A 55,605-nucleotide genomic window follows, 5' to 3' on the forward strand; every position below is an offset into this window, starting at 1 on the left:
CGCCATTCCCGGTGATCTGACCGATCAGGAAGTGCTGGAAATCGGTCCCGGTCCGGGCGGTCTGACCCGCGCGCTGCTGATGGCGGGAGGACGTGTCACCGCGATCGAGCGCGACCGGCGTTGTATCCCGGCGCTGGCCGAATTGTCCGAGGCGTTCCCGGGGCGATTGCGAGTGATCGAGGGCGACGCCCTTCGCGTCAACGCGCCCGAGCTGTTCGAGGGAAAGCCGCACATCGTCTCCAACCTGCCCTATAATGTCGGCACGCCGCTGCTCGTCGGGTGGTTGTCGGGTGCATGGTTGCCCTGGTGGCAGTCATGCACGCTGATGTTCCAAAAGGAAGTCGCCGAGCGCATCGTCGCGGCGGCAGACCAGTCGGCTTATGGACGGCTTGCGGTTCTGACCCAGTGGCGCAGCCAGGCACGGATCGCGATGCCGGTCCACCGCTCCGCCTTCACCCCGCCGCCCAAGGTCATGTCGGCGGTTGTTCACATCACCCCGGCCCCGGCGCCCGAGGGTGTCACCTTCCGGACGCTGGAGCGGCTGACTGCCGCTGCCTTTGGCCAGCGTCGCAAGATGCTGCGCCAGAGCCTGAAGCCCATACCGGGTGCGGTCGAGGCTTTGGAGTCGATCGGCATCGATCCCGCACGACGTGCGGAGACATTGTCGGTGGCGGAGTTCGTCGCCTTGGCCAGGGCGCTGGGGTAGCGGCTGGTTACGCGTGGCCTGCCGTCACGCGTACGAGTGACATCCCGACCCTCCGTTCAGCCTGAGCGAAATCGAAAGCCACGCTTTACCATCTCAGCTAGGCCGGGCGGAGCGGCGATGACATCCCTTGGCCTTCGACTTCGCTCAGGCCGAACGGAGGGCGGGGAAAAGGCCTCTTGGCCCCGCCCAACTGATGAACCCTCAGTTCTTGGCAGGCACCTTGGTTTCCACCTGTGCCGTCGTCACCGGCGGCGGTCCCTTGGCAATGACGGCGGCGAGCGCGGTGGCATCGGCGCAGTCCTGTTTGCACAGGGTCTTGATCTTGTTCAAATTATCCTTGGCCCGCGCGACGGCGCCGCGCTTCACCAGCGCCTCGCCCTGCCCCCGGAGCGCGCGCAGGTCATTGGGCTCCAGCAGCAACGCCTCGCGGTACAGGCGGATCGCCTTCCCGGGCAGGCCGCGCGCATCCGCCACTTCGGCGAGCAGGATGAAGGCGCCCCGATTGCGCGGATCGACGGTCACCGCCGTCTCCAGCGTATCGGTCGCGCCATCCAGATTTCCGGCGGCCTTTTGTGCCCGTCCCTGTTCCAGCAACTGCATCGAGCGCGCGTCGATCTGCGCATCGGGACGCTGTCCGCTGAGCGAGGTGGTAACGGAAACCACCGCCAGCGCGGCTGCGGCGGCCATGGACGTCAAACGCATGAAGAACTCCGGACTTGGCACTGGACCGGACGCTAGCATGGCGCCCGGAGACAGGCGACAAAAAACCCGTCGGTGCCATGCGTCGCCGGATCGAGCCGATAGCCCGTACCATGCGGCGTCCCGATCACTTGGGCAGGAGCCTCGACCGACCAGCCGGGGTGGCTCTCCAGGAACGCGGCGATCTGATCGCTGCCCTCGGCATCTAGCAGCGAGCACACGACATAGACCATCCGCCCGCCCGGCTTCACCAAGTCGGCCCCTACGCTCATGACCTGGGCCTGCATGCCGCGCAGCCGGTCGAGCCGTTCGGGGGTCAGCCGCCAACGCGCCTCGGGATTGCGCCGCCATGTGCCGGTCCCCGAACAGGGCGCGTCGATCAGCACGCCATCAGCCTTCGCGATCCAGTCGGAGAGCATTTCCCGCTCGCGCCCCGGATTGAGCAGACGGCTTTCGACGATCGTCACCCCAGCCCGCTCGGCGCGTGGGGCCAGTCGCTGTAGGCGCGCCCGATCGATATCGCAGGCGAGCAGCGCGCCGCGATTGTCCATCGCCGCGCCGATCTGCAACGTCTTGCCCCCGGCACCAGCGCAGAGATCGACCAGCCACTCGCCCGGCTGCGGGGCCAGTGCCGCGCCGACCAACTGGCTGCCCTCGTCCTGCACTTCGATCAGCCCGGCGCGATACAGGTCCGATTGCTCGATCGGCGTGCCGTTGGGCAGCCGCAGCCCCAAGGGCGCAAGCGGCGTCGGGGTCGCGTCGGGCCATTCGGCTAGCACCGCTTCCCGTGTCGTCGCCAAGCTGTTGATCCGGACGTCGAGCGGCGCGCGGTCGATCAGCGCCGCCTGTTGCGTCTCGGTCAGACCGGATTGGCCAAGCGCCTCGACCAGCCATGCCGGCGCCACGCCGCCCGCCGCGCGGGGTTCCGCTGCGTCGATGGGCGCCGGCCCGTGAGGCGATCCATCGAAATTCACCGCTAGGGCGGGATCAAGATCGGCCAGCGCCAGCACCGCCGCACGACCGCTCGCCGGCACGGGGCCGGCCTGGCGGATGGCGGCATAGACGAGTTCGCGCACCGCACGCCGATCCTTCGATCCGGCATAGCGGCGCGTTGCGAAATAGCGGGCGATCAGCGTGTCGGCGGCCGCACCACCCGCCGCGGCGGAGGCGATGATCGCGTCGAGCAACTCGATCGCCGCCTGGGTCCGGGCAGCGGGCGTCACGAACGGGCGTCCGTCAGATCAGCGAGTCGGATAATTGGGGGCTTCCCGCGTGATCGTCACGTCATGGACGTGGCTTTCCTTGAGGCCCGCGCCGGTGATCTGGACGAACTGCGCTCGCTCGCGCAGGTCCTTCAGGGTCGCCGAACCGGTATAGCCCATCGCCGCCTTGATGCCGCCGACCAGCTGATGGATGACGTCGCGTGCCGGGCCCTTATAGGCGACCTGGCCCTCGATACCCTCGGGCACCAGCTTCATCTGATCCTTGATATCGCCCTGGAAATAGCGGTCGGCCGAACCACGGCCCATCGCCCCGACCGAGCCCATGCCGCGATAGGACTTATAGGCCCGACCCTGGTACAGGAAGGTTTCGCCCGGCGCTTCCTCGGTCCCCGCCAAGAGCGAGCCGACCATGCAGGCGCCCGCACCCGCCGCCAGCGCCTTGGCCAGATCGCCCGAGGTGCGCAGGCCGCCATCGGCGATGACCGGCACGCCCGACTTCCAGCCTTCCTCGGCGCAGTCCATCACGGCGGTCAACTGCGGCACGCCGACGCCGGCGACGACGCGGGTGGTGCAGATCGATCCCGGCCCAATGCCGACCTTCACCGCGTCCGCGCCCGCATCGATCAGCGCACGGGTGGCGGCGGCGGTCGCGACATTGCCCGCGATTACCTGCACCGTGTCGGACAGCTTCTTCGCCGCCTCGACCGCACGCGCAACGTCGCGGTTATGGCCGTGCGCGGTGTCGATGATAACGCAATCTACTTCGGCCTCGATCAGTGCACGAGTCCGCTCGAAACCCTTTTCACCGACAGTCGATGCCGCGGCGACGCGCAGACGCCCCGAACCATCCTTCGTCGCCGAGGGATAGGTCACCGCCTTCTCAATGTCCTTCACCGTGATCAGGCCCACGCAGCGATAGCTGTCATCGACGACGAGCAGCTTCTCAATCCGGCGCGCATGCAGCAAGCGACGCGCCTCGTCCTGACCCACGCCAACCTTGACGGTGGCCAGATCCTCATGCGTCATCAGCTCGGAGACGGGCTGCTGCGGGTTCTCGGCGAAGCGCACGTCGCGGTTGGTCAGGATACCGACCAGCCGGCCATCGAACTCGACGACGGGAATGCCGCTGATCCGGTGGCGCGCCATCAACGCCTGCGCCTCCGATAGGGTCGCGGTGGGCGAGATGGTGATCGGATTGACGACCATGCCGCTCTCGAACCGCTTGACCTGCCGCACGGCGGCGACCTGCTGTTCGACGGTCAGGTTGCGGTGGAGCACGCCCATGCCGCCGAGCTGCGCCATGACGATCGCCATGTCGGCCTCGGTCACCGTATCCATCGCCGCCGACAGGACGGGGATGTTGAGCGCGATGGAGCGGGTCAGTTGCGTGCGCGTGTCTGCGGTGCTCGGCAGAACGTCGGACTCCTGGGGCACGAGGAGCACGTCGTCGAAGGTGAGGCCGAGGCGGATATCCATGGGGCTGCCAAATCCTGCGGAGGGAACAAGTGGCGGGCCATGTAACCAAAGCGAGCCATTCACGCTAGGCCCTTGCTGCACCGCCATGCTAGGATCGCACCAGATCGATGGAGTGGGAGGGATGTCGATGGGTCTGATCGTCGCCGCGCTGGCCGTATTGCTGGTGCTGTTATACCTGATGATGTCGATCAAGATCGTCCGTCAGGGATATCAATACACCATCGAACATTTCGGCCGTTATACCGGCACCGCCGTGCCCGGCTTCAACTTCTACCCCGCCTTTTTCTATCGCGTCGGGCGGCGGGTGAACATGATGGAGCAGGTGATCGACATTCCGGGACAGGAGATCATCACCAAGGATAATGCGATGATCTCGACCGACGGGGTCGTCTTCTTCCAGGTGCTGGACGCACCCAAGGCGGCCTATGAGGTGTCAGACCTCTATGTCGCGCTGCTCAATCTGGTTACGACCAATTTGCGCACGGTGATGGGGTCGATGGACCTCGACGAGACCTTGTCGAAGCGCGACGAGATCAATGCGCGCCTCCTGAACGTCGTCGATCATGCGACGACGCCCTGGGGGGTGAAGATCACCCGTGTCGAGATCAAGGACATCCGTCCCCCGGTCGATATCGTCAACGCCATGGCCCGCCAGATGAAGGCCGAGCGCGAGAAGCGCGCCAATATCCTGGAGGCGGAGGGCTCGCGCGCGTCCGAAATCCTGCGCGCCGAAGGGCAGAAGCAGGCCCGCATTCTGGAAGCCGAAGGGCGCCGCGAGTCGGCCTTCCGCGACTCCGAGGCGCGCGAGCGCGCGGCCGAAGCCGAGGCCAAGGCGACTCGCGTCGTGTCCGACGCGATCGCGCAGGGCGGCACCCAGGCGATCAACTATTTCGTCGCGCAGAAATATGTCGAGGCGGTCGGCAAGTTCGCCACCAGCCCCAATGCCAAGACGATCCTGTTCCCGGTCGAGGCAACCCAGTTGATCGGCACGCTCGGCGGCATCGGCGAACTGGCCAAAGACGCGCTGGCCGGCAACAAATCCGGGACCGTCACCGCGGCGAACGCGACTCCCAAGCGCGGGCCGTTCGACCAGCCCGGTTCGTGACGATCGGCGACATCGACCCCGCCGCGCTCTGGCTGGCCGGCGGACTGGCGCTGGGCATCGCGGAACTCTTCGTGCCGGGAGTCTTCCTGATCTTCCTGGCGATTGCGGCCGGCGTCACGGCGCTGACTGTCTGGGCCATTCCCGAACTGCCGGCGGTGCTCCAGCTTGTCGAGTTCGCCGTCTGGAGCGTCGTATGCGTTGTCATCGGACGGTGCTGGTATCGCGATTTCCCAGTGGACAGCGATGCCCCGGTCCTGAACGAACCTGCACGGCGGTTGCGTGGGCAGGTGGTCACGGTGACGACGCCAATCATCAGCGGTGAGGGGCGCGCGCGGCTGGGCGATGGTGAATGGCCGGTGCGGGGACCGGATGCCGGGGCGGGGACGCGGTTACGAGTCGCGCATGTCGAAAACGGCGTGCTGCTGGTCGAGCCTCTGTCGGATTGAGGCTGATGCTCGGGCGTGGCCTTCGACTTCGCTCAGGCGGAACGGCGGTTGGTACGTGATTCCACAATCCGTTCAGCCTGAGCGAAGTCGAAGGCCAAGGAAGGGCACCTGCCAGAAGCGCCCTCCCCCGACCAACTTTACGCCGCGACTGTCACCTTCGGCGCTGCCACGCGGACGCCTTCGTCGACATGATCGGCGAATTGCTGGAAATTCTCGTTGAACAAATCGACCAGCTTGGCCGCCGTCGCGTCATAGGCAGCCTTGTCGGCCCAGGTATCACGCGGGTTGAGGATCGCGCCATCGACGCCCGGCACCGAGACCGGCACCTGGAAGCCGAAATTGGGATCGGTGCGGAACTCGACTTGGTTCAGGCTGCCGTCGAGCGCGGCGTTGAGCAGTGCGCGGGTCGCCTTGATCGGCATGCGATGGCCGACGCCGTACTTGCCGCCGGTCCAGCCGGTGTTGACCAGCCAGCAATCGACGCCGCCCTTGGCGATCCGCTCCTTCAGCAGATTGCCATAGACCGAAGGATGGCGCGGCATGAACGGCGCACCGAAACAGGTCGAGAAGGTCGCATCCGGCTCGGTCACGCCAATCTCGGTGCCCGCTACGCGTGCGGTATAGCCCGACAGGAAGTGGTACATGGCCTGTTCGGGCGTCAGCTTCGCGATCGGCGGCAGGATGCCGTAAGCGTCGGCCGTCAGCATCACGATGTTGCGCGGCACGCCCCCCATATTGTCCTTCGACGCATTGGGGATGAAGTCGATCGGATAGGCGCCCCTGCTATTCTCGGCCAGGCTGCTGTCGTTCAGGTCGAGCTGGCGCGTGACCGGGTCCATCACGACGTTTTCGAGGACGGTGCCGAAGCGCTTGGTGGTCGCGAAGATCTCCGGTTCGGCTTCGGGCGACAGACGGATCATCTTGGCATAGCAGCCGCCCTCGAAATTGAAGACCGCCGTGTCCGACCAGCCATGCTCGTCATCGCCGATCAGCGTGCGGCGGGCATCCGCCGACAGCGTCGTCTTGCCGGTGCCCGACAGGCCGAAGAACACCGCCGTCGATCCGTCGGCACCCATGTTCGCCGAGCAGTGCATCGGCATCACGCCGGTGGTCGGCAGCAGATAGTTGAGCAGGCCGAAGACCGACTTCTTCATCTCGCCGGCATAGCGCGTGCCACCGATCAGGATCAGCTTTTCGGTCATGTTGACCGCGATCACCGTCGACGAGCGGCAGCCATGGCGTGCCGGGTCGGCGCGGAAGCTGGGCAGATCGATGATCGTGTATTCGGCCGCGAACTCACGTAGTTCATGCTCTTCGGGGCGTACGAGCATCGTGCGGATGAAGAGGTTGTGCCAGGCGAGTTCGGTGACGACGCGAACGCGCACCCGGTGCTCGGGCTGCGAACCGCCATACAGGTCCTGGACGAACAGGTCTTCCTTCTGGCCCAGCGCGGCGAAGAAATCGGCTTTGAGGGCTGCGAAATCATCCGGGCTCATCGGTTTGTTGGTCTTGCCCCACCACACGGTGTCACGGGTTTCGTCGTCACGGACCATGAACTTGTCCTGCGCCGAGCGGCCGGTGTGCTCGCCCGTCTCGACGACCAGCGGGCCATCGGCCGACAGCTTGCCCTCGCCGCGTGCGACGGCGGTCTCAATCAGCCGCGCGGTGACGAGGTTCCAGTGCAACGTGGCACGGGTTTCGATGCCCTGCGCCTGAAGCCCGATCTCCGGAATCCGTTCGTTCATGTGAAGCGTCCTCATTCCCGTTGGCACCCGTCGGCGGAGCCGAATGGTACCCTTTGTTATCACACGTGAATACGTATGCGCTGACCGCCTCTTAGCTCAAACGTTTAACACGTCAAACACCCTTAAATACGAAGACGGTTGAGCCGTGTCCCGCTTTGGCCTAACCGAGGGACATGGCCGATCGCTTGCCCGGAAAGTCCCCCGCATGACCGCGACGATCGCGTTGGTCGATGACGACCGGAACATCCTGACTTCGGTGTCGATTGCACTGCAGGCCGAAGGGTTTCTGACGCGCATCTATGCCGATGGCGAAGCCGCGCTGAAGGCGTTGATCGACAATCCGCCCGATCTGGCGATCTTCGATATCAAGATGCCGCGCATGGACGGGCTGGAACTGCTGCGCCGCCTCCGCGAAAAGAGTCAGATCCCGGTGATCTTCCTGACCAGCAAGGATGACGAGCTGGACGAGGCGCTTGGGCTGGCGATGGGCGCGGATGATTATATCGCCAAACCCTTTTCGCAGCGGCTGCTGATCGCCCGCATCCGCGCCATCCTGCGCCGCTCCGAGGGAAGCAGTCAGACGCCCGGCACACCAGCGGCTGAGGTGCAGGGCCCCCTCACCCGTGGCCAGCTCGCGATGGACCCGGCGCGCCACAAGGTGACGTGGAAGGGCGAGCCGGTCACGCTGACCGTCACCGAGTTCCTGATCCTGGAAACACTGGCGCAGCGCCCCGGTATCGTGCGTACCCGCAATCAGTTGATGGATGCGGCCTATCAGGACGATATCTATGTCGACGACCGCACGATCGACAGCCATATCAAGCGCCTGCGCCGCAAGTTCCGACAGGTTGACCCCGAGTTCGACGCCATCGAGACGCTCTATGGCGCCGGCTACCGATTCTCCGAGGAGTGACGCCCCCGACCTCGCGCTGCGCTGGTCGGGCCAGATTTCGCTGACCCAGCGGATCCTGGCGCTCAACATCTTCGCGTTGCTGTTGCTGGCGGGGGGTTTTTTCTATCTCGATTCCTACCGTACGCGGCTGCTCGACAATCGGGTGGCACAGGCGGTGCGCGAGGTTCGGCTGATCGGCGAAGCCTTGACCTCGGTCCAGCCGGGCGAGCGCGATGCGCTGATCGCGCGGCTGGCGAAGGATACCGGCGAGCGGCTGCGTCTTTTTGATGCCAGCGGCCGGTTGATCGGCGACAGTCGCGCGCTGGGCGTTCGCAACTTCGTGCTGCGCGATCCCGACAAACAGGGGCTGGGTCAGGTGATCGCACGCTTCCTCGATGCCGGAATCGACACGGTCGTCGGCGCGGCGCGGCCGCCGCTCTATCGCGAACGGCGCGGGGGTGCGGAATGGCCCGACGTCATGGCTGCGCGGCGAGGGACCATCGCCGCCTCGGTCTGGCGCGCACCCGATCGGACGCCGGTGATTACCGCCGCCGCGCCGCTGCCTGCGGGCGGGGCGATCATGACGACCGAAAATGCCCGGTTCATCACAGAGACGGTTCGCATCGAACGCTTCCGACTGAGCGTCCTGCTCGCCCTCGTCGCGCTGATCTCCGTCCTGTTGTCGCTCTTCCTGGCACGCACCATCGTCCGCCCCTTGCGGCGTCTTGCACGGGCAGCGGTGCGCGTTCGCCTGGGCCGCGCGCGCGAGGTGGTGGTGCCCCGCCTGCCCGACCGTCGCGACGAACTCGGCATGCTCGCCCGCGCGCTGTCGGATATGAGCCTGGCCTTGCGCGCCCGGATCGACGCAACCGAGGCCTTTGCCGCCGACGTCACCCATGAACTTAAGAACCCCCTTGCGTCGCTCCGATCCGCCGTCGACAGTCTGGAGACGGTACGTACCCCCGATCTCCAGGCCCAATTGCTCGCCATCGTCCGCGACGATGTCCGCCGGCTCGATCGGCTGATCACCGACATTTCCGACGCCTCGCGGCTCGACGCACAGCTCAGCCGGGCGAAGTTCGACCCCGTCGATCTCCATGCACTCATCCAGGGTATGATCGAACAGCACGAGGCCCGCGGGGTGGAACGCGGCATCCGTCTGCGCTTCGACTCGCCCGAGCCGGGGCCCGCGATCATCGCCGGAGAGGGCGCGCGGCTGGAACGCGTGTTCGAGAATCTCATCGCCAATGCGCTGTCCTTCTCGCCCGATCAGGGCATCGTCGCGATCAGCTTGGCCCGCGAACAGGACGATGTGATCGTTCGTGTCGAGGATGAAGGGCCGGGCGTTCCCGAAGAGGCACGCGAGGCAATCTTCCGGCGCTTCCATTCGATCCGGCCGAGCGAAGAGAGCTTTGGCCGTCACTCGGGTCTGGGCCTCGCCATTGCGCGGACCATCGTCGAGGCGCATCAGGGCTGCATTCATGTCGAGTCGCGTGAGGACCGGATGAGCGGCGCGCGTTTTGTCGTGCGGCTGCCGCTGGCCCCAGGCGCCTGACCCCTGTTCGGAGCCCGATCGTGTCGCCACCCAATGCCGAACTGATCCACGCGACCTGCGTCGCCATCGGCGGGATCGGTGTCCTGCTGCGGGGCCCATCCGGGGCGGGCAAGTCCGATCTGGCCCTGCGTTTGATCGATCGGGGCGCGGTGCTGGTCGGGGATGATTATGTCCACGTCACAGCGCAAGACGGCGTGCTATCGGCCTATGTGCCGAAGACGATCGCCGGTCGGATGGAGGTTCGCGGCGTCGGCATCGTCACCCTACCTTACCAGCCCGAGGCGCCTGTCGGCTTGGTCGTCGATCTGGGCGAGGAGGATCGCCTGCCTGAACCCGCACAAGCGGTCATCGCCGGCATCGCCCTCCCCCTCTTCCGCCTTAATCCCTTTCCCGCCTCGGCCCCGATCAAGGCCGAGCTACTGCTATCGCAGCGCAAGGAGCGCCTCTGATGGATCGCAAACGTATCCTGCTGGTCACCGGCATGTCGGGCGCCGGCACTTCGACCACGCTCAAGACGCTCGAGGATCTGGGCTGGGAGCTGGTCGACAATCTGCCGCTCTTCCTGCTCGACAGCCTGCTCGAAGCGCCCCCGCCTGCCGGCATGGAAGGCAGGAACCGGCCACTCGCCATCAGCCTAGGCGTGCGGACCCGCGATTTCGATCCCGAACAGATCATCGAACGGGTCCGCCGCCTGAAGGACAGCCCGCGCCTCGCCATCGAGTCGCTGTTCCTCAACTGCGGCGGCGAGGAATTGAAGCGCCGCTATGCCGAAACCCGGCACCGCCATCCGCTGGCGCTCGACCGTGCGGCGGACGACGGCATCGCGCACGAACGCGCCCTGCTTGCGCCGTTGCGCGACATGGCCGATCGGCTGCTCGACACCACCAACATGACCAGCAACGACCTGGGCCAATGGGTTCGCGCCAATTACGCGGTCGAGGGGCTTAGCGAGCCGGTGCTGACCGTCATGTCGTTCGGCTTCTCCCGGGGATTGCCTCGCAACGCCGATCTGGTCTTCGACATGCGCTTCTTGCGCAACCCGCATTGGTCGGCGGAACTGCGCCCCGGCACCGGGCTGGACCAGGCCGTGATTGACTATATCCGGCTCGACCCCGCCTATGACACGGTGCTGAGCCAGATCGAGACATTGCTCGACACGGTGGTGCCTCGTTACATTCAGTCGGGCAAATCCTATATCACCATCGCGATCGGCTGTACCGGAGGGAGACACAGGTCGGTCCACGTCGCCGACCGGATCGCGCGAAGGTTGCGCGAAAGCGGTTTTTCCCCCACGGTGGTGCATCGTGATTTGAGTGCCGTGCCGAAAGACTCTCTGGAAGCCGGGCCGGCCAAGCAATGATGGATATGCGTGTCTGACATGATCGGTCTGGTTCTGGTGACGCACGGGCGGCTCGCCGATGAGTTCGTGACCGCGATGGTGCATGTGGTCGGCCCCCAGGAGCGGATCGCGACCATCGCGATCGGCCCGGAAGACGACATGGAGGAACGCCGCGCCGACATCGCCGCCGCGATCGGCGCGGTCGATGCGGGGCGTGGGGTGATCGTCCTGACCGATCTGTTCGGCGGCACCCCCTCCAACCTCGCCATCTCGCTGATGGAGCGCGGCCGGGTCGAGGTGATCGCCGGCATGAACCTGCCCATGCTGATCCGCCTGGGATCGGCGCGCAAGTCGATGCAGGTCGTCGATGCCGTCGCCGCCGCGCGCGAGGCGGGGCGGAAATATATCTCGGTCGCCTCCGAAGTGCTGGGCGAGGCCGCCGCATGACGGAGCAGACGCGGACCGTCCTGATCACCAACCGCCGTGGCCTTCATGCCCGGGCCAGCGCCAAATTCGTCACCCTGGCCTCCACCCAGCCCTGCGAAGTTCGCGTCGGCAAGGATGGCAGCACGGTGACCGGCACCTCGATCATGGGCCTGATGATGCTGGGCGCGGCGATGGGTGACACCATTACGATCAGCGCGCAGGGCGACGGGGCGGGCGAGACGGTCGAGGCGCTAGCGGCGCTGGTGGAAGCAAAGTTCGGCGAAGACTGACATGCCGCGTGAGATTACTGCCTATTCCAACCCACTGATCAAGTGGGTCCGCGATCTGCGCGACAAGCGCCATCGCAAGCAGGCCCGCCAGTTCCTGGCGGAAGGCCTGCGCATCCTGACCGAGGCCAAGGAAACCGGGCGGCTGCCGACCCTGTTGTTCTTCGCCAAGCCATCGGCCGATCATCCCCTGGTGCGCCAGCTGGTCCGCGCGGTCGAACTGGCCGGCGGCGAGGCGATCGAGACGACGCCCGACATCCTGTCCAAGCTGTCGGGCAAGGACAATCCGCAAGCCGTGGTCGGCGTATTCGAGGAACTGGGCACGACGCTGGACATGCTCGACCGTTCGTCGTCGGGCATCTGGCTGGTCGCCGAGCGCCTGCGTGATCCGGGCAATCTGGGGACCATTCTGCGCACCGGCGATGCGGTCGGCGCGGGCGGGCTGATCCTGGTTGGTGAGTGCGTCGATCCGTTTTCCGTCGAGGCGGTGCGCGCGAGCATGGGGGCGCTGTTCACCGTGCCGATCGTGAAGACCGAGTGGCAACCCTTCCTCGACTGGCTGCGGCAGGGGCCGGGTCAACTGGTCGGGCTGAGCCTGGATACCGAGACGGACTATCGCTCAGCCGATTATACCGCCCCGACTTTCCTGCTGACCGGCAATGAGGCGCAGGGCATGCCGGCCGATTATGCGGCGGCGTGCGATGTGCTGGTGAAGATTCCCATGCTGGGCAAGGCCGACAGCCTCAACGCCGCCGTCGCCACAGCGGTCATGGCCTATGAGGTGCTGGCACAGCAGGGCGGCGGCATGGCGGGCTGAACCCAAAGCACCCCCATCCCCGTTGAGCCTGAGCGAAGTCGAAGGCCAAGGGGTGAGCGTGGCCGACAGGTACTCCCTTGCACTTCGACTTCGCTCAGTGCGAACGGACGTGGTGGCTTAAGCCCGCCGATTGCATCAGCAGGCATCCCTTCCCGATCAAACCCTTTTTATTCGCTCGGCCGGCACCCGAAAGCCTCAGGAAACCTCAGCGCCGTCTCCGGCCTCGGTCAGTTCCGCCACCGGCATCAGCTTGGTCAGCGGCCGAACCGCCTGTTCGCCGATCGGCGGCGATTCGATCGCCTTGCCGCCGGTATCGATATTCAGCGCCTCGAACCGCCGCGCGCTGGTCAGCACCTGGCTCTCCAGGCTGCCGACAAAGGCGTTGTAGGCGGTCATCGCCGTATCGAGATTCTTGCCCAGCTTCGACACATGGCCGCCCATCACCGCCAGGCGGGCATAGAGCTCCTTGCCCAGCGCACCGATCTGTCGCGCTTCCTGCGCCAGCTTTTCCTGCCGCCACACCGCCGCCACGGTCCGCGCGATCGCGATCAGGTTGGTCGGGGTCGCGAGCAGCACCCGTTTGTCGAAGGCGAAGTCCCACAGCGTCGGGTCATGCTCCAACGCCGCCGACAGGAAATGCTCGCCCGGCACGAACATGATGACATAGTCGGGCGCGTCGTCGAACTGGTTCCAATAGCTCTTATTGCCCAGGCCGTTGACATGCGCGCGCATCGCCGCGGCGTGGCGGGAGAGGCCCGCCAGGCGCTCGACCTCATCGACCGCACCGAACGCGTCCTGATAGTCGTTGAGCGACACCTTGGCGTCGATCACCAGCGCCTTGCCGCCCGGCACGCGCACGATCGCATCGGGACGGAGCCGACCGCCCTCGCCATCCGCGACGCTGACCTCGGTCTGGAAATCGGCATGTTCGGACAGGCCACAGCTTTCCAGCACGTTGCGAAGCTGCTGCTCGCCCCAACGCCCGCGCGCCTTGGGGGCGTTGCGCAGCGCATTAACGAGCTTGGCCGCCTCGCCCGAGACGCGTTCCTGCCCGATCCGCATCGCCTCGATCTGGCCCTTCAACTCACCAAAGGCGTCGCGGCGTTCGTCCTCGACCTTGCGGACTCCCTCCTCGTAGCGCTGCAACCGCTGGTGCACCGGATCGAGCAAGGCCTTGAGCGTCTGCCCCGATGACTCTTCCGACTGACGGAACCGGGCCTCGGCGCGTTCGAGAAACTGGCGCTGCGCGACTTCAAGCGCGCGGGCCGCCGCCTCGCCGAACTGGGTGTTGATCTGCTCACGCGCTTGGCCCAGCGCCTCGAGCGTCTGGCCATAGGCCGCCTCACGCTCCTGCGCCCGTGCCCGGAGTTCGGCGAGCTCGCGCAGCGCCGCATTGCGCTCGGCCTCTACCGCATCCCGCGCCGCCCGGATCACATCGAGATCGGCCGCCCGCCCGCGCAGTTCGGCGAGCGCCTGAAGCGCATCGCTCCGCTCGCGCTCGGCAGCATCGCGCGCGGCGCGCAGCGGTTGCACTTCCGCCGCCTGGGCCTTGGCGGTGGCCAGCTCAGCGGCAAGACCATCGGCCTTGCGCCGCGCGGCGAGCCACCCGACCAGTCCCCCCAGCACCAGCGCCAATATCGCGACGGCGATCAATTCGGGCATTATCTCAACCTGTCAAAACAACCAACAGGTCGGAACATAGATCGAACAGGCGCGCGCGAACAGGCCTATTCGGCAGAGGGGCCTCAGCCCTTGCGGATCTTGGAGAGCTTGCGCATCAGCATGTCGCGTTTCAGCCGGCTGACATGATCGATGAACAGCACGCCGTTCAGATGGTCCATCTCATGCTGCATGCAGGTGGCGAGCAGGCCGTCGAACTCGGCTTCATGCGCCTCGCCCTTTTCGTCCAGCCACTTGACCTGGCACCGCGCCGGCCGCTTCACCTCGGCATATTGCTCGGGGATCGAAAGACAGCCTTCGTTATAGGTCGACAGCTCTTCGCTGACCGACAGGATTTCGGGATTGATATAGGCCTTGGGGTTCTTGACCGGCTTGCCTTCCTCATCCTCTTCTTCCTGAAGATCGATGACCAGCACCCGCTTGTCGACGCCGACCTGGATCGCCGCCAGGCCGATGCCATGGGCGTCATACATGGTCTCGATCATGTCGGTGACGAGCTGACGGACGGAATCGTCGACCGCCTCGACCGGCTTGGAGACGAGACGCAGACGGGGGTCGGGAACTTCGACGATCGGAAGAATGGCCATGGGCGTGTCGCTACGGCGCAAGGGCAAAAGCGTCAAGCCGGGCGTCAGACCAGCGTCGTTAGACCACCGGGCGCCGCGCTCGCAGCGCCTGCGCCAGGGTCCCCTCGTCCAGATAGTCGAGCTCGCCGCCGACCGGCAGGCCATGGGCCAGCTGCGTCACCCGCACCGGGAAACGCTCGATCCGCTCGGCGATATAATGGGCCGTCGTCTGCCCCTCCAGCGTGGCGTTCATCGCCAGCACGATCTCGTCGATGGCGCCCTTCTCGATCCGGCGGACGAGCGCGTCGATCGCCAGGTCCTCGGGCCGTACGCCGTCCAGCGCGGAGAGCCGTCCGCCCAACACATGGAAACGCCCCGGAAACAACCGCGACCGTTCCAGCGCCCAGAGGTCGGCGACCTCCTCGACGATGCACAAAGCCGCTGGATCGCGGCGGGGATCGGCACAGATCGCGCACGGATTGGCGGTGTCGATATTGCCGCAGGTCGAACAGGTCTCCAGCCGCTCTTCCACCGCCGCCAGCGCGGACAGCAAGGGTGCCAGCGCCGCCTCGCGCTTCTTGAGCAGGTGAAGAACCGCGCGCCGGGCCGATCGGGGGCCTAGGCCGGGAATACGCGCGAGCGCTTGGGTCAGCGCCTCGATCTCGGGGGATGCCATGAGGAACAGATAGGGGGTTGCGCGCCGTCCCGCCAGCGCAGAGAGGCTAGGCCCATGCGGATCATCTTCATGGGCACGCCGGGCTTTGCCGTCCCGGTTCTGGAAGCACTGGCCGAGGCCGGCCATGACATCGTCGCGAGTTATAGCCAGCCGCCGCGTCCCGGTGGGCGGCGGGGGCGCCAATTGGTCGCCTCCCCGGTGCAGCAGACCGCCGAGCGACTGGGCATTCCGGTGTTCACGCCCATCTCGCTACGGGGGCCGGAGGAACAGGCGGCGTTCGCGGCACACGGGGCCGATGTGGCGGTCGTGGCGGCCTATGGCCTGATCCTGCCGCGCGCGATCCTGGATGCACCCCGGCTGGGCTGCCTCAACGTCCATGGCTCGCTGCTCCCGCGTTGGCGGGGGGCCGCGCCGATCCAGCGGGCGATCCTGGCAGGCGATGCGGTGACCGGCGTCGGCATCATGCAGATGGAAGCCGGGCTCGATACCGGTCCGGTGCGGCTGGAGGATTCCACCCCGATCGGGCGCAAGACGACGGGTGAATTGACCGACGAACTCGCGGCGATGGGCGCGCGCCTGATGGTCCGCGTGTTGGAAGACCCAGCGCGCTATCCGCCCCGGCCTCAGCCAGAGGAGGGCATCACCTATGCCGCCAAGATCGACAAGGCTGAGACGCGGCTAGACTTCACCAAGCCGGCCATCGAGCTGGAACGCCAGGTCCGCGCCTTCAATCCGGCGCCCGGGGCCTGGTTCGAGCATGAAGGCGAGCGGATCAAGATCCTCACCGCCGAGCTGGTCGAGGCATCAGGCGAGCCCGGCGAGGTGCTGGACGACCGCTTGACCATCGCCGGCGCGGAGGGTGCCCTCCGCCCTGTGACCGTCCAGCGCGCCGGGCGTGGCGTATCGAGTGCCGAGGATTTGCTGCGCGGTTTCGCCATCCCGGCGGGGACGCGGCTTTGACCCGTTTTGCGCTGACGGTCGAATTTGACGGGCGGCCCTTTATGGGCTGGCAGCGCCAATCGCATGGCCCCAGTGTGCAACAAGCGTTGGAAGATGCCATCCACGCCGTCACGGGCGAGCGCACCGCCGTCCATGCCGCCGGCCGGACGGATGCCGGCGTCCACGGGCTGGCGATGCGCGCGCATGTCGATATCGCCAAGGTGATCGCCCCCTTCCGCCTGATGGAGGCCATCAACGCGCGCATTCGCCCCGCCCCCGTCGCGGTGCTCGATTGCGTCGAAGTCGCCAGCGATTGGCATGCGCGCTTCTCCTGCATCCGCCGGTCCTACGAGTATCGCATCGTCAACCGCCGCGCGCCACTGACCCATGAACTGGGGTTGGCGTGGCAGGTGCCGCAGGCCCTGGACGAAGCGGCCATGGCCGAGGCCGCCGCGCGGCTGGTCGGACGACACGACTTCACCACCTTTCGCTCGGTCCATTGCCAGGCGGACAGTCCGGTGCGGACGCTCGACCTGTTATCGGTGGAGCGCGATGGCGCGCGGCTGTTCATCCGTGCCGCCGCGCGCTCCTTCCTCCATCATCAGGTGCGGTCGATGGTGGGATGCCTGGCGCTGGTCGGCATGGGGCGCTGGACGCCGGATGATGTCGAGGCGGCACTGGTGGCGCGGGACCGGGCGCAGCTCGGCCTCAACGCGCCATCCGACGGGCTGTTCTTCGTCCGGGCGGATTACCCCGACGAAGGCTGACGCACGAAGCGCGCCGCCAGTTCGACATGGGTCGACCAGCGGAACTGCCCCACCGGTTGCACCCATTCGAGCGACCAACCCTGATCGACCATCATCCGCGCGTCGCGCGCGAAGCTCGACGGGTTGCACGACACATAGGCCACCGCACCGACGGCCGCGCTGGCCAGCGCCTCGGCCTGATCGCGTGCGCCGGCCCGCGGCGGATCGAGCACGATCGCATCAAAGCGATCGAGTTCCGCCTTGGTCAGCGGCCGGCGATAAAGGTCGCGATGCTCGGCGAAAACCGCACGTCCGCAAGCATTGGCCGCCCCCTTCAGCGACAGGATAGCGTCGCGCGCACCCTCGGCGGCATAGACCTTGCCCGGCAAGGCAAGTGCGAAGGTGCCGAGACCGGCAAACAGGTCGGCCGTCGTGCGGGGATTGCCGACCGCTTCGGTGACGGCCGCCACCAGCGCGGCTTCACCGTCACGCGTCGCTTGCAGGAAAGCGCCGGGGGGCAAAGGCACGCCGACGCCGCCGAGGGTGATCGTCACCGGCTCGGGCTCCCAACGGGTCTCGGGGCCCATTCCGTCATCGACCGCGAAACGCGCCACCCCGTGACGCTCGCAGAAACCGATGATCGCCTCGGCGGCCTCCAGGCCATCGGGCGAAAAGCTCGTGACCAGAATATCGGCGCCCTGATCGGCCAGCGTCAGATGGACGTCGCCACGCCGCTTGAACCCCAGCCGCTGGAGCAGCCCCCGCAGCGGCGCGACCAGCGCAAAGAGCTCGGGGGCCAGGATATGGCACTCGACGATATCGACGATGGCGTGGCTCTTCTCCTCCGAAAAGCCGATCAGGACGCGGCCGCCCTTGGTTTCGGCATGGAGGGTCGCGCGGCGGCGGCTGCGTGGCGGCGAGAGATGCGCCGGCCGCAGCGGCGCCGTCAGCCCTTGCGCGTCGAGGGCGGAGGCGATCCGGTCGGTGACGAAGCCCGCATAGCTTTCATCGTCGAGATGCTGGAGCTGGCATCCGCCACAGCGCGGGAAATGACCGCAGGGCGGCGTCTGATGGTGCGGGCCCGGCACGACGGCGCCGTCGGCGGACAGGGTGTCGCCGGGGGCGGCAAATGCGGCATGACGCCCGTTTTCGGTCACGCCGTCGCCACGCGCGGCGACGCGGATAATGATATCGCTCATGGCGATCAGCCTCTGACGGCGGAAAGCGCGTCTGCCAAGTCGTCGGCGATGAATGCCCGGCCGCAGCGACGGGCGGCCCGGCCATGAAGCCACACCCCGGCCTCCGCCGCCGCCAGGGGTTCGAGCCCGGCGGCAAGCATCGCGCCGATAGCGCCCGCCAGCACATCGCCTGTGCCGGCGGTCGACAGCCAGGCATTGGCTTCCGGACAGAGGATGGTGCGGCCATCGGGTGCGGCGATGACGGTATCGGCGCCCTTGTGGACGACGACGGCACCGGTCCGTTCTGCGGCATGGAGGGTCTGGTCCGTTTTGGCACCGGTCGCGTCGCCGAACAGATGCGTGAATTCACCGCCATGCGGCGTCAGTATCTTGGGGCCGATATGCTCGCCGAGCGCATCCGCATCGACCAGCCGTAGCGCATCGCCATCAATGACCAGAGGTCGCCCGCTGCCCAGCGCCGCCCCCAGCTTGGCGCGGGCCACATTATCGCGGCCCAGACCCGGACCGACCACGATCGCGCCGATTCGATCGTCCATCAAAGCGTCGGCGCTATAGTCCCGCCGGACGATGGCATGGGGATGGCCGGCTTGCCCGTCGCTTTCGCTCAAATGGAGCACATAGCCCGCACCCGCCCGCAGGGCAGCGGTTGCCGCAAGCTTCGACGCTCCGGACATGGCCCCTGCAACGATCGTGACTAGTCCGCGACTATATTTGTGCGACGCCGCGTTCGGCTCCGGCAGCCATGGTTTGGCCAGGACGCGGGTCCCGCCATCGACCGGAACGCCGATGTCGAGCAGACGGACATGCCCCATTTTTTGCGCGGCGGGTTGCAGCAGGTGGGCAGGCTTCACGGCACCCAACGCCAGCGTGACGTCGAAGCGGGGGACCTCGCCCAGAAGCTGGCCATCATCCGTCGCCACACCGCTGGGCAGATCGACCGCGATGCGCAAGCCAGCCGCCGAAGCCAGCCGAGACAGGGCGGCTTGTACCGATCCGTCCAAGGCACGCGAAAGCCCGGTGCCGAACAGCGCGTCGACCAGGACGGGTGCCGGACCGGCGGTATCCAGAGTTTCTATGCCGCCTTCCCACAGGCTGCGGGCCCAGCGTCCGCTCTCGCTGCGGGGCTCGCCGCTCGCGGTCACCCGCACCGGCAGTCCCTGACGGCGGAGGGATGCCGCCGCCACATAGCCATCGCCGCCATTATTGCCCGGCCCACATAAGACCAGAACCTCTCGCCCGGCCGCCAAGCGCGCCACCGATTGCGCCACGGCCTCGCCAGCGCGCTGCATCAGGGCGGTTTCCCGCATGCCGCCATCGAACAGCACCTGTTCTGCCGCGCGCATGGCCTTGGCGGTCAAGACCACTTGGCCGTCGATCGGGATCATCGGGCGTTGACGGTCGCGGGCAGGCGATAGCGATCGGTTCCCACGGCGACGCCGATCTGCTTGTCGCCCTCCACCGACACGACCGCCGGCAGTGCCCCATCGGCCGCCGCCACCCCGCGACCATCCTGCGTCACTTGGAGCCGCCGGAAACCGCCATCCGGATGCCGGACGGTCAGCACGACCGCCTCACCTCCCGCGCTTTGCTCGACCGTGCAATCACGGCGGAAACCTGCGTGACCGCCCAGCGCGCATTCGATCGGCAGCCCGGGCTTCTGTGCCGCTGCCGTCGCCGTGGCACCCTCGCCGGACTGCTCGCTTTGTCCCCCGGAACATCCGGCCAGCGCCAGCGCGCCGGCCAGATAGACGGACTCAGATATCCGCATAGACATGGCGCTCGTGCTTGGCGCCGGGATGGGTGACGGCGCCCTGGTGCGCCGGGCCGACATTCTGAGCATAACGCCACAACACGCCGGACTGGTAATCGTTCACCCGCGGGATCCAACGTGCGCGACGCTCGGCCAGCACGTCCTCTGCCACGTCGAGGTCGATCGTCCCCGCCTCGGCATCGATACGGATGATGTCGCCATTCTCGACCAGCGCGATCGGTCCGCCATCGGCCGCCTCAGGGCCGACATGGCCGATGCAGAAACCACGCGTACCGCCGGAGAAGCGACCGTCGGTGATCAGCGCGACCTTCTCGCCCAGACCCTGACCGTAGAGCGCGGCAGTGGTCGACAGCATTTCGCGCATGCCGGGACCGCCCTTGGGGCCTTCATAGCGGATGACGACCACGGTGCCGTCGGTGATCTCGCGCGCCTCGACGGCGGCGAACGCCTCTTCCTCGCAGTCGAACACCTTCGCGATGCCATCGAACTGAAGGCGCTTCATGCCGGCGACCTTCACGATTGCACCCTCGGGCGCCAAGCTGCCACGCAGGCCGACGACGCCGCCGGTCGGCGTGATCGGCGTCTTCACGTCATAGATGACCTTCTGGTCGGGGTTCCAGGTGACCTCGTCGATATTCTCGGCCAGGGTCTTGCCGGTGACGGTGATGCAGTCGCCGTGCAGATAGCCGCCCGCCAGCAGCGTCTTCATCAGCATATAGACGCCGCCCGCCTCATACATATCCTTGGCGACATAGCGGCCGCCGGGCTTGAGGTCGGCGATATAGGGCGTGGTCTTGAAGATCTCGGCGACGTCGAACAGGTCGAAGTCGATCCCCGCCTCGTTCGCCATTGCTGGCAGGTGGAGGCCGGCATTGGTCGAGCCGCCGGTCGCCGCCACGACGCGCGCGGCATTTTCGAACGCCTCACGGGTACAGATATCGCGCGGACGAAGGTTGCGCGCGACCAGTTCCATCACCTGCTCGCCCGCCGCCTCGGCAATGCCATGGCGGTCGAGGAAGGGCGCCGGCATCATATTGCTGTTGGGCAGCGACAGGCCGATCGCCTCGCCAACGCAGGCCATGGTGTTGGCGGTGAACTGGCCGCCACAGGCGCCGTGGCCCGGGCAGGCGACCTTTTCCAATGCGATCAGGTCGTGGAGTGGGCAATTGCCCGCCGCGTGCTGTCCGACTGCCTCGAACACGTCGACCACGGTCACGTCGCGGTCGTGATGACGGCCGGGCAGGATCGAGCCGCCATAGACGAAGATCGAGGGCACGTTCAGGCGAAGCATCGCCATCATCATGCCGGGCAGCGACTTGTCGCATCCCGCAAAGCCGACCAGCGCGTCATAGCAATGGCCGCGTACCGACAGTTCGACCGAATCGGCGATCACCTCGCGGCTGACCAGCGAGGACTTCATCCCCTGATGGCCCATGGCGATACCGTCGGTGACGGTGATGGTGTTGAACCGACGCGGCATGCCACCGCCGCGGATCACGCCCCCTTGCGCGGCATCGGCCTGTGCATCGAGCGTGGTGTTGCACGGTGCCGAATTATTGCCCGCGCTCGCCAGCGCGACGAAGGGCTTGGCGATATCCTCTTCCTGGATACCCATGGCGTAGTAATAGCTGCGGTGCGGCGCGCGCTCTGGCCCGACGGAAACGTGGCGGGACGGTAGGCGGGACTTGTCGAATTGGCGTGTCATGGCGCAGGCCTATGTCGCGAGACAGGCCTTTGACGCAAGCAAATTTCGCAAATTACGTTGTGGGCGCGTTTTACGGAGCCCCGTCGGCCGTCAGAGCGATCCCAGCGCCTTAGCCACGCCGTCCATGGTAAACGGCTTCTGCAGTCGCGGCCGATCGCGGAACCGCTCGTCCACCGCATCGTCCGAGCCGCCGGTCGCGAATACGAAGGGGACGCCACGCTCCGCCAACGCTTCGGCGACGGGAGTGCTCTTCTGACCGCCACGCAGGTTGACGTCGAGGATCGCGGCATCGATACCGCCCTCGGCCACACGGGCGAGCGCGTCATCGACGCTGTCGACGGTGCCCGCCACCTGTTTGTCGAGGACGTCCAGGAAATCCTCGAGCATCATGGCGATAAGGGGTTCGTCCTCGACAATGAGGATTTGCACGGGCTCTGTCATCAACCCTGCCATAACATGGTTTGCGTCATCCGCCAGCCGGTTGTTGCGCAAGCGCCGCCTGGGTCGCCTCCGCCAATTGCTGGACGGAGAAGGGCTTGGGCAGGAAACCGACATTGGGCAGTGTGATCGACTTGCGCAGCTGCTCCTCGGCATAGCCCGACATGAACAGCACCGCGAGATCGGGATAGCGCTTGCGCACCAGCCCGACCATGGTCGGTCCGTCCATCGTCGGCATGACCACGTCGGAGATCAGCAGGTCGGGCTTGCCATGTTTGTCGAGCATCTCGAGCGCCGCCTCGCCATTTTCAGCCGCCAGCACGGTATAGCCCTGTCGTGACAGCGCCCGCTCGGCCACCGCGCGGACCATGTCCTCATCCTCGACCAGCAGGATCGTTCCCGATCCCCAGGGGGTCGCGACCGCGCGTGAAACTGGCTTGCCGGAGGGTAGTTGCGCGGCCGGCACGGCGGGGACGGCATGGACCGGCAGATAGATGGAGAATTTGGCCCCCCCACCCGGCGGCGAATCAGCAAAGATATAGCCACCCGATTGCTTGATGATGCCATAGACGGTCGACAGGCCAAGGCCCGTCCCCTTGCCCAGCTCCTTCGTCGTGAAGAAGGGCTCGAAGATCTTGGGCAGGATTTCCACTGGGATACCGGTGCCGTTGTCGCTGATGATCAGCGCGGTATAGTCGGCCGCCGGCAGGATATCGTTGCCCATGGCGCGCACATCGGCCATCGACACCGCACGCGTCTGGATGGTCAGGATGCCGCCGCCCGCCGGCTCATTCTCCAGGATCGCATCGCGCGCATTGACTGCCAGGTTGACGACCACCTGCTCCAACTGGCCCGGATCGGCACGGACCGGGCCCAGATTGCGGCCATGGCTGACGTCCAGACGGACACGCTCGCCCAGCAGGCGCTTGAGCAGGTTCGACACTTCCGACACGACGTCCGGCAGTTGCAGGATTTGCGGGCGCAGCGTCTGTTGGCGGGAGAAGGCGAGCAACTGCCGTGTCAGGCTGGCCGCGCGGTTGGAGTTCGTTCGGATCTGCTGGATATCGTCATAATCGCTATCGCCGGGCGAATGGCGCATGAGCATCAGGTCGCAATGCCCGATGATCGCGGTCAGAATGTTGTTGAAGTCATGCGCCACGCCGCCCGCAAGCTGGCCGACCGCCTGCATCTTCGTCGCCTGTGCGACTTCGCGCTTCAGGCGGCTTTCCTCCGAATTGTCCTTGAGGCTGAGCAACACGGCAGCCTCGCCCAGGCCGCGCGCGCCGGCGATGGTCAGCGCGACCGGTTCCTCCGGATGATCCTTCAGCCGGACCGCCATGTCGGCGGAATGGGTCGCGCCACCGGCAAAGCGCCGGATCGCGTCGGCGACCGCCGCCTTGTCCTCACGGACGACCAGATCGCCCGGATAGAGCGGCGGCGCGGTGCCGCTCACCCCGGCGGCCCGCATGAAGGCCGAGTTCATCTGAATGAAACGCCCATCGCGGTCGACCAGCGCGATGCCAAACGGCATCAGCGCGACCAGCCCCCTCACATGGCTGCCGGAATTGGTCCCGGCCGGGGCGACCAGTTGCGGTTCCTCGTCGAGGAGGATGACCAACATCGGCGCGCCCTCCCCTTCGACAAAGGGGACCTGAAGGATACGTAGCGCCTTGCCGGTGCCCGCCTCGCTCGCGAAATGCACCTGCCCGCTGGGGTCGTGAGCGAGGAAGCTCGTGAAGTCGCGACCCACGATCGACAGCATCTCGCCGCCCATCGCACGGGCACACAGCGCGCGGTTAGCGGCACGGACCCGACCGTCGGGGGCGATCAGCGCGGTCATGATGCCTGCAGCGCCTAGCCGATCGCCCTGGATACCACCGATCAGCCCTTCAACCGTCTCGGCCAGGTCCTGCTCCTCGGCGATGGCGAATCGCCAGACGAGTAGATCGGCTTCGTCGCCGGCCCGCGTAACCAGCACGGAGAGTTCGGTGCCCATCACCGCAATACGATCGGCGCGGCCCAGTCCATCGCGCCACGCCGCCCGTCCCGCCTGCGCCAATGCCTCGACACTGGGCGCATCGAGCGGCACGCCCGGCGGCGTCGGCATCATCGGGAAGAGCGAGGCATAGGCGTCATTGGCGCAGACCAAGCGGCCAGCGCGGTCGGTAACCGCGATCGCATCCGCGCTGGCATCCGCCACCACGCGGGTGAAATCCCAGTCGATCGTCCGCCGGGTCTGCTCGGTCGCGGGGCGCAGCAGGCGCCATGTGGCGAGAATGCCAAAGGCCAGGAACGCGGCCGCCAGAAAACCGACCGCGACGACCCAGTTGTGGACCGCGAAGAACAATAGCGCCGCCGCGCCCAAGCCGCTGACGCTCGAGACGATCGCGGCGCTTTTCAGCGGGGACAAGGCTGGGGGAGACGCGATCGCCATGGCGAAACTCTTCATCCGGCGACCGGGCACGGGTCAAGCGCGATCCTGTGCCCGGTCACGTCTCCGACGCGGTTTACCAGATTCGCACGCGCTGTTCGGGCGTCAGATAGAGTTTCTCGCCCGACTTGGGCTGATAGGCCGCATACCAGGGATCAAGATTGCGGACGACCCAGGCACGCTGCTGCGACGGCGAGTGCGGATCGGTCAGCAGTCGGTTACGCAGGTTCGCTTCCCGGTAGTTGCGCCGCCACACCTGCGCCCAGCCCAGATAGAAGCGCTGGTCGCCGGTAAAGCCGTCGATGACCTTGGCCGGACGCCCACCCAGCGACGCATGATAGGCATCATAGGCCACGGAAAGCCCCGCCAGATCGGCGACATTCTCGCCCAGCGTCAGCGCGCCCTTCACATGCAGGCCGGGCAGCGGCTCATAGGCGTCATATTGCTTCACCAGCGCGCCCGTGCGCGCCTTGAACGCCGCGACGTCGGCGGGCGTCCACCAGTCGGTCAACTGGCCCTTGGCATCGAACTTCGATCCCTGATCGTCGAAATGATGGCTCAGCTCATGGCCGATGACCGCGCCGATGCCGCCATAATTCACCGCGGCATCGGCCTTGGGGTCGAAGAAGGGCGGTTGCAGGATCGCCGCCGGGAAGACGATCTCGACCATGCCGAAATTGGCATAGGCGTTCACCGTCATCGGGGTCATGCCCCATTCCCAGCGCTGGATCGGCTTGCCGAGATGCGCGATGTTATCCTCGTGCCGCCACTGGGCCGCCCGCAGCGCGTTGCCGAAGGCGTCGCCGCTGACGATCTTCAGCCCCGAATAATCCTTCCATCGGTCGGGATAGCCGATCTTGGGCGTGAAGGCGGCGAGCTTGGCATGGGCCTTCGCCTTGGTCTCGGGCGCCATCCAGTCGAGCTGGTCGATGCGCTTGCCCATCGCGGTCAGCACGTTCCGGACCAGCTTGTCGGCCGCCGCCTTCGTCTCGGGCGGGAAGTAGCGCGCGACATAGACCTTGCTGACCTCGTCGGCGAGCGCGCTGCTGGTGAAGTCGACCGCGCGCTTCCAGCGTTCCTGCTGCTGCGGCGTACCCGACAGGGTGGTGCCGTAAAAGGCGAACTGCTCGCGATCGAACTGCGCCGGCAGGACACCGGCGAACTCGTCGAGCGAGCGAACCAGCAACTGGTCCTTCAGCACCGCGATCGGCGTCGACTGGATCAGCGCGGCGATGCCCGTGACGGCGGTCGGCTGGGCGACCACCAGCGTGTCGACCGGAGTGCCCACGCCCTTCAGGTACGTCGCGAAGTCGAAGCCCGGCGCCATCTTCGCCAGATCGGCGACGCTCATCTTGTTATAGGTCTTGGTCCGGTCGCGGCTGTCGATCCGGGTCCAATGCACCTTGGCGATTTCGGTCTCGAACGCGAGGATGGCCTGGGCGCGCGCCTCGGCATCGGGTTCGCCGGCCATGGTCATCATCTTGGCGAGATGTGCCTGATAAGCGGTCCGCGCGGCCGCCAGCTTGGGATCGCTGCTCAGATAATAGTCGCGGTCGGGCATGCCGAGGCCCGCCTGACGCAAGCCCACGGTGTAGATGTCGGGCTGGCGCGCATCCTGGCCGACGCCCGAGCCGAAGGGAATGTCGACGCCGTTGCGATCCGCCTCGGCGAGAAGCGCGGCATAGCCCGACTTGTCGCCCAGCCCCTTGATCCGGTCGAGCCATGGCTTGATCGGGCTCAGCCCCTTGGCTTCGATCGTGCCGGTGTCGAGATAGGTGGCATAGGCGGTGCCGATCTGGTTCCGCTGCCCCTTGGCCTGCTCCAGGATGGTGTGGGTCCGCTCGCGCGACAGGTCGGCCAGCACGTCGAACGCGCCATAGCTCGCCTTGTCGGCGGGGATCGCGGTCGTCTTCGCCCACTCGCCATTGGCGAAGGCGTAGAAGTCGTCGCCGGGGCGAACCGACTTGTCCATGCCCTTCTCGTCGAAGCCGAAGCGGCCATAGGTCGGGCCGTTGGCGGGGGCGGCACGGTTCTGCGCCTGCAACGCCACGCCTCCCGTGATCGCGGTCGCGCCCAGCAGCGCGGCGATGACCAGGTTCTTCATCATTCTCTCCAAAAAACAAACCTCTCCCGATCGCGCGATCGGGAGAGGCCAGGGGTCTGTTATCGTCTTACCAGATGCGGACGCGCTGCGCGGGCGGCAGCGCCATCTTGTCGGTCGGCTGCACCTTGAACGCCGCATACCAGGGGTCGAGGTTGCGAACGGTCAGCACGCGCTCATGGCCCGGCGAGTGCGGGTCGGAGAGCAGCGCCTGACGCAGCGCCGGTTCGCGCCACTTGGTCCGCCACACCTGCGCCCAGCCATAATAGAAGCGCTGGTCGCCGGTCGTGCCGTCGATGATCGGCGCGGGCTTGCCGCCGAGCGACTTGTGATAGGCGTCGAGCGCGACCGTAAGGCCCGCCAGATCGGCGATATTCTCGCCCAGCGTCAGTCCGCCCTGGACATGCTGGCCGGGCAGCGGCTCGTAGCTGTCATATTGCTTCACCAACGCATCGGTGAAGGTCTTGAACCGCGCCACGTCCTGCGGCGTCCACCAGTCGGTCAGCTTGCCGGTCGCGTCATATTTGCGGCCCTGATCGTCGAAATGGTGGCTGATCTCATGCCCGATCACCGCGCCGATACCGCCATAATTGACCGCAGGATCGGCCTTCGGATCGAAGAAGGGCGGCTGGAGGATCGCCGCCGGGAACACGATCTCGTTCATCGGCGGGTTGGCATAGGCGTTGATCGTCATCGGCGTCATGAACCACTCGCCGCGATCGATCGGCTGGCCCAGCTTGTTGAGGTCGCGCTGGAACTCGAACGCGTTGGCGCGCGCGACATTGCCCACCAGATCACCGCGCTGGATGGTCAGCGCCGAATAATCCTTCCACTTGTCGGGATAGCCGATCTTGGGCGTGAAGGCGGCCAGCTTGGCCAGCGCCTTCTGCTTGGTCTCGGGCGCCATCCATTCCAGGTTGCGCAGGCGGTCGCCCATCGCCGCGATCAGGTTCTTGACAAGCGCGTCGGCGGCGGCCTTCGATTCCGGCGGGAAATACTTCGCGACATATTGCTTGCCGACCTCCTCGCCCAGCCCTTCGGAGACCAGACCGACACCGCGCTTCCAGCGCGGCTGCTGCTGCGGCGTGCCCGACAGGGTCGTGCCGTAGAAGGCGAAGTTGGTCTTGTCGAAATCGCTCGACAGATAGGAGGCGTAGCTGCGCAGGACCTTGAGCATCGCATAGTCCTGCAGGACGTTCAGCGGCGTCTCGGCATAGAGCTTGGCCTCACCGGTCACCGCGCTCGGCTGCGCGACCAGATAGGCGGGACGGTTCGCGACGCCCAGCGTCTGCATATACTGCGCCCAGGGGAAGCCCGGCGCCTTGGCGGTGAAGTCCGCCGCCATCCACTTGTTATAGGTCTTGTCCGCGTCGCGGCTCTCGACGCGTGTCCAGTGAACGTTAGCCAGCGCCTTTTCGAAGTTGAAGACGGCGGCCGCACGCGCCTCGGCATTGGGCTCGCCGGCCAGGGTCAGCATCTTGGCGAGATAGGCCTGATAGGCGGTGCGCACCGATGCCAGCTTGGCATCGTCCTTCAGATAATAGTCGCGGTCCGGCAGGCCCAGCCCGCTCTGGCTGAAGCTGACGATATAGGTATCGGGCGCCTTGTCGTCCTGGCCGACATAGGCGCCGAAGGGCGCGCCGACGCCCTGACGCTGGAGCTTGGCCATCTCGACGGCCAGCGCGTTGCGGTCCTTGGTCGCGCGAATCGCGGCAAGCCATGGTTTGACCGGGGCGGCGCCCTTCGCATTGACAGCGGCTTCGTCCATGAAGCTGGCGTAGAAGTCACCCGCCTTGTTGCCCGGCTGCTTGGTGGCCTCGTCCAGGATGGTGCGAGTCTGCTCGAGCGAGCGGTCCTGCAGCACATGGAACATGCCATAGGTAGAGCGATCGGCGGGGATCGTCGTCGTCTTGTACCAGGTGCCGTTCGAATAATCGAAGAAGTCGTCCCCCGGCTTCACCGAGGTGTCGCGCCCCGCCATGTCGAAACCGAAATCGCCGATCTCGGGGCCGTTCTTGGCATTGGGCTTGACCGGGCCGACGGCGGCCTTGTCGATCGGCGCCTGGGTCTGGGCGATGGCGGGGGAAACGGTGGAAGCGAGAAGAGCAGCGATCAGGACAGAGCGCATCTGAGTTCCCAAATAGGACAGTGATGCGACCGTTGTAGCGGGCCGATACGCCTAGTCAAACGATACACCGGTTCAAATATGCGCCGATCTGCGGCGGTTACGCCATTTACGCGCGATCCACAGCCGCCAGCCGAGCGCCGAGGCGGCATAGCCCAGCACCGCGCAGCCACCGGTCAGCACGCACAGCCCCAGACCAAAGGCCGGACCTTGTTCCCACAGCCAATGAAAGGCGCTCGTCGCCCATTGCAGCCATCCGGTCGCCGCCTCGGCCACCGGTTGCGTGTTGATCGGCGTATCGCTGCGCAGCAGCAGCGTGCCGATGCGGTAGGCGATCAGCCACAGAAGCGGCGTGGTCAGCGGATTGGTGATGAAGGTCGTGAGCGCGGCGACCGGAACATTGGCGCGAAACGGCAGCGCGAAGACCGCCGCGATCGCGATCTGCGCCACGGGAAACAGAAAGCCCGCGACCACGCCCAGCGCGACGCCGCGCGGCACCGATCGGCGGGTGAAGCGCCACAACTCCGGCGCCAGCACCCGGTGCGCGACCGGCCGAAGGAGCCGGTTCCTCTCCATCGAATCGCGGGTCGGCATGTTGCGCCGGACCCAGGCCAGCGATCGGCTCCACATGGTCGGCGCGGCGGACGCCATCAGCCGCGATCGCGCAGGATACGGCCCTGCTCGCGCTTCCAGTCGCGCTCCTTGATCGAATCGCGCTTGTCGTGCGCCTTCTTGCCCTTGGCCAATGCCAGCTCCACCTTCGCGCGACCGCGCGAGTTGAAATAGATCATCAGTGGCACCAGGGTCATACCCTCGCGCGCCACCGCCCCATGGAGCTTGTTTATTTCGCGCTCATGAAGGAGCAATTTACGCGGGCGCTTGGCTTCGTGGTTGAAGCGGTTGCCGTGGCTGAACTCGGGCACGTTGGAATTGACCAGCCACACCTCCTCGCCGCGCACCTCGGCATAGGACTCGGCAATCGATCCCTCACCGAAGCGGAGCGATTTCACCTCGGTCCCGGTCAGGGCGATGCCGGCCTCATAGGTGGTCTCAATGGCATAGTCGAAGCGGGCGCGCCGGTTCTCGGCGACGATCTTCTTCTTGTCGAATGTCTGGGGTTTCGGGCGCATGGACGGGCCGATGTAGGCGCTTGTGCCCCGCGTGAAAAGCCGGTCGATGGCGATGTCCCGTTTCCGTTCGGCACGCGGGCGCCGTCGGACTGGCGCAGCGGGGCAAACTGGCGCAAGGGCGCGGGCATGACCATGCGCCCGAAACCCCAGGCTTTCCGGATCGCCGTCATCGGCGTCGCGACGGCCCTGACGGGCGCGTGCGGCGGGGGCAGCGGCCAGGACGAGCCATCGACACCCATCGTCACCCCGACCGCCAGTCCCACGGCGGCTCCCTCGCCCAGCCCAACCGGCACTCCCGCCGGCTGGTGGCGGCCCGACCGCGCGCTGAGCTGGCAATGGCAACTGAGCGGCGCCGTCAACACCAGCTATGCCGTTCAGGCCTATGACATCGACCTGTTCGACACACCAGTAGCGACCATCACCGCGCTGCACAGCGCCGGTCGCCGCGTGATCTGCTATTTCTCCGCCGGTTCGTCGGAAAATTGGCGCAGCGACGATGGTCAGTTCGCAGCGTCTGACCGCGGAAAGGCACTTGAGGGCTGGGCCGGCGAGCGTTGGCTGCGCACCGATTCGCCAACGGTTCGCGCGGTCATGGCGGCCCGGCTCGATCTGGCGCGAACCAAGGGGTGTGACGCGGTCGAGCCGGACAATGTCGACGGCTATGCCAATGCCAACGGACTGGGCCTGACCGCCGCGATGCAGCTCGACTATAACCGCTATCTGGCGACGGAGGCGCATCGCCGGGGGCTGGCGATCGCACTCAAGAACGATCTGGATCAGGTACCGGTGCTCCAGCCCGCCTTCGACTTCGCGGTCAACGAGCAGTGCCATGAGTATAACGAGTGCGGGGCCTATTCGGCGTTTCTGGACGCGGGCAAGCCGGTGCTGGTCGCCGAATATGCCGATCGCTACCGGACCAACGCCAATGGCGCGCGGGATGCGATGTGCGCGGCATCGCGTGCGCAAGGGGTCCGCACGCTTGTCCTCGCGGTCAAACTCGACGACAGCTATCGCTTCACTTGCGACTAGCCCCGCCGAGCGGGATCTTCAGACGCATCATGGCACGGTTGCTGGGGAAGCCCCCAACGCCCGCCTGCTCGACCTCGCCCGATAAGGTGCCGACACCCGCAATGTCGGTCGCAGCCCTGGGAAGACCGTCTTTCGCGCCATAATCCGGAATGGGGCGCAACCGATCGGCTTCCGCCGATCGCCCGCATACGACGACCTCATCGCCCGTGTCGCTCGGTGGGCAATGCCGGCCGGTCGCTGGCTTCCTGGGCATGGGCAGAACGGGGCCGGCCACCGCCTGCGCCATGATCGCAACCGAAATCCACATAAGGCCGACCACTCCCATCGCCGCCCTGCTCCACCGACCGAAGGGTCGGCAAAGATTGCGGCGACAACAGGGCCAACCGGGTCAGATCAGGCCCGCATGGGCCAGTGCCGCATCCACCTGTGCGCGGGCCGCCTCGGACGGCCAGGTCATGGGCAGGCGGACGCCGGTAGCGAAGCCCCGGATCACCCGGCTCAGCGCATATTTAACGGGCCCTGGCGAGGCATCGGCGAACATCGCCTCGTGCAGCGGGAACAACCGGTCGTGCAGTTCCAGCGCGCGCGCCATGTCTCCGGCCGCACAGGCCGCCTGGAAATCGGCGCAGAGACGCGGCGCGACATTGGCGGTCACCGAAATGCAGCCGACCCCGCCCATGGCGTTGAAGGCGAGCGCCAGATCGTCATTGCCCGACAGCTGGCAGAAATCAGGGCCCAGCGCCGAACGGTGGTGCGACACGCGGGCGAGCGCGCCAGTGGCATCCTTCACCCCAACGAAAATCTCCGGTGCCGCCTGGACGACGCGGATCAGGGTCGCGGGCTGGATATCGGTCACCGTCCGACCGGGGACGTTATAGAGGATGATGGGAAGCGGCGCGTCGTTCGCCAGCTCGGCGAAGTGGCGAACGATCCCCTCTTGGCTGGGTCGATTATAATAAGGCGGCACCATCAGCGCGGCGTCGGCACCGGCGGCCTGCGCGGCCTTCAGATTCTCGACCGCGACGATCGTGTCGTTCGACCCCGCCCCCGCGATCACCGGCACGCGGCCATTGGCCTGATCAACGCAGACGCGGACGACATGGAAATGCTCGTCCTTGGGCATGGTCGCCGCCTCACCCGTGGTGCCGCATGCGACCAGCGCGGAAGAGCCCTGCTCTATCTGCCATTCGACGAAATCGCGGAACCGGCCTTCGTCGAACGCACCGCCGACATGATCGCCACGATCCTCGAACGGCGTCACCAAAGCGGGGATAGATCCTGAAAACATGAGGGGAAATGCGCTCCTGCCGCGCCGAAATATGGAATTTGTTCGGGACATGTACGGGTAGAGGCCCTATTCTGTCCACCATGATGGCATTGACGAAAGCGGGCGCGCTCCTGGCAACACTGGCCGGGGCAATGGTGTCGCCGAGCGGACAGGATCAGCTCGACCGGTACCGGACGCAGATGGCGAATATGAGCCCGAACGGCGTCGCCGCGCCCAGCGACGGGGCGATCGCCGCCGCGCTGGCCCAATGGCGCGCGCTGCAACAGACCGATTCGCTGCCCTTCGACAGCTATGCCGGGTTCCTGATGGCGCATCCCGGCTGGCCAGGCGAGGCGAGCAATCGCCGCGCCGCCGAGCGTCAGGCCGCGAACTTCACCGCCGCGCCCAGCAGCATCGTCGCCTATTTCCGCCGTTACCCGCCCCAATCGGCGGCGGGCGGAGTAGCCTATGCCCGCGCGCTACTGGCAACTGGCGCTCCCGGCGAAGCGGCGCAGGCCGCTCGGACGGCCTGGCGCCGCGGGGTGCTGTCGCCGACCGATGAAGCGCTCGTCTTGTCGACCCTCGGCTCGGCCCTGACGCCCGAGGATCATGACGCGCGCATGGACGCCCTTCTCTGGAGCGGACAGACCAGCGCGGCGGCGCGGGTGCTCGGCTATACCAGTTCGGCCCGCCGGCCGATTTTCGCCGCGCGTCTGGCCTTCCGGACCAAATCCGCCGATGCCGCCAGCCTCTCGGCCTCGACCGCCGAGTTGTACGCCAATGATGCCGGCTATGTCGCCGATCGCGCCCTGTGGCTGCGCAACACGGGCGACAGCCTCACCGCCCGCTCCTGGCTGGCGCGGCCCCGGCAGTTGACCGTGCGGCCGGGCAATGTCGAGGAATTCTACGAAACGCTGCTGCTCAACGCGCGCGCCGCGGCGGCGGACAATCAGCTTCAGACCGCCTATGACATCGCACGGCAGGTGGATGACGCCTATCCCGCCGGCACCGATGTCTCCAAGCGCCCCTATGGCGAGCGCGACGACTATACCAGCCTGGTCTGGCTGGGCGGACAGACGGCGATGAAGCTCGGCCGACCGGCCGATGCGATGACGCTGTTCGACCGCTATGGCCGGGGCAGCCAGTCGCCGCAGACGCGGGCGAAGGGCTTTTATTGGGCGGGTCGCGCGGCGCAGGCGGCGGGCCGGCCGGCGGAGGCCGCTGGCTTCTTCAACCGTGCCGCCGAGTATCGAGACCAATTCTATGGGCAATTGGCATTGGAGCGCACCGGCCGACCGCTGACCGCCCCGCCCGCGCTGGCATCGAGCGCAGTCCCCGCGGCGACCCGCGCCGCCTTCGACGCACGTGAGACAGTGCGCGCCGCGCGCCTCCTAGGACAAATCGGCCAGTGGCAGGATCAGACCGCCTTCATCCGCCAGATCGCCGCAGATGCCACGGATGAGAATGACCATCTGCTGGCGGTCGACCTTTCGCGCAGCTTGGCGCGCCCTGACCTCGCCGTCATGGTCGGACGCAGCGCTTTGCAGAACGGGCTGACCGATTATTCGGCCGCCGGCTTTCCGACCATCTCGGTGCCGTCGGGCTACGATTCGAGCTGGACGATCATCCATGCCATCGCCCGGCAGGAAAGCCAGTTCGACCGCGCCGCCGTCAGCCATGCCGGCGCACGTGGGTTGATGCAGCTGATGCCCGCCACCGCCGCCGAGCAGTCGAACAAGATCGGCCTGTCCTATTCGCCCGCCTCGCTGACCACCGATCCGGACCTGTCGATCCGGCTTGGCGCCAGCTATTTCGAGCGGATTCGCAACAACTTCGGTAGCTATCCACTTGCGATCGCGGCCTATAATGCCGGCGGCGGCAATGTGAACAAATGGCTGCGGCAGAATGGCGATCCGCGCACCGGCTCGGTCGATATCGTCGAGTGGATCGAGGCGATCCCCTATATGGAGACTCGCAATTACGTTCAGCGGGTGCTGGAAAACGCCGTCGTCTATGATCTAATGAACCCCGCCCGGGCGACCAGCCGGGGACCGACGCCGCTGAGCTGGTACCTCGGCAAGTCGCAGCCGGGTTGATCGCCCGGCGGCGCGCGATAGAGCAAGGCGATGGATCGCCCCAATTACATCACGCCTGCCGGCTATGCCGCGCTCCGCCAGGAATATGAGGCGCTGTTCGCGGTCGAGCGGCCCAAGCTGGTCGACACCATCGCCTGGGCCGCCGGTAATGGCGACCGGTCGGAGAATGGCGACTATATCTATGGTCGCAAGCGGCTCCGCGAGATCGATCGGCGGCTGGGTTGGCTCTCCAAGCGGATGAAGGCGGCCAAGGTCATCGATCCCGCCCGCCAAGAGGACCGCAGCAAGGTGTGGTTCGGCGCCACCGTCACCATCGCCGACGAGGATGACAACGAACGCGTGCTGACCCTTGTCGGTGATGACGAGGCGGACGCCGGCCAGGGTCGGGTCGGCTGGAATGCGCCGTTGGTCAGGGCGCTGCGGGGTGCTGCGATCGGGGACCTCCGCCGCGTCGTGCTTCCAGCCGGCGAGCGGGAATATGAGGTGATTGCTATAACTTACCCGACGGAGTGAGGAACGAGTCGTAGTCCTTCTTCGCTGAAGCTCTAGCGAAGACAGGAGAGTGACCATGGAAAATCCCCGCACCACCAGCGCCCGCGATCATGACGACAGCGCGATCATCGACGCGGCGGAAGCGGCCCCGTCGACAGTGGGTCGGGCGGGCGGCATCGCCACCGATGTCGGCACCCGTGACGAACTGACCCGCGCGGTGGACGATCCCGAAAGCCATGAGCGCGTGACCAAGAGCGTCGAGATGGACAATGGTCAGGTCCGCAACGGCGAACGGCGCTGACCGGCTTTTCGTCGATGGCCGGCGCAGCGCGGCTTTGCTAGACCGGGCGTATGAATGCCCTGACCCGCAACATCGCGCTGCTGATCGACGCCGATAACGCCCAATCCGCCGCCATCGACCCCGTCCTGACGGTTCTGGCCGAGCTCGGCACGGTCAATGTGCGGCGCGCCTATGGCAATTGGTCCAAGCCCGGGCTGAAGGGCTGGCGCGATGTCATGGTCAAGCATGGCATCGAGCCGCAGCAGCAGTTCGACCTGACCAAGGGCAAGAACGCCACCGATATGAAGATGACCATCGATGCGATGGACCTGTTGTTTCGTGGCCGAATCGACGGTTTCGGCATCATGTCGTCGGACAGCGACTTCATGCCGCTCGCGACGCGCATCCGGCAGGACGGCTTTCCGGTCTATGGATTCGGCAATTCGCGTACGCCCGAGGCGTTCAAACAGGCGTGCAGTCGCTTCATCGATGTCGGTGCGCTGATCAACGAAGCGCCCCGGCCAATGCCGTCCAAACCGACCACCGCCGATGTGCCACTCGCCGATTCGCTGCCGCCCGCCATTGAGAATGGACGCCGCACCGCAGGCACGCCGCAGCCGATCGACGAGGAACTGCTCAAGCTGCTGGTCGACGCCTATAATTCGGTGAAGCGCGACGAACGCGGCTTTGCCAGCCTGTCCGCCATCGGGCAGTTGGCTGGCAACCGCTCGAGTTTCGATACCCGTAATTACGGGTTCAAGCGGCTGTCCGACCTGATCGAGGCGATCCCGAACTTCCAGACCGAACGGCGCGAGGACGGCCGGACCTTCGTCAAGCGGGTGCGCTGACCCTCAATCGCGCGGATCGACCATGGTCAGCGTGGCGCACGTGCCCGGCGCCATCGTCTCGAACATGATCTCGCCACGCAACTGCCGCGCGAGGCTGGCGATCATGCGCATGCCCAGGCTGTGGCGCGAGGCCGCCTTCATATCGAAATCCGCCGGCAGCCCCTGTCCATGGTCGCGGACCGACAGGATGATGTGACCGTCACGAGCGTGCAGGCCGACATCGATATCGCCGCCTGATTCGCCATAGGCATATTTGATCGCGTTGGTCAGAAGCTCGGTCAGCATGAGGCCGATCGGGATGGCGGTATCCGCGCTGATCTCGATCGCCTCGATATCGCAGTGGACCTGATGATTCTGCGACTGCTGCGCCAATTGCACGGCAATGCCGCAGGCGAGGTCGTCGAGCGACACAATGCCCACCCGGTCCCCGCGCCAGAGCTGGTCATGCGTCTGCGCGATCGCGGTGATCCGCGCCTGCGCATCGTTGAGCATGCGCAGGACGCGAGGATCGTCATCCTCCTGCTTCTGCAGATTAAGCATGGCCGAGACGAGCGCGAGGCTGTTCTTCACACGGTGGCTCGCCTCGCGGGTCAGCAATTGCTGATGCTCGACCGCCTCCGCTAGGCGGCGCTCGGCTTCCTGCCGCTCGATCGCCACGCCGATCAGATTGGCGAAACCCTGCATGAACGCCAGATCGGCTTCCTCGAAGCGCCCCTCGTCAGGGCTATCGACTTCCAGCACGCCGTAACGCTGCCCCGATGCCTCGACCAACACGTTGATCGCGCGGCGGATACCATGTTTCGCCATGAATTCCGGGGTGCGGAAGCGTTCCTCCTGATCAAGATGGTTGGAGATGACCCCCTGCCCCGTCTGTAGCGCGAAACCGGCCGGGGAGCCGAGATCGGTGCGCATCTCGGTCGACCCGACCACGCCCGGGCCCCAGCCCACGCCAGTGCGCACCAATAGCGTCTCGCGATCGGAGCGATATTCCAGGAATTTGCAGAAGCGTGAGCGCATGCCCTCGGCACAAAGCTCCGTCGCGCGCTGAAGCATCGGATCCAAATCTCGCGCGCGCAATGCTTCGATCCCGAACGCGGCAAGCACCGATTGCTGGCGGAGCCGATAATGCAACTGTCCCGCGCCGGCGATTTCCTGATCTTCGCCCTGCGCCTGTTCCACTACCGCCATCCGTTATTCAACCCCTTTGATCCTTTGCCGGACCGCTTCCAGAATAGGCGGTGGGTTAACCAATTTAAAGCCGTAGCGGCTGCGATGGCAAACGACTCGCCCGATTTCGTGGATGCCGCACATGACAACGCCCTTCCCGATCGCTCGGAAAGGGCGCCGTTAGATCCGCTAGGATCGAGGATCAGCGGGTCAGCTTCTTATACGCCAGACGGGTCGGACGGTCGGCGGCATCGCCCATGCGGCGGCGCTTGTCCTCTTCGTAGCTCTCGTAATTGCCCTCGAACCATTCGACATGGCTGTCGCCCTCGAACGCCAGGATGTGCGTGCACAGGCGATCGAGGAAGAAGCGATCGTGGCTGATGACCACGGCACAGCCCGCGAACGTCTCCAGCGCCTCTTCGAGCGCACGCAGCGTTTCGACGTCGAGGTCATTGGTCGGTTCGTCGAGCAGCAGGACGTTGCCGCCCTCCTTCAGCATCTTCGCCATATGGACGCGGTTGCGCTCACCGCCCGATAGCTGGCCGACCTTCTTCTGCTGGTCGGGGCCACGGAAGTTGAATGCGCCGACATAAGCGCGCGTGCCGAGCTCCTGCTTGCCGAAGCGGAAGACCTCCAGCTCGTCGGAAATTTCCTGCCAGACATTCTTGTTGGGATCGAGTTCGTCGCGGCTCTGGTCGACATAGCCGAGCTTGACGGTCGAGCCGATCTCGATCGTGCCCGCATCGGGCTGTTCCTGGCCGGTGATCAGCTTGAACAGCGTCGACTTGCCCGCGCCGTTCGGCCCGATCACGCCGACGATGCCGCCCGGCGGCAGCATGAAGTCGAGATTTTCGAACAACAGCTTGTCGCCATAGGACTTGGTCAGCCCCTTGGCCTCGATCACCTTGCCGCCCAGGCGCTCGGGAATCTGGATCAGGATCTGCGCCTTGCCTGCGACGCGGTTCTCCTGCTTCTCCATCAGTTCCTCGAACGCACGGATACGCGCCTTCGACTTGGTCTGACGGGCCTTAGGCGTCTGACGCATCCAGGCCAGCTCGTCGGCGATCGCCTTCTGCTTGCCCGCTTCGTCTCGCTCTTCCTGCTCCAGGCGCTTGGCCTTCTTTTCCAGATAGCCGGAATAGTTCGATTCGTAGGTGTAATAGCGGCCGCGATCGAGCTCGAGCACCCAGTTCACGACGTTATCTAGGAAGTAACGGTCGTGGGTGACGAGGATGACGTTGCCGGTATATTCCTTGAGGTAATTCTCAAGCCACGACACGCTCTCGGCGTCGAGGTGGTTGGTCGGTTCGTCGAGCAGCAGGATATCGGGCTTTTCGAGCAGCAGCTTGCAGAGCGCGACGCGACGCTTTTCACCGCCCGACAGACGCGTGACATCGGCATCGCCTGGCGGGCAGCGCAGCGCTTCCATCGCCTGTTCCAGCTGGCTGTCGAGCGACCAGCCGTCGACCGCGTCGATCTTGGCCTGGAGCTCGCCCATCTCTTCCATCAGGGCATCGAAATCGGTGTCGTCCTTCGGATCGCCCATCTCGGCCGAGATGGCGTTGAAGCGATCGACGAGATCGGCGATCGGGCGAACGCCGTCCTTGACGTTGCCCATCACGTCCTTCGACGGATCGAGCTGCGGCTCCTGCGCCAGATAGCCGACGCGGACGCCCTCGGCGGCCCAAGCCTCGCCGGTGAAGTCGGTGTCCATGCCCGCCATCACCTTCATCAGCGTGGACTTGCCCGCGCCGTTGGGGCCGATGATCGCGATCTTCGCACTCGGCAGGAACTGAAGGTGGATATTGTTCAGGACAGGCTTGTTGGCGCCGGGGAAGGTCTTGGTCAGACCCTTCATCACATAGGTATATTGGACGGCCATGGCGGCGCGGGGCTCCGTGCTTTTTTGCGACTGTGGGATATTTGCCGCCCATGTAGTGGTTGCGCGGGCGGTTGGCAAACGGGACCGGCTGCGCGACAGTCCCGTTCATGAAGCGCTTTGTCCTTGCGGCCCTGACCGCCACCGCCCTTGCCACCCCCACCCTGGCCCAGCGGACCCCGCCGCCGCCCCCTGCCCAAGTCGCACCGGAGATAGAACGGCTGCGCGATGCCGCGCTGAACGACACCATCGCATGGGACATTGTCGAAGGGCTGACGACCGAAGTCGGCCAACGACTAGCCGGCACCGAGGCAGAGGAGCGAGCGCGCCAATGGGCCGTGGCACGGCTGACGGCGCTCGGCTTCAAGAATGTGCGGATCGAGCCCTATCGCATGCCGGTATGGGAGCGCGGTGCGGAGAGTGCCGAGATCGTCAGCCCTTTCCCCCAGAAGCTGACGCTGGCGGCGCTCGGCAATTCCGCCGCGACCTCGGCCGCCGGGCTAACCGCCGAAGTCGCGGTCTTCCCCAGCATAGCCGCGTTCCAGTCGGCGCCCGACAGCGCGATCAAGGGGCGGATCGTCTATATCGGCAATGCGATGCCCCGGACGCAGGACGGTTCGGGATACGGCGCCTATGGCACCGCCCGCTTCACCGGACCGGCTTTGGCGGCGCAGCGGGGCGCGGTGGCGATCGTCATCCGTTCGATCGGCACCGACCATCACCGCTTTCCGCATACCGGCACGACCAATTTCCCCGACGGCGTGAAGCCGATCCCCGCCGCCGCATTGTCGGTCCCCGATGCCGAGCAATTGGAGCGAATCGCGGCGCGCGGCGGGCCGGTGCGGATGAAGCTGGTGCTGACGCCCCGCATGGTCGGATCCCGCGAATCAGGCAATGTCATTGCCGAGGTGCCGGGCAGCGATCCCTCGGCCGGGATCGTGCTGGTCGGCGGGCATCTTGACAGTTGGGACCAGGGAACGGGCGCGATCGACGACGCCAGCGGTATCGCCATCACTGCGGCGGCGGCCAAGCGGATCATGGATGCGGGCACCCCGCGCCGGACGATCCGCGTCGTGTGGTTCGGTGCCGAGGAGGTCGGCGGCCTGGGCGGTGCCGCCTATGCCAAGGCGCATGCGAGCGAACGCCATGCCACCGCCTCGGAAAGCGATTTCGGGGCAGACCGCATATGGCGGTTCGAGGTCAACCTGCCCGCCGCCGCCCTGCCGATCGCGGACCGGCTACAAACCGCGCTCGCGCCGCTGGGTATCGCACGGGGCAGTGGACTGGGCGGCGACGGGACCGATATCGGCCCCACGTTGAAGCTGGGCACCGCCGCGATCGACCTGAACCAGTCGGGATGGGATTATTTCGATACCCATCACACGCCGGACGACGTGCTTGACCGTGTCGATCCGGCGGCGTTGCGCCAAAATGTCGCGGCCTGGACGGCGATGCTGGCAGTCGTCGCCAACGCGCCCGAGCCGATCGACGCCGTCAGGCCGCGATAAAAGGTTAACCGGCGGTAACGTTTCGGTAACGCCAACGCCTTGAAAAAGCCTGATCCGTGCCATCGGTTCGTCGCGAACCTTGCCGTCATGTGAATTTTGCGGATTGACCGCGATGAACCGCGCGTTATTTGAGCCGCTTCGCGACGGCATTCGGGTCGGCCGCGATGATTGCTATGCTTGGGAGCATTCGAATGAAGAAGATTGCCTTTGTTCTCGCTGCCGCCGGCCTGATGTCCGTGGCCGCCTGCACGAAGTCGCCGGAAGCGGCCGCTGTTGAAAACAACGCGGACATGCTGGCTGACAACATGGAAATGCAGGCCGACAACCTCGAAGCGGTTGCCGACAACACCTCGAACGCGGCAGCTGCCTCGACCCTCGAGAACGCTGCCGACAACATGAACGCCGCTGCCGACAACGTCCGTGACGCTGCCGACGCCAAGGCTGACAACATGCAGTAATGCTGCCTCGGACCTTCGGGTCCGAAGCGCCGACTGTTTGTCGGAAAAGGGTGCCTTCCACCGTGAAGGCGCCCTTTTTCTTTAAAGAGAACGATCGATCCTGGTTGCGGGCGCCCCTTTCGCCACGCTACGGACGTTGACGGTGGGGCCTGTAGCTCAATGGTTAGAGCTGGCCGCTCATAACGGCTAGGTTGCGGGTTCGAGTCCTGCCGGGCCCACCAATACCCCGCACCACGAACCACCTCGCCTGTAAAAGTGGCTTGCGGATCGCCCCCGGCGGTCCATAGGGTGCATCCCGAACCAGACAAAGGACGGGGCATATGGCAGTCAAAGGCGATCCCAAAGTCATCGAATATCTGAACGAGGCGCTCAAGAACGAGCTGACCGCGATCAATCAATATTTCCTGCATTATCGCCTGCTCGACCATTGGGGCGTCTATAAGCTCGCCCAGTTTGAGTATCAGGAATCGATCGATGAGATGCGCCATGCCGACTGGCTGGCCGAACGCATCCTCTATCTCGACGGTCTGCCCAACTTCCAGTTGCTCGGCCGCCTGCGCATCGGCGAGACCGTCGAAGAGGTGCTGAAGGGCGACCTGGCGATCGAGATCGAGGCGGTCGCGCAGCTCAAGGAAGCCATCGCCTATTGCGAAGACGTCAAGGATTTCGTCAGCCGCGACCTGTTCACTCGCATCCTCGCCAGCGAGGAAGAGCATGTCGATACGCTGGAACGCCAGTTCGAAATGATCGCGCGCATGGGCATCCAGAATTATGTCCAGCTCAATGCGATGGCGGAGAACGACACGCCCAAGTCGGGCGCGGCACCGCATCTCCAGGGTTGAATATGAAAAGGGGCGGATCAAGCGATCCGCCCCTTTTATTGGCGTGTTACCCCTGCCCCGTTCAGCCTGAACGGATCTTGGGATGCGGGGCACCATATAGCGCGCCCCGCCCTCCTCAATCCTTATTCCCGAACGGGTTCTTCGGCGCGCGTAGCGTCAGGCGCACCGGCACCGCACCGAAGCCCAATTCCCGCCGCATCGAATTGACCAGATAGCGCTCATAGCTGGCCGGCAATTGATCCACGCGCGTTCCGAAGATCACGAAGCTCGGCGGCCGCGACTTGACCTGGGTCACGTAGCGCAGCTTGATCCGCTTGCCGCCGGGCGCGGGCGGTGGGTTGGCGTCGACCGCACGCTCGAACCAGCGGTTGAGTTCGCCGGTCGGCACACGCTTCGACCATGCGGCGCGCGTCTCGAACGCCGCCTCGATCAGCGTATCGAGCCCTTTGCCGGTCGCCGCCGACACTGCGAGCAAGGGCACGCCCTTCACCTGGCTGAGCCCGTCCTCCAGCGCCTTCTTCACGCCGTTGAACAGCGAAGAGGGATTTTCGGCGACATCCCATTTGTTGAGGGCGATCAGCAGCGCGCGGCCCTCTTCCAGCACGCGGTCGGCGATGCGCAGGTCCTGCGACTCCAGCCCCAGCGTCGCGTCGAGCAGCAACACGACGACCTCGGCAAAGTCCACCGCCCGCAGCGCATCGGCGACGGATAGCTTTTCCAGCTTGTCCTGCACCTTCGCCTTTTTGCGCATGCCCGCCGTGTCGATCAGGCGAACCTGGCGGACTTCGCCGTCGCGGTCGCGCCATTCCCAGTCGATCGCGATCGAATCGCGGGTGATCCCGGCCTCGGGCCCGGTGATCAACCGGTCCTGACCCAGAAACCGGTTGATGAGCGTCGACTTGCCCGCATTGGGCCGCCCGACAATGGCAAGCTTCAAGGGCGCGAAAGGATTTTCGAGATCAACCTCCTCTTCCTCCTCGACCTCGCGATCGATGAAGGGGAGCAACGCCTCGAACAGGTCGCCGACGCCTTCGCCATGTTCGGCGGAGAGCTGGACGGGATCGCCGAAGCCCAGCGCCAGCGCTTCGAGGATGCCTTGCTCTGCGGCGCGGCCCTCGGCCTTGTTCGCGGCCAGCACGATGGGCGTGTCCGAACTGCGCAGCCAGCGCGCGATTTCCTCGTCGAGCGGCATGATGCCCGCGCGTGCATCGACCAGGAACAGCGCGACATCGGCCTCACCGACCGCGGCCTCGGTCTGGCGGCGCATACGGCCGGGCAGCGTGTCGGGATCTTCATCCTCATAGCCCGCCGTATCGATCACGCGGAAATCGAGGCCGAGGAGATGCGCGTCGCCTTCGCGCCGGTCGCGGGTCACGCCGGGCCTGTCGTCGACCAAAGCCAGCTTCTTGCCGACCAGACGATTGAACAGCGTCGACTTGCCGACATTGGGACGGCCGACGATCGCGACGATAGGGAGTTTTGCCATCGCCTTCCGTTAGCGAAAGGCGAGCCCTTCGTCACGAGGATAGCGGTGCAAATGAAGCGCCCCGTGGAACAAATCTCCCACGGGGCGGAACATCACTTACTTATAGGCGGAAATCCGCCCCTTCTGGTCGAGAACGTAGAGCGTCCCGTTGGCCACGATCGGCGGCAGCGCGAACGGCGTTTTGGTATCGACCGTCGCCTGCACCGCGCCATCGCCCGGATTGGCATAGACGATCTGCCCTTCCGAATTGGTCAGGATCAGGCGGTTGCCGGCGAGGACGGGCCCGAACCAGATCACGGCGCCGGTCTTCTTCTTCTCGTTGCGGAAGCGCGGCAGTTGCGCGATCCAGCGCGCCTTGCCGCTCGACCGGGCGAGCGCCACCAGCCGCGCATCGTCGGTGACGAGGAAAATCCACTCGCCCGCGATCCACGGCGTCGAAATGCCGGCGAAATTCTGTTCCCACAGACGCTGGCCGGTCGACAGCTCCAGCGCGATCATGCGACCGCCCTGGCCCAGCGCATAGACACGGCCCTGGTCGATGACCGGCGCGGCGTCGATGTCCGACAGGGTCGACACCGAGGTCGAGATGCTGGTTCGCGACAGCGCATCCTGCCACAACATGCGCCCGTTTTCGTAGCGATAGGCGTTCAGCTCACCGCTCGAAAAGCCGGCGACCACCGTACCCTGGCTGGCGGCGGGCGCCGCGACGCCGAACACGCCTTGGGTTTCCAGCGTCCCCTGCCCGGCCCAGATGATCTTTCCATCGGCCTGATTCAGCGCATAAAGCTGATTGTCCTGGGTCAGGACATAGACATTGCCATTGGCGATGGTCGGCGATCCGCGCAGCGGGCCGCTGGGCTTGGCCCGCCACAGCACCTTGCCATCGGCGGCGCTGGCGGCGATCACATCGCCGAGACCGTCGGTCGCAAACACGGTGCCGCTGTCATAGCTGGCGCCGCCGCCGAACCGGGCGAGGCGGTTCGCATCGCCTTCCGTGATCGAGGTCGACCAGAGGCGCGCGCCCGTATCGGCGCTCAACGCGACGAGATTGCCATGCGCATCGACGACGAACAGCTTGCCCTCGGCCACGACCGGCGCCGCGCCCAGCGGATCGCGGACCGAGCCGCCATCGATCGTCGACTCCCAAAGGCGCTGCGGCTGTTCGCCCAGCGCCAACTGGCCCATCGACTTTGATGCGTTGCCGCCCGGCTGTGCCCATTCGGGGTTCGTCTCGGGCGCGGGCAGCAGCACCTGTACGTCGGCGATCGACTTGTCCGCCTCCACCCCGTTCTCCGAAACCAGGATCGGCACGCGGTTGCCGATGGTCGGGGTCTTTTTCGGCGCACCCTTGAATACGCCACAGGCGCCCAGCGCCATCAGCGCGGCAAGCGCTGCCGAGGTGCGGAAATGCTTCGTCATTGGGTCTTGGTGTCCTCGCTCTGGCCGACCGCATCGACCCCCAATACGCCGGCCATCTGAACCGCACGTTGCCGCAACGTATCGGGCACATCCTTGTCGCTGGCAATCTGGCCGAACAGGCGACCCGCCTGGGCGCGCTTGTTCTGACGGAGATAGGCCACCGCCACCATCTCGCCCGCACTGCCGAACCAAGCATTGCCGGGCACCGCCATGCTGCCCAGTCGCGAGATGACCGCCTCGGGCTTCAGCGTGTCATATTCGGCCATGGTCTGACGAACGAGAGCCAGGTCGCGGAACGGCTGCGCCAACGACGCGTCGTTGGCGATGGCCGCGAAGCGGGCGGCCGCCCCCTTCAGGTCGTTGCGCTGAAGCAGGATATCGGCCTGGGTGAAGCTGGCGAGCGCGCGATACGCGTCGACATTCGACTGGGCGAGCGGCGCCAGCTTGGCCTGCGCGGTCTTCACGTCGCTCTGGCCCAGCGCGTCATAGGCGGCCTGGAGCTGCTCGCCATCCGCGCCTGCCTGTTCGTGCTGGCGATGCTGCCAGTAAAGATAGCCGCCAAAGGCCGCGAGCCCGATCAGCAGCACCGCGCCGATGACCAGACCCCAACGGGTCCAAAAGCTGGTCAGCCTTTCGCGACGCAATTCGTCGTCGACCTCACTCATAAAGGCCTGGCTGGATTGGGGCGTTAGGGCCAAGTTGGGCTCCGCTATTTGGGATCAGGCAATAATGAAGCCGCGACCTTTAGCGAGGAGCAGCCCCGGTGGGAAGCAGGGTTGCACTATCCGGCGTCGCGCGGGGCGTAGATCTGCTCCGGTCCGGGAAAGCGGCGGGCGCGAACATCCTCGGCATAGGCGCGCGCGGCCTCGCCGATGCGCTCGCCCATGGTCTCGTAACGACGCACGAAACGCGCGGTCCGCTCGAACAGCCCCAGCATGTCTTCACCGACCAGCACCTGCCCGTCGCACTCGGCCGAGGCACCGATACCGATCGTCGGACAAGCGATGCGCTTGGTAATCTCGATCGCGATCGGCTCGACCACACCCTCGATCACCACGGAGAAGGCACCGGCGTCGGCCACGGCCACCGCATCGGCGATGATCTTCTCGGCTTCCTCCGGCGTGCGACCCCGCGCGCCATAACCGCCGAGCACATTGACCGCCTGCGGCGTCAGGCCGACATGGCCCATGACGGGGATGCCACGCTCGACCAGGAAGCGGACCGTCGGTGCCATCGCGACGCCACCCTCCAGCTTGACCGCGGCGGCGCCCGTTTCCTTGAGCAGCCAGGCGGCATTCTCGAATGCCTTTTCGGGGCTCGCCTCATAGCTGCCGAAGGGCAGATCGATCACCACCACCGCATGATAGCTGCCCCGGACCACCGCCGCACCATGCGCGGCCATCATCTGAAGCGTGACCGGCACGGTCGAGGGCAGGCCGTAAATCACCTGCCCCAGGCTATCGCCGACCAGCAGCATGTCGCAATGCGGATCGAGCAGTTGCGCCGAGCGCACCGTATAGGCGGTCAACATCACCAGCGGCGTGCCGCCCTTGGCGCGGCGAATGGCCGGCACGGTCAGGCGCTTCATCGGCGCGGGCGTGGGATTGGCGCGACTCGTCGCGGTATCGAGCGTGTAGGTGGTGGACATGGGGCGCGCCTTACTCCCCCCGCCCGCCGGGCTCCACCCCCTTGGTCCGTCAGAAGATTTCGGCGTAGCGCTCGGGCTTGAACCCGATGGTCAAGGCACCGTCGCGGTCGAGCACCGGCCGCTTGATGAGCGAGGGCTGGGCCTGCATCAGGCGGATCGCCTTGTCGGCGTCGATATCCTGGCGGTCCGCCTCGTCGAGCTTGCGAAACGTCGTGCCGGCGCGGTTGAGCAGGACTTCCCATCCCACCTGACCGACCCAGTGCCGGAGCGTGGCCTCGTCGATGCCATCGGTCTTGTAGTTGTGAAAGCGATAGGCGACGCCGTGCTGGTCCAGCCAGGTGCGTGCCTTCTTCATCGTGTCGCAGTTCGGGATGCCGTAGAGGGTAATGGTCATGACGCTATCCGGTCGTTGATGTATCTGGCTCCCTATCGCCAAAACCACCCGGCGTCTTCGTTTCGCGGTCGACCCTACGCTACGTCGAAGGCCATGAGGTTTTCATCTTAACCATGGACTAGCAACATAGGGTGGCGCGCTTTGCACAGCCTCGCTATCCCGATGCCATGCAGGACCATCCCTTTTACGCATTCCAATCCCACGGCCTGATCCGCGTCGCCGCCGCAACGCCGGCGGCCTCGGTCGGCGATCCTCATGCCAATGCAGCGGCGATGCTCGATCTGGCGCGGGAGGCGGATGAAAAGGGCGTCGACCTGATCGTCTTTCCCGAATTGTCGCTGACCTCCTACGCGATCGACGACCTGCACCTGCAGAGCGCCATGCATCGCGCCACGCTCGACGCGCTGGGCGAGATGGTCGATGCCAGCGCGGCCCTGTCGCCGGTGATGCTGGTCGGCGCGGCGCTGCCCCGCAACGGGCGGCTATACAATACTGCAATCGTCATCGCGCGTGGTCGCATTCTGGGCGTGGTGCCCAAGACCTTCCTGCCCAATTACCGCGAATATTATGAGAAGCGCTGGTTCGCGAGCGGCGCGGGGCTGGTCGGGCTGACCATCGATCTCGATGGCCAGTCGGTTCCCTTCGGCACGGACCTGATCTTCGCGGCCGAGGACCTGCCCGGTTTCGTGCTTCATGCCGAGATTTGTGAGGATTATTGGGCCCCCACCCCGCCTTCGACCATGGGGGCGCTTGCAGGGGCGACGATCTGCTGCAACCTGTCCGCCTCCAACATCGTCATCGGCAAGGCCCGCGACCGGGCGATGCTGGCCGCCGCCCAGTCGGCGCGCGCCGCCTGCGCCTATGTCTATTCCGCGGCCGGCATCGGCGAGAGCACCACCGATCTGGCCTGGGACGGCCAGGGGCTGATCCATGAGCTTGGCGAGCAACTGGCGGAATCCGAGCGCTTCACCCGCACGCCGGCGCTGACCATCGCCGATATCGATGTCGAGCGGGTCGTCCAAGAACGACTGCGCGTCGGTACGTTCAACGATTCGGCGGCTTTTGCTGGCCATCCCGAAAATCGTTTTCGGCGCATCGGCTTCATCCATGGGACCGAGCCTGCCGATCGCGGGCTGTGCCGCCCCGTCGAGCGTTTTCCCTTCGTCCCCAACGACCCGGCACGCCGCGACGCCGACTGCTACGAGGCCTATAACATCCAGGTCGAGGCGCTGGCCAAGCGGCTGGAGGCCAGTCAGGCCAAGACGCTGGTCATCGGCGTGTCGGGCGGGCTCGATTCGACCCATGCGCTGATCGTCGCCGCAAAGGCGACCGACCGGCTCGGTTGGGGCCGCGATCGCATTCTGGCCTTCACCATGCCGGGCTTTGCCACCGGCGAAGGCACGAAGGCCCATGCCTGGGCGCTGATGCGCGCCTTGGGGGTCAGCGCCGAGGAGATCGACATCCGCCCCGCCGCGCATCAGATGCTGGAGGATATCCGCCATCCCTTCGCCGCGGGCGAGCCGGTGCATGACGTGACGTTCGAGAATGTGCAGGCGGGCCTGCGCACCGATTATCTGTTCCGCCTCGCCAACCAGCGTGGCGGGATCGTGCTGGGCACCGGCGATCTGTCGGAGCTGGCGCTGGGTTGGTGCACATACGGCGTCGGCGATCAGATGAGCCATTATGCCGTCAATGCCGGGGTTCCCAAGACGCTGATCCAGTTCCTGATCCGCTGGTGCATCCGCACGGGTCAATATGACGACGCGACCAACCGGGTGCTGACCGCGATCCTGGCGCAGGAAATCTCGCCCGAGCTAGTGCCGGCCGACGCCAGTGGCGCCCTGCAATCCACCGAGTCGATGATCGGCCCCTATGCGCTCAACGATTTCTTCGCGCACTATGTCATCCGCCATGGCCTGATGCCGTCCAAGATCGCCTTCCTCGCCTGGCATGCCTGGCGCGATGCCGAGGCGGGCGGCTGGCCCGAGGATCTGCCGGAGGATGCACGCGTCGCCTATGACCTGCCGTCCATCCGCCATTGGCTGGAGCGGTTTCTGACCCGCTTCTTCCAGACCAGCCAGTTCAAGCGTTCGGCGCTGCCCAACGGCCCCAAGGTATCGCCAGGCGGTGCACTCTCGCCGCGTGGTGACTGGCGTGCGCCCTCGGACGGCACGGCGGCGGCATGGCTCGCGGAGTTGCGCGACGGGCTGCCCCCGACCTGATTTGGGACGCTCTTGGCATTCCGTGGTTTACCAGTCTATTGTACCATACCGATCAGTATTGATTACCACGGAATTACAGGCTCCTCCCGGCCTGTCGGCACGAGAGATATCATGAGCCTTGTCGTTCGCACCCTGTCCGAACAGATTTTCACGATCATCCGCGAACGGATCATCAGCGGCGACCTGCCCGAGGAACAGCCGATCCGTCAGGACGCGCTGGCCAACGAACTGGGGGTCAGCAAGATTCCACTGCGCGAGGCGCTGGCACGGCTGGAGCAAGAAGGGCTGCTGACGAGCCAAGCCAATCGCGGCTTCTTCGTCCGCTCGCTGGGTGCGGGCGAGGCGGAGGAGATCTACGAGCTTCGCCTGTCGATCGAGCCCAATGCCGCCGCCCGCGCCAGTCGGGTCGCCACGCCGGCCGATCAGGCCGCGGCACGTGAGGCGCTTCATGCGCTCGACGTGGCGGCGCATGAAGCCCTGCACGACGTCGCGCTCCAAAACCGCGCTTTCCATCTGGCGCTGGTCCGGCCGCTGGGCGCCGCGCTGACCTTTCAGCTGATCGAGCGGTTGCAGGTGCTGGCGGAGCGTTATGTGATCCAGCATCTCAAGCCCGCCGGTCGCGAGGACCGGGCGCATGAGGAACATCATGCACTGCTCGATGCCTGGCTCGCGCGTGACGAGGCGCGTGTGGCTGGGCTGCTGACCGACCATATCGGCGCGACACTGATCGACCTGCGCGCCCAGTTGGCGCACTGACGTACTATCGACCCGCTTGGCGAACGACCGGGGTGGTAATGATCCGCGCGCCGCGCCGATAGGTCAGATAACGCCACAGCCATTGCAGGCTGACCCGGATGCGCTGTGCGAAATTGACCAGCAGCACGACATGGACGATCGCCCACAGCATCCAGGCAGGATAGCCCTTCATGTGGAACCGGCCGAAATCGAAGATCGCCGCGTGGCGGCCGATGATCGCGGCATTGCCCCGATTGTGAAAGCGGAAGGGCTTCGACTTCTGCCCCTTGGTCAGTTCCGCGCGCAAAGCCTTGCCCAGATAATTGCCCTGCTGCTGCGCGACCTGCGCTAGGCCCGGCAACGGACGACCATCCTCGTCGAGGCAGGCCGCGACATCACCCAGCGAATAGACATTCTCCAACCCCTCGACGGTCAGGTCGGAGCGCACCGGCACACGTCCGCCGGGGCCGGGCTCGATGCCGAGCAACTTTGCCGCCCCCGTCGGCGCCACGCCCGCACCCCATAGAACCGTGCAGGCCGGGATGAACTGGCCTCCCGCGGTCAGTCCTTCGGCAGTGATCGATTCGACCGGCATGTCGGTCATGACCCGAACCCCCAGCTGGCGTAGCGCGCGTTCGGCATAGGTGGCGAGATCGTCCGGGAAGGCGCCCAGGATACGCGGTCCGCCCTCGATCAGAATGATCTTCGCGGTCTCGGGCCGGATACGCCGGAAATCGGAGGTGAGTGCATAGCGGGCCAGCTCGGCGATCGACCCCGCCAGTTCGACCCCGGTCGGCCCGCCGCCGACCACCACGAAGGTCATCAGCGCTTCGCGATCGGCCGCACTGTCACGCTCGGCCTCCTCGAACGCGCTCAGGATGCGCGAGCGGATGACCCGCGCCTCCTCGATCGACTTGCACGCCGGGGCCACCGCGCGCCACTCGTCATGCCCGAAATAGCTGCTGGTCGAACCGGTCGCCATGACGAGCCGATCGTAGCTCAGCGTTTCGCCGGTCGACAGTGCCACCTGTCTGGCACCGGTATCGACGCCAGTCACCTCGCCGAGCACGACGCGAATATTGGAGTAGGGACCCAAGACATGACGGATCGGCTCGGCCACATCGGCGGGCGACAGTGCCGCCGTCGCGACCTGATAGAGGAGCGGCACGAACAGATGATAATTGTTGCGGTCGATGACCGTAACGCGGACCGGGGCCCCGCCCAGTTGTCGAGCGGCCGCCAGTCCGCCAAAGCCGGCACCGACAATGACGATATGCGGCCAATTCGGATCAACGAAATCCTTTGCCATGGAGCCTCGGGTCCCCTGATTCGTCATGGCGCGCTCCCTACCATGTTACCGCGATCTTGCCGAAATGACTTCCGCTCTCCTGATGCCGAAAAGCATCGACGAGCCCTTCAAGCGGGAAACGACGATCGATCACCGGACGGATATCGCTGGTGTCGAGGGCACGGACGAACTCCTGCTGCATACGCCGGCTGCCGACGATCAGGCCCTGCAATCGCGCCTGCTTGGCCATCAGGGCGGCGGTCGGAACCTGCCCCGAGACACCGGTCAGCACACCAATCAGCCCGATATGGCCGCCGATGCGAACCGCATCGATCGACTGGGCAAGCGTCGCCGGGCCGCCGACCTCGATCACATGATCGACTCCGCCATCGGCCCAATCATGGACCTGTCGGCCCCATTGCTCCTGTTCGCGGTAATTGACGGTAAAGTCCGCCCCCAAGGCCCGCGCCCGCTCCAGCTTCTCGCCGGAGGAGGACGTGACCGCCACGCTGGCGCCCATGTGCTTGGCGATCTGTAGCGCCCAGATCGATACCCCTCCGGTGCCGAGCACCAGAATCCGGTCGCCCGCCTTCAGCCCGCCATCGACGACCAGGCTGCGCCATGCGGTCAAGCCGGCGGTCGTGATGGTCGCCGCTTCGGCATGATCATAGCCCTGGGGCGCCCGGGTAAAGGCGGTGGCCGGCGCGACCACCGTTTCCAGCGCATAGCCGTCAATGCCGTCGCCCGGTACCGTGGCAAAGTCGCCGACCCGCGGCGGACCTTCCAGCCAGCCTGGGAAGAAGCAGGACACCACGGCATCGCCCACCGCCAGTTCCGTCACCCCGTCGCCGATCGCTTCGACTAACCCGGCGCCGTCGGCCATGGGAATCCGGCCATCTTCGGTCGGCATATTGCCCGACACGATGCCATAATCATGATAGTTGAGCGAGGTGGCGTGCAGCCTGACGCGGATCATGCCCGGCCCGGGTGCGCCAGGATCGGGCCGGTCGACCAGACGCAGGCGATCGAGTCCGCCGGGCGCGTCGAGGATCATCGCTTTCATAACACTCTCTTCCTGATGTCCGCTGATGCCCTGGCCAACGCGGCGGCGGTGCCATGCGATCCCTCAACCGATCGCCAGCGACCATCCGCTGGGCAGGAAATCGAGCGACATATAGTAGTAAAAGGCACAACTGCCGTCGGCGCGATAGCTGCCGCCCTTGACGATCCCGAATGCGGTTCCGCCCAGAAAGACCGGGCCGCCGCTGTCGCCGCTGCGACAGGTCGGGCCGCGCACCGCCACCCAGGTCGGGGTGCAGCCGCCCCCGCACAGATCGCCCGCCGGTGCGAAATCGGGTAGCCAGACCTCGGCACAGCTATAGCCGGTGCGCTCGCCGCGATGGCAGACGATGTCCCCGGCGCGGGTCGAGCGCCGCGTCCGTTGCCCCTGGACGCGGCGCTGCACGGTCTTGGCGGTATCGCTCCAGAATAACGGCGCGAGCGGCAGCGCACCCCCCTGAAGCTGCACGTCCTGATAGCCCCAGCCCCATTGCCCCATAAAGGTCAGCGGCGGGGCGCTACTGCCGCCATCGGCCCAGGACAGATTATCCGGGCAATGCGCGGCGGTGACGATCGCGCTTTCACCGGCCCGCCGCACGACGAAACCGCTGGTACAGGCATAGCGGCGACCGTCACCCGGATCGACACCGACCAGCCGCCCGCCCCCGTGAATATCCGCCATATCCTCATCGGGCCTATCCAGCGTCGCGATCCGCACCGGCACGCCCGTCAGTCGGCCGATCCGGTCGCGCAGCGCATCGCCCGGCTCGGCCAGCGCATCGGCACGGCCGACCATCACCACCAGCGCGCCGATCCGCGGGTCGATCCCGATCCCTGGCGGCTGGGTCAGCGAGCCGCGAATCTCGGTCTGATAGAGCGCCGCCGCCATGACGAGTTGCTCATGAGTGGCATAGGCGCCCGTCCGAAAGCGGATGAGCACCGGCGCCCCCGCAATCGAGACGGTGCGGTCTGCAACCGGGCCATCGCCGGTCAACAATATATCGATACGGAAGGGCGCATGACCGACCGAGAGCCCTGCCAAGCGGCCGGCAAATTCGGTCTTCAATGCGTCGGTGACAGGGACCGAGGCTTCCTGGATTTCCAACTCGCGCAAAGCCTGCCCCGGCGACAGGCCGGACACCGTCGCATAGCTGGCGGCATCCAACGCCAGCGCCGCCTGGGCATCCAGCGGCGCGCTATCCTGTGCCATGGCCGGTATGGCCACGGCGATCCACAAGGCCGCACAAAGCCCGAAAGCCCAGCTATCACGCGCCCAAGAAGAGCATGGCTTATATCCCATTAATTCAGTATGTATTTATGTTGCCAAGCCCGATCCAAGCCGGGCGGCACGACAAGGGGACCGAGTTCATGTTGCGACGTTACGCCTTTCGATTGATCCTTCTGGCCTCGGTCGCACCGCTTGCCGGTTGCTCCCCTACCGGGTCGACCGCTGATACCGCGACCGAGAATGCCGCGACGCTTTCGCTGGGTAATGACGATACGTCATTTACCGACAATGACTCGGCGATCAATGACGCGCTGGCTAGCAACGAGTTCGACGCGAACGCCGCCACCGCGCGCTGATTTTTCCGGGGAGGGGCCGTCCGGCCCTTCGCCAATCCTGCCTCGCCAAAGGAAGCTCCCAGCGGCGATCACCTGGCCCGGCGGCCCCCCGCCGGGCCAATTTTTAATAGATCAATGCTCGGACAGGCCGAGCGTGCGCAACAGCCTCAGGTCCTGCTCGACGACACCGGCGGACAAGCGCTCGATCAGGCGCTGTGCCTGACGCCACATGCCGGTCGCCATCGGCGGAGTCGCGGGGGCGTGGAGCAGATGCCCGCCACAGCTACGCGCCAGTGCACCGCCATGGTCGGCCGGATCGACGATCAGCGAGGGGAACGGCAGCGCCGAATCGGGCGACGCGAACAATTGCCCGCTCGACCGGTCGAGCAGATCGACGGAAGGCGGGTGAAACAACAGGGCGCCAGCGACCTTGTCGACATATTGGCTGGGCGACAGTCTCGCCCACCAGATCGCGGCGAGGCATGCCGCATTCTCCGCGACCAGCAACACCGCGCGATCCGCCTGCGCCACCGCTTGATCGAGTCGACTCGCCCAGACGTTGCGCGCGTCCCGATTTTCGCCGTGGAATGGCAGTTGCACATCACCCGATCGCGGCCAGGCAAAGCTGGTTTCCCAGGGCAATGGCCCTTCCCGCCCCGCCATCGGCAGGGTGATGATGGACAGGGGGTCCTTCAGACGCAGTTCGGCCGGCATGGTCAGCTCCGTCTCTGATCCCCGCCAAGCTACGCCGATTGACCGAAAGGGCAAGGGGCTTCCGCCGTGGCGAAGGATCAGCCTGCCGTGGCGACTCGGGCGGCTCGGCGCGAACCGGCCAGCGCGACGCCGATGCTGTCGACCATCAGTTCATATTGATCGGGCGTATAGCCCGCGGCCAGGAACGCGCGCACTTCGCTCGAGGTGACGCTATAGCCATGATGCCAGCTCAGCACCGCCATCCGGCGCAACGCCTCCAGCGACGGGTCGGCAAGGCGGGGATTGCGCGTTTCGCCGAAGATCGTCGCGAACGCACGCGTCAACCGACTGGGCTCTCGCAGGCTGGACAGACGGTCGCGCCGGGCGAGTGCCACGACCTGCCATTCCAGCGCCGACAAGCGCGCGTCCGGACGAACCGCATTGGCGCCCTGCTGTGCGGTCGCAGCGCCGACTGCACTGATTGCCGCGCCGATTTCCTGAAAAGCGACATAGGCCATGACACAACCCCTTTGCTGCCGCGCGACATCCCTCACGCCGAACGCATCGCCCGGCGCCGTCGACGGCCAGGCCGCCGGCTTTCATGTCTCGCCAAATCCACCATCAGAAGGCTTGGACGCCTTCAATACCAATCGGTATATTAATGGATTGAAAGGTCGTCAAGCACTTTCATACCGGCCGGTATTTATCGCGATGGCCACAACGCAAGGCCGGTATCGACGAGGCGTTCAAGCTCCTCGCGCGTCGCGCCGGATCCGGCCTGCACTGCCATCCCCTGGAACAGGGCATAGAGATATTGCGTCAGCCCCTCGGGTTCGACATCGTCGCGCAGGTCGCCATCGTCCTTGGCACGCTGGAACCGGGCCAGCAGCGCGGCCTGCGACGAAGCACGGCGTTCCAGCACGGCGGCCTTGATCGATTCGGCCTCTTCGCCACACGCCACCGAATGGATCACGCCCAGGCACCCTTGCGGTTCGCCCTTATGGGTCTG

55 protein-coding genes and 1 tRNA gene (2 of these 56 cut by a window edge) are annotated in these 55,605 nt (G+C 65.9%); 24 read left to right on the plus strand and 32 right to left on the minus strand.

The features are described from left to right. On the plus strand, positions 1-706 hold the 3' portion of the coding sequence (rsmA, locus tag SP6_RS05445) for a 16S rRNA (adenine(1518)-N(6)/adenine(1519)-N(6))-dimethyltransferase RsmA (protein ID WP_007403531.1). It extends 119 nt beyond the left edge of the window; only the last 706 of its 825 coding nucleotides appear in the window; the start codon falls outside the window, past its left edge; its stop codon occupies positions 704-706. Between the two features lie 201 nt (positions 707-907). Here the strand turns inward: rsmA and SP6_RS05450 are convergent, their stop codons facing one another. The 3 genes from SP6_RS05450 to guaB are packed head-to-tail and all read right to left on the minus strand — an operon-like array spanning position 908 to position 4,104. After that, a complete protein-coding gene (locus SP6_RS05450) occupies positions 908-1,408 on the minus strand; it encodes a tetratricopeptide repeat protein (RefSeq protein WP_037567511.1) in 501 nt (166 codons plus the stop codon). 32 nt (positions 1,409-1,440) lie between these two features. Continuing rightward, complete coding sequence (locus SP6_RS05455) at positions 1,441-2,628, minus strand: RsmB/NOP family class I SAM-dependent RNA methyltransferase (protein ID WP_007403431.1); 1,188 nt, start codon at positions 2,626-2,628, stop codon at positions 1,441-1,443. 18 nt (positions 2,629-2,646) lie between these two features. Continuing rightward, entirely contained in the window at positions 2,647-4,104 is a 1,458-nt protein-coding gene (guaB, locus tag SP6_RS05460; RefSeq protein WP_007403373.1) for an IMP dehydrogenase, read from the minus strand. Between the two features lie 127 nt (positions 4,105-4,231). Here guaB and SP6_RS05465 point away from each other — a divergent pair, with 127 nt between their 5' ends. Further along, a complete protein-coding gene (locus SP6_RS05465) occupies positions 4,232-5,209 on the plus strand; it encodes an SPFH domain-containing protein (protein ID WP_007403447.1) in 978 nt (325 codons plus the stop codon). Beyond that, positions 5,206-5,655 (plus strand): NfeD family protein, encoded by a 450-nt coding sequence (locus SP6_RS05470; protein ID WP_007403571.1) that lies wholly within the window; start codon positions 5,206-5,208, stop codon positions 5,653-5,655. The genes SP6_RS05465 and SP6_RS05470 overlap by 4 nt, the downstream gene beginning before the upstream one ends. A 137-nt stretch (positions 5,656-5,792) precedes the next feature. Here SP6_RS05470 and SP6_RS05475 read toward each other — a convergent pair whose 3' ends face one another. Next, positions 5,793-7,400 (minus strand): phosphoenolpyruvate carboxykinase, encoded by a 1,608-nt coding sequence (locus tag SP6_RS05475; protein ID WP_037567508.1) that lies wholly within the window; start codon positions 7,398-7,400, stop codon positions 5,793-5,795. 205 nt (positions 7,401-7,605) lie between these two features. On the opposite strand from SP6_RS05475, the gene SP6_RS05480 reads away from it, so the two are divergent. Genes SP6_RS05480 through SP6_RS05510 form a run of 7 tightly spaced genes read left to right on the plus strand, consistent with a single transcriptional unit; the run spans position 7,606 to position 12,716 of the window. Then, positions 7,606-8,313, plus strand: a complete 708-nt coding sequence (locus SP6_RS05480; RefSeq protein ID WP_007403392.1) for a response regulator transcription factor — start codon at positions 7,606-7,608, stop codon at positions 8,311-8,313. After that, entirely contained in the window at positions 8,282-9,847 is a 1,566-nt protein-coding gene (locus tag SP6_RS05485; protein WP_042468649.1) for a sensor histidine kinase, read from the plus strand. Before SP6_RS05480 ends, SP6_RS05485 begins: the two co-directional genes overlap by 32 nt. 17 nt (positions 9,848-9,864) lie before the next feature. Continuing rightward, a complete protein-coding gene (locus tag SP6_RS05490; RefSeq protein ID WP_037567507.1) occupies positions 9,865-10,296 on the plus strand; it encodes an HPr kinase/phosphorylase in 432 nt (143 codons plus the stop codon). After that, a complete protein-coding gene (gene rapZ, locus SP6_RS05495; RefSeq protein ID WP_007403211.1) occupies positions 10,296-11,207 on the plus strand; it encodes an RNase adapter RapZ in 912 nt (303 codons plus the stop codon). The genes SP6_RS05490 and rapZ overlap by 1 nt, the downstream gene beginning before the upstream one ends. An 18-nt stretch (positions 11,208-11,225) precedes the next feature. Beyond that, on the plus strand, positions 11,226-11,633 hold the full coding sequence (locus tag SP6_RS05500) for a PTS sugar transporter subunit IIA (protein WP_007403466.1): 408 nt from the start codon (positions 11,226-11,228) through the stop codon (positions 11,631-11,633). Continuing rightward, positions 11,630-11,902: an HPr family phosphocarrier protein gene (locus SP6_RS05505; RefSeq protein ID WP_007403440.1), complete on the plus strand. Its 273-nt coding sequence runs from the start codon at positions 11,630-11,632 to the stop codon at positions 11,900-11,902. Before SP6_RS05500 ends, SP6_RS05505 begins: the two co-directional genes overlap by 4 nt. 1 nt (position 11,903) lies before the next feature. After that, positions 11,904-12,716: a TrmH family RNA methyltransferase gene (locus SP6_RS05510; protein ID WP_007403262.1), complete on the plus strand. Its 813-nt coding sequence runs from the start codon at positions 11,904-11,906 to the stop codon at positions 12,714-12,716. A 195-nt stretch (positions 12,717-12,911) separates the two neighbouring features. On the opposite strand, the gene SP6_RS05515 is transcribed toward SP6_RS05510, so the two are convergent. From SP6_RS05515 to recR, 3 genes are all read right to left on the minus strand, one after another. Beyond that, positions 12,912-14,378 carry a DNA recombination protein RmuC gene (locus tag SP6_RS05515; protein WP_007403355.1) on the minus strand — a complete coding sequence of 489 codons (1,467 nt, stop codon included), beginning with the start codon at positions 14,376-14,378 and terminating at the stop codon, positions 12,912-12,914. An 83-nt stretch (positions 14,379-14,461) separates the two neighbouring features. Further along, positions 14,462-14,983, minus strand: a complete 522-nt coding sequence (gene def, locus SP6_RS05520) for a peptide deformylase (protein WP_007403604.1) — start codon at positions 14,981-14,983, stop codon at positions 14,462-14,464. Positions 14,984-15,041: 58 nt separating this feature from the next. Beyond that, on the minus strand, positions 15,042-15,638 hold the full coding sequence (recR, locus tag SP6_RS05525; protein WP_007403494.1) for a recombination mediator RecR: 597 nt from the start codon (positions 15,636-15,638) through the stop codon (positions 15,042-15,044). A 54-nt stretch (positions 15,639-15,692) separates the two neighbouring features. Here recR and fmt point away from each other — a divergent pair, with 54 nt between their 5' ends. Further along, entirely contained in the window at positions 15,693-16,598 is a 906-nt protein-coding gene (gene fmt, locus SP6_RS05530; protein ID WP_007403450.1) for a methionyl-tRNA formyltransferase, read from the plus strand. After that, entirely contained in the window at positions 16,595-17,344 is a 750-nt protein-coding gene (truA, locus tag SP6_RS05535) for a tRNA pseudouridine(38-40) synthase TruA (protein ID WP_037567506.1), read from the plus strand. The genes fmt and truA overlap by 4 nt, the downstream gene beginning before the upstream one ends. Here the strand turns inward: truA and SP6_RS05540 are convergent. From SP6_RS05540 to smpB, 10 genes are all read right to left on the minus strand, one after another. Continuing rightward, the gene (locus tag SP6_RS05540; protein ID WP_007403628.1) at positions 17,326-18,522 is read right to left on the minus strand and encodes a class I SAM-dependent RNA methyltransferase; all 1,197 of its coding nucleotides are present in this window, start codon (positions 18,520-18,522) and stop codon (positions 17,326-17,328) included. The two genes, truA and SP6_RS05540, sit on opposite strands and share 19 nt — an antisense overlap. Positions 18,523-18,527: 5 nt before the next feature. Continuing rightward, positions 18,528-19,907 carry an NAD(P)H-hydrate dehydratase gene (locus SP6_RS05545; RefSeq protein WP_007403551.1) on the minus strand — a complete coding sequence of 460 codons (1,380 nt, stop codon included), beginning with the start codon at positions 19,905-19,907 and terminating at the stop codon, positions 18,528-18,530. Further along, positions 19,904-20,290 (minus strand): hypothetical protein, encoded by a 387-nt coding sequence (locus tag SP6_RS05550; protein ID WP_007403254.1) that lies wholly within the window; start codon positions 20,288-20,290, stop codon positions 19,904-19,906. Before SP6_RS05550 ends, SP6_RS05545 begins: the two co-directional genes overlap by 4 nt. After that, a complete protein-coding gene (gene ilvD, locus SP6_RS05555; RefSeq protein WP_037567501.1) occupies positions 20,277-21,998 on the minus strand; it encodes a dihydroxy-acid dehydratase in 1,722 nt (573 codons plus the stop codon). Before ilvD ends, SP6_RS05550 begins: the two co-directional genes overlap by 14 nt. Positions 21,999-22,088: 90 nt before the next feature. Next, the gene (locus SP6_RS05560) at positions 22,089-22,439 is read right to left on the minus strand and encodes a response regulator (RefSeq protein ID WP_037567620.1); all 351 of its coding nucleotides are present in this window, start codon (positions 22,437-22,439) and stop codon (positions 22,089-22,091) included. A gap of 25 nt (positions 22,440-22,464) precedes the next feature. Then, positions 22,465-24,870 carry a hybrid sensor histidine kinase/response regulator gene (locus SP6_RS05565; RefSeq protein ID WP_113667498.1) on the minus strand — a complete coding sequence of 802 codons (2,406 nt, stop codon included), beginning with the start codon at positions 24,868-24,870 and terminating at the stop codon, positions 22,465-22,467. 73 nt (positions 24,871-24,943) lie between these two features. Beyond that, entirely contained in the window at positions 24,944-26,971 is a 2,028-nt protein-coding gene (locus SP6_RS05570) for a M13 family metallopeptidase (RefSeq protein WP_037567618.1), read from the minus strand. Between the two features lie 67 nt (positions 26,972-27,038). Then, positions 27,039-29,096: a M13 family metallopeptidase gene (locus tag SP6_RS05575; RefSeq protein WP_007403564.1), complete on the minus strand. Its 2,058-nt coding sequence runs from the start codon at positions 29,094-29,096 to the stop codon at positions 27,039-27,041. 72 nt (positions 29,097-29,168) lie between these two features. After that, positions 29,169-29,744 carry a DUF2062 domain-containing protein gene (locus tag SP6_RS05580; protein ID WP_007403411.1) on the minus strand — a complete coding sequence of 192 codons (576 nt, stop codon included), beginning with the start codon at positions 29,742-29,744 and terminating at the stop codon, positions 29,169-29,171. Continuing rightward, positions 29,744-30,223 (minus strand): SsrA-binding protein SmpB, encoded by a 480-nt coding sequence (gene smpB, locus SP6_RS05585; protein ID WP_007403364.1) that lies wholly within the window; start codon positions 30,221-30,223, stop codon positions 29,744-29,746. Before smpB ends, SP6_RS05580 begins: the two co-directional genes overlap by 1 nt. A 126-nt stretch (positions 30,224-30,349) precedes the next feature. Here smpB and SP6_RS05590 point away from each other — a divergent pair, with 126 nt between their 5' ends. Further along, complete coding sequence (locus SP6_RS05590; protein ID WP_007403297.1) at positions 30,350-31,252, plus strand: endo alpha-1,4 polygalactosaminidase; 903 nt, start codon at positions 30,350-30,352, stop codon at positions 31,250-31,252. Here the strand turns inward: SP6_RS05590 and SP6_RS05595 are convergent. After that, positions 31,239-31,559, minus strand: coding sequence for a hypothetical protein (locus SP6_RS05595; protein ID WP_007403453.1), 321 nt, complete (start codon positions 31,557-31,559; stop codon positions 31,239-31,241). The two genes, SP6_RS05590 and SP6_RS05595, sit on opposite strands and share 14 nt — an antisense overlap. An 81-nt stretch (positions 31,560-31,640) precedes the next feature. Further along, positions 31,641-32,540: a 4-hydroxy-tetrahydrodipicolinate synthase gene (gene dapA / locus SP6_RS05600; protein WP_007403468.1), complete on the minus strand. Its 900-nt coding sequence runs from the start codon at positions 32,538-32,540 to the stop codon at positions 31,641-31,643. An 80-nt stretch (positions 32,541-32,620) separates the two neighbouring features. Between dapA and SP6_RS05605 the strand changes: the two genes are divergently transcribed. Genes SP6_RS05605 through SP6_RS05620 form a run of 4 tightly spaced genes read left to right on the plus strand, consistent with a single transcriptional unit; the run spans position 32,621 to position 36,235 of the window. Then, positions 32,621-34,615: a lytic transglycosylase domain-containing protein gene (locus tag SP6_RS05605; RefSeq protein ID WP_007403443.1), complete on the plus strand. Its 1,995-nt coding sequence runs from the start codon at positions 32,621-32,623 to the stop codon at positions 34,613-34,615. 30 nt (positions 34,616-34,645) lie between these two features. Continuing rightward, positions 34,646-35,128, plus strand: a complete 483-nt coding sequence (gene greB, locus SP6_RS05610) for a transcription elongation factor GreB (RefSeq protein WP_007403540.1) — start codon at positions 34,646-34,648, stop codon at positions 35,126-35,128. Positions 35,129-35,183: 55 nt separating this feature from the next. Beyond that, positions 35,184-35,408 carry a hypothetical protein gene (locus tag SP6_RS05615; protein WP_007403410.1) on the plus strand — a complete coding sequence of 75 codons (225 nt, stop codon included), beginning with the start codon at positions 35,184-35,186 and terminating at the stop codon, positions 35,406-35,408. 50 nt (positions 35,409-35,458) lie between these two features. Then, positions 35,459-36,235, plus strand: coding sequence for an NYN domain-containing protein (locus SP6_RS05620; protein ID WP_007403291.1), 777 nt, complete (start codon positions 35,459-35,461; stop codon positions 36,233-36,235). 3 nt (positions 36,236-36,238) lie between these two features. Here SP6_RS05620 and SP6_RS05625 read toward each other — a convergent pair whose 3' ends face one another. Both SP6_RS05625 and ettA read right to left on the minus strand, forming a co-directional pair. Continuing rightward, the gene (locus SP6_RS05625) at positions 36,239-37,423 is read right to left on the minus strand and encodes a sensor histidine kinase (RefSeq protein ID WP_042468652.1); all 1,185 of its coding nucleotides are present in this window, start codon (positions 37,421-37,423) and stop codon (positions 36,239-36,241) included. Between the two features lie 181 nt (positions 37,424-37,604). Beyond that, positions 37,605-39,284: an energy-dependent translational throttle protein EttA gene (gene ettA, locus SP6_RS05630; RefSeq protein ID WP_007403394.1), complete on the minus strand. Its 1,680-nt coding sequence runs from the start codon at positions 39,282-39,284 to the stop codon at positions 37,605-37,607. A 107-nt stretch (positions 39,285-39,391) separates the two neighbouring features. On the opposite strand from ettA, the gene SP6_RS05635 reads away from it, so the two are divergent. From SP6_RS05635 to bfr, 4 genes are all read left to right on the plus strand, one after another. Next, on the plus strand, positions 39,392-40,789 hold the full coding sequence (locus SP6_RS05635) for a M20/M25/M40 family metallo-hydrolase (RefSeq protein WP_007403268.1): 1,398 nt from the start codon (positions 39,392-39,394) through the stop codon (positions 40,787-40,789). 191 nt (positions 40,790-40,980) lie between these two features. Continuing rightward, the gene (locus tag SP6_RS05640) at positions 40,981-41,247 is read left to right on the plus strand and encodes a hypothetical protein (RefSeq protein ID WP_037567497.1); all 267 of its coding nucleotides are present in this window, start codon (positions 40,981-40,983) and stop codon (positions 41,245-41,247) included. A gap of 145 nt (positions 41,248-41,392) precedes the next feature. Beyond that, positions 41,393-41,468: transfer RNA gene (locus SP6_RS05645), tRNA-Ile, on the plus strand. A 99-nt stretch (positions 41,469-41,567) separates the two neighbouring features. After that, positions 41,568-42,089 carry a bacterioferritin gene (gene bfr, locus SP6_RS05650; protein WP_007403499.1) on the plus strand — a complete coding sequence of 174 codons (522 nt, stop codon included), beginning with the start codon at positions 41,568-41,570 and terminating at the stop codon, positions 42,087-42,089. 115 nt (positions 42,090-42,204) lie between these two features. Here bfr and der read toward each other — a convergent pair whose 3' ends face one another. The 5 genes from der to SP6_RS05675 all read right to left on the minus strand — a co-directional run bounded on the left by der (position 42,205) and on the right by SP6_RS05675 (position 47,036). Beyond that, positions 42,205-43,575 carry a ribosome biogenesis GTPase Der gene (gene der / locus SP6_RS05655; RefSeq protein WP_007403340.1) on the minus strand — a complete coding sequence of 457 codons (1,371 nt, stop codon included), beginning with the start codon at positions 43,573-43,575 and terminating at the stop codon, positions 42,205-42,207. 96 nt (positions 43,576-43,671) lie between these two features. Beyond that, positions 43,672-44,994: an outer membrane protein assembly factor BamB family protein gene (locus tag SP6_RS05660; protein WP_007403541.1), complete on the minus strand. Its 1,323-nt coding sequence runs from the start codon at positions 44,992-44,994 to the stop codon at positions 43,672-43,674. Further along, complete coding sequence (locus SP6_RS05665; protein WP_007403617.1) at positions 44,991-45,659, minus strand: tetratricopeptide repeat protein; 669 nt, start codon at positions 45,657-45,659, stop codon at positions 44,991-44,993. The genes SP6_RS05660 and SP6_RS05665 overlap by 4 nt, the downstream gene beginning before the upstream one ends. Positions 45,660-45,775: 116 nt before the next feature. Continuing rightward, entirely contained in the window at positions 45,776-46,642 is an 867-nt protein-coding gene (gene panB, locus SP6_RS05670) for a 3-methyl-2-oxobutanoate hydroxymethyltransferase (protein WP_007403501.1), read from the minus strand. A gap of 49 nt (positions 46,643-46,691) precedes the next feature. Further along, positions 46,692-47,036 (minus strand): ArsC family reductase, encoded by a 345-nt coding sequence (locus SP6_RS05675; protein WP_007403469.1) that lies wholly within the window; start codon positions 47,034-47,036, stop codon positions 46,692-46,694. A gap of 167 nt (positions 47,037-47,203) precedes the next feature. On the opposite strand from SP6_RS05675, the gene SP6_RS05680 reads away from it, so the two are divergent. Together SP6_RS05680 and SP6_RS05685 are read left to right on the plus strand one after the other, a co-directional pair. Then, positions 47,204-49,258 (plus strand): NAD(+) synthase, encoded by a 2,055-nt coding sequence (locus tag SP6_RS05680; RefSeq protein WP_007403559.1) that lies wholly within the window; start codon positions 47,204-47,206, stop codon positions 49,256-49,258. A gap of 111 nt (positions 49,259-49,369) precedes the next feature. Beyond that, entirely contained in the window at positions 49,370-50,014 is a 645-nt protein-coding gene (locus SP6_RS05685) for a GntR family transcriptional regulator (RefSeq protein WP_007403295.1), read from the plus strand. A 4-nt stretch (positions 50,015-50,018) separates the two neighbouring features. Here the strand turns inward: SP6_RS05685 and SP6_RS05690 are convergent, their stop codons facing one another. The 3 genes from SP6_RS05690 to SP6_RS20000 form a co-directional block, all read right to left on the minus strand. After that, positions 50,019-51,302, minus strand: a complete 1,284-nt coding sequence (locus tag SP6_RS05690) for an NAD(P)/FAD-dependent oxidoreductase (protein WP_007403474.1) — start codon at positions 51,300-51,302, stop codon at positions 50,019-50,021. A gap of 37 nt (positions 51,303-51,339) precedes the next feature. After that, positions 51,340-52,344 (minus strand): zinc-dependent alcohol dehydrogenase family protein, encoded by a 1,005-nt coding sequence (locus SP6_RS05695; protein ID WP_007403535.1) that lies wholly within the window; start codon positions 52,342-52,344, stop codon positions 51,340-51,342. Between the two features lie 63 nt (positions 52,345-52,407). Further along, on the minus strand, positions 52,408-53,550 hold the full coding sequence (locus tag SP6_RS20000; RefSeq protein ID WP_126053489.1) for a chymotrypsin family serine protease: 1,143 nt from the start codon (positions 53,548-53,550) through the stop codon (positions 52,408-52,410). A gap of 158 nt (positions 53,551-53,708) precedes the next feature. Here SP6_RS20000 and SP6_RS05705 point away from each other — a divergent pair, with 158 nt between their 5' ends. Continuing rightward, on the plus strand, positions 53,709-53,924 hold the full coding sequence (locus SP6_RS05705; protein WP_007403333.1) for a hypothetical protein: 216 nt from the start codon (positions 53,709-53,711) through the stop codon (positions 53,922-53,924). Positions 53,925-54,035: 111 nt separating this feature from the next. Here the strand turns inward: SP6_RS05705 and SP6_RS05710 are convergent, their stop codons facing one another. The 3 genes from SP6_RS05710 to SP6_RS05720 all read right to left on the minus strand — a co-directional run. Next, on the minus strand, positions 54,036-54,617 hold the full coding sequence (locus SP6_RS05710) for an alpha/beta hydrolase (RefSeq protein ID WP_007403397.1): 582 nt from the start codon (positions 54,615-54,617) through the stop codon (positions 54,036-54,038). Positions 54,618-54,694: 77 nt separating this feature from the next. Continuing rightward, on the minus strand, positions 54,695-55,114 hold the full coding sequence (locus SP6_RS05715) for a hypothetical protein (protein WP_007403572.1): 420 nt from the start codon (positions 55,112-55,114) through the stop codon (positions 54,695-54,697). Between the two features lie 185 nt (positions 55,115-55,299). Then, positions 55,300-55,605: the 3' portion of a TetR/AcrR family transcriptional regulator gene (locus SP6_RS05720; protein WP_082052430.1), read on the minus strand. 303 nt of this gene lie beyond the right edge of the window; 306 of the gene's 609 nt are visible here — the last part of the coding sequence; its start codon lies off the right edge, out of view; its stop codon occupies positions 55,300-55,302.

This window comes from Sphingomonas paucimobilis NBRC 13935 (assembly GCF_000739895.2).
Classification (GTDB): Bacteria; Pseudomonadota; Alphaproteobacteria; order Sphingomonadales; family Sphingomonadaceae; genus Sphingomonas; species Sphingomonas paucimobilis.

Excerpts from the sequence above, each read along its gene's own strand:
- SP6_RS05450 (WP_037567511.1), bottom strand. The coding sequence starts at position 1,408 with ATGCGTTTGACGTCCATGGCCGCCGCAGCCGCGCTGGCGGTGGTTTCC.
- guaB (WP_007403373.1), bottom strand. The coding sequence starts at position 4,104 with ATGGATATCCGCCTCGGCCTCACCTTCGACGACGTGCTCCTCGTGCCC.
- SP6_RS05465 (WP_007403447.1), top strand. The coding sequence starts at position 4,232 with ATGGGTCTGATCGTCGCCGCGCTGGCCGTATTGCTGGTGCTGTTATAC.
- SP6_RS05475 (WP_037567508.1), bottom strand. The coding sequence starts at position 7,400 with ATGAACGAACGGATTCCGGAGATCGGGCTTCAGGCGCAGGGCATCGAA.
- SP6_RS05480 (WP_007403392.1), top strand. The coding sequence starts at position 7,606 with ATGACCGCGACGATCGCGTTGGTCGATGACGACCGGAACATCCTGACT.
- SP6_RS05485 (WP_042468649.1), top strand. The coding sequence starts at position 8,282 with ATGGCGCCGGCTACCGATTCTCCGAGGAGTGACGCCCCCGACCTCGCG.
- rapZ (WP_007403211.1), top strand. The coding sequence starts at position 10,296 with ATGGATCGCAAACGTATCCTGCTGGTCACCGGCATGTCGGGCGCCGGC.
- SP6_RS05500 (WP_007403466.1), top strand. The coding sequence starts at position 11,226 with ATGATCGGTCTGGTTCTGGTGACGCACGGGCGGCTCGCCGATGAGTTC.
- SP6_RS05505 (WP_007403440.1), top strand. The coding sequence starts at position 11,630 with ATGACGGAGCAGACGCGGACCGTCCTGATCACCAACCGCCGTGGCCTT.
- SP6_RS05510 (WP_007403262.1), top strand. The coding sequence starts at position 11,904 with ATGCCGCGTGAGATTACTGCCTATTCCAACCCACTGATCAAGTGGGTC.
- SP6_RS05515 (WP_007403355.1), bottom strand. The coding sequence starts at position 14,378 with ATGCCCGAATTGATCGCCGTCGCGATATTGGCGCTGGTGCTGGGGGGA.
- def (WP_007403604.1), bottom strand. The coding sequence starts at position 14,983 with ATGGCCATTCTTCCGATCGTCGAAGTTCCCGACCCCCGTCTGCGTCTC.
- recR (WP_007403494.1), bottom strand. The coding sequence starts at position 15,638 with ATGGCATCCCCCGAGATCGAGGCGCTGACCCAAGCGCTCGCGCGTATT.
- fmt (WP_007403450.1), top strand. The coding sequence starts at position 15,693 with ATGCGGATCATCTTCATGGGCACGCCGGGCTTTGCCGTCCCGGTTCTG.
- SP6_RS05540 (WP_007403628.1), bottom strand. The coding sequence starts at position 18,522 with ATGAGCGATATCATTATCCGCGTCGCCGCGCGTGGCGACGGCGTGACC.
- SP6_RS05545 (WP_007403551.1), bottom strand. The coding sequence starts at position 19,907 with ATGATCCCGATCGACGGCCAAGTGGTCTTGACCGCCAAGGCCATGCGC.
- SP6_RS05550 (WP_007403254.1), bottom strand. The coding sequence starts at position 20,290 with ATGCGGATATCTGAGTCCGTCTATCTGGCCGGCGCGCTGGCGCTGGCC.
- ilvD (WP_037567501.1), bottom strand. The coding sequence starts at position 21,998 with ATGACACGCCAATTCGACAAGTCCCGCCTACCGTCCCGCCACGTTTCC.
- SP6_RS05560 (WP_037567620.1), bottom strand. The coding sequence starts at position 22,439 with ATGACAGAGCCCGTGCAAATCCTCATTGTCGAGGACGAACCCCTTATC.
- SP6_RS05565 (WP_113667498.1), bottom strand. The coding sequence starts at position 24,870 with ATGGCGATCGCGTCTCCCCCAGCCTTGTCCCCGCTGAAAAGCGCCGCG.
- SP6_RS05570 (WP_037567618.1), bottom strand. The coding sequence starts at position 26,971 with ATGAAGAACCTGGTCATCGCCGCGCTGCTGGGCGCGACCGCGATCACG.
- SP6_RS05575 (WP_007403564.1), bottom strand. The coding sequence starts at position 29,096 with ATGCGCTCTGTCCTGATCGCTGCTCTTCTCGCTTCCACCGTTTCCCCC.
- SP6_RS05580 (WP_007403411.1), bottom strand. The coding sequence starts at position 29,744 with ATGGCGTCCGCCGCGCCGACCATGTGGAGCCGATCGCTGGCCTGGGTC.
- smpB (WP_007403364.1), bottom strand. The coding sequence starts at position 30,223 with ATGCGCCCGAAACCCCAGACATTCGACAAGAAGAAGATCGTCGCCGAG.
- SP6_RS05590 (WP_007403297.1), top strand. The coding sequence starts at position 30,350 with ATGACCATGCGCCCGAAACCCCAGGCTTTCCGGATCGCCGTCATCGGC.
- SP6_RS05595 (WP_007403453.1), bottom strand. The coding sequence starts at position 31,559 with ATGTGGATTTCGGTTGCGATCATGGCGCAGGCGGTGGCCGGCCCCGTT.
- dapA (WP_007403468.1), bottom strand. The coding sequence starts at position 32,540 with ATGTTTTCAGGATCTATCCCCGCTTTGGTGACGCCGTTCGAGGATCGT.
- SP6_RS05605 (WP_007403443.1), top strand. The coding sequence starts at position 32,621 with ATGATGGCATTGACGAAAGCGGGCGCGCTCCTGGCAACACTGGCCGGG.
- greB (WP_007403540.1), top strand. The coding sequence starts at position 34,646 with ATGGATCGCCCCAATTACATCACGCCTGCCGGCTATGCCGCGCTCCGC.
- SP6_RS05615 (WP_007403410.1), top strand. The coding sequence starts at position 35,184 with ATGGAAAATCCCCGCACCACCAGCGCCCGCGATCATGACGACAGCGCG.
- SP6_RS05620 (WP_007403291.1), top strand. The coding sequence starts at position 35,459 with ATGAATGCCCTGACCCGCAACATCGCGCTGCTGATCGACGCCGATAAC.
- SP6_RS05625 (WP_042468652.1), bottom strand. The coding sequence starts at position 37,423 with ATGGCGGTAGTGGAACAGGCGCAGGGCGAAGATCAGGAAATCGCCGGC.
- ettA (WP_007403394.1), bottom strand. The coding sequence starts at position 39,284 with ATGGCCGTCCAATATACCTATGTGATGAAGGGTCTGACCAAGACCTTC.
- SP6_RS05635 (WP_007403268.1), top strand. The coding sequence starts at position 39,392 with ATGAAGCGCTTTGTCCTTGCGGCCCTGACCGCCACCGCCCTTGCCACC.
- SP6_RS05640 (WP_037567497.1), top strand. The coding sequence starts at position 40,981 with ATGAAGAAGATTGCCTTTGTTCTCGCTGCCGCCGGCCTGATGTCCGTG.
- bfr (WP_007403499.1), top strand. The coding sequence starts at position 41,568 with ATGGCAGTCAAAGGCGATCCCAAAGTCATCGAATATCTGAACGAGGCG.
- der (WP_007403340.1), bottom strand. The coding sequence starts at position 43,575 with ATGGCAAAACTCCCTATCGTCGCGATCGTCGGCCGTCCCAATGTCGGC.
- SP6_RS05660 (WP_007403541.1), bottom strand. The coding sequence starts at position 44,994 with ATGACGAAGCATTTCCGCACCTCGGCAGCGCTTGCCGCGCTGATGGCG.
- SP6_RS05665 (WP_007403617.1), bottom strand. The coding sequence starts at position 45,659 with ATGAGTGAGGTCGACGACGAATTGCGTCGCGAAAGGCTGACCAGCTTT.
- panB (WP_007403501.1), bottom strand. The coding sequence starts at position 46,642 with ATGTCCACCACCTACACGCTCGATACCGCGACGAGTCGCGCCAATCCC.
- SP6_RS05675 (WP_007403469.1), bottom strand. The coding sequence starts at position 47,036 with ATGACCATTACCCTCTACGGCATCCCGAACTGCGACACGATGAAGAAG.
- SP6_RS05680 (WP_007403559.1), top strand. The coding sequence starts at position 47,204 with ATGCAGGACCATCCCTTTTACGCATTCCAATCCCACGGCCTGATCCGC.
- SP6_RS05685 (WP_007403295.1), top strand. The coding sequence starts at position 49,370 with ATGAGCCTTGTCGTTCGCACCCTGTCCGAACAGATTTTCACGATCATC.
- SP6_RS05690 (WP_007403474.1), bottom strand. The coding sequence starts at position 51,302 with ATGGCAAAGGATTTCGTTGATCCGAATTGGCCGCATATCGTCATTGTC.
- SP6_RS05695 (WP_007403535.1), bottom strand. The coding sequence starts at position 52,344 with ATGAAAGCGATGATCCTCGACGCGCCCGGCGGACTCGATCGCCTGCGT.
- SP6_RS20000 (WP_126053489.1), bottom strand. The coding sequence starts at position 53,550 with ATGGCACAGGATAGCGCGCCGCTGGATGCCCAGGCGGCGCTGGCGTTG.
- SP6_RS05705 (WP_007403333.1), top strand. The coding sequence starts at position 53,709 with ATGTTGCGACGTTACGCCTTTCGATTGATCCTTCTGGCCTCGGTCGCA.
- SP6_RS05710 (WP_007403397.1), bottom strand. The coding sequence starts at position 54,617 with ATGCCGGCCGAACTGCGTCTGAAGGACCCCCTGTCCATCATCACCCTG.
- SP6_RS05715 (WP_007403572.1), bottom strand. The coding sequence starts at position 55,114 with ATGGCCTATGTCGCTTTTCAGGAAATCGGCGCGGCAATCAGTGCAGTC.